Source organism: Natronococcus sp. CG52 (assembly GCF_023913515.1).
Lineage (GTDB): Archaea > Halobacteriota > Halobacteria > Halobacteriales > Natrialbaceae > Natronococcus > Natronococcus zhouii.
The window spans coordinates 777,186-832,997 of sequence record NZ_CP099391.1; the positions used below are offsets into that span (position 1 = coordinate 777,186).

Annotated in this window: 56 protein-coding genes and 1 tRNA gene (2 of these 57 running past the window's edge); 30 read left to right on the plus strand and 27 right to left on the minus strand. The window is 64.5% G+C overall.

Features of this window, described 5'->3' with window-relative positions:
* Together NED97_RS04055 and NED97_RS04060 are read left to right on the plus strand one after the other, a co-directional pair.
* On the plus strand, nt 1-1,543 hold the 3' portion of the coding sequence (locus NED97_RS04055; RefSeq protein WP_252489445.1) for an AMP-binding protein. Its footprint begins 476 nt before the window's first position; 1,543 of the gene's 2,019 nt are visible here — the last part of the coding sequence; its start codon lies beyond the left edge, outside the window; the stop codon is at nt 1,541-1,543.
* A gap of 214 nt (nt 1,544-1,757) precedes the next feature.
* Nucleotides 1,758-2,102, plus strand: a complete 345-nt coding sequence (locus tag NED97_RS04060; RefSeq protein WP_252489446.1) for a DUF7344 domain-containing protein — start codon at nt 1,758-1,760, stop codon at nt 2,100-2,102.
* Nucleotides 2,103-2,256: 154 nt separating this feature from the next.
* Here NED97_RS04060 and NED97_RS04065 read toward each other — a convergent pair whose 3' ends face one another.
* The gene (locus tag NED97_RS04065) at nt 2,257-3,582 is read right to left on the minus strand and encodes a dicarboxylate/amino acid:cation symporter (RefSeq protein ID WP_252489447.1); all 1,326 of its coding nucleotides are present in this window, start codon (nt 3,580-3,582) and stop codon (nt 2,257-2,259) included.
* A gap of 300 nt (nt 3,583-3,882) precedes the next feature.
* Here NED97_RS04065 and NED97_RS04070 point away from each other — a divergent pair, with 300 nt between their 5' ends.
* From NED97_RS04070 to NED97_RS04115, 10 genes are all read left to right on the plus strand, one after another.
* Nucleotides 3,883-4,371 carry a cupin domain-containing protein gene (locus tag NED97_RS04070; protein WP_252489448.1) on the plus strand — a complete coding sequence of 163 codons (489 nt, stop codon included), beginning with the start codon at nt 3,883-3,885 and terminating at the stop codon, nt 4,369-4,371.
* A gap of 80 nt (nt 4,372-4,451) precedes the next feature.
* Nucleotides 4,452-5,687, plus strand: coding sequence for a carboxylate--amine ligase (locus tag NED97_RS04075; RefSeq protein WP_252489449.1), 1,236 nt, complete (start codon nt 4,452-4,454; stop codon nt 5,685-5,687).
* Nucleotides 5,688-5,824: 137 nt separating this feature from the next.
* Nucleotides 5,825-7,138, plus strand: coding sequence for a dicarboxylate/amino acid:cation symporter (locus NED97_RS04080; RefSeq protein ID WP_252489450.1), 1,314 nt, complete (start codon nt 5,825-5,827; stop codon nt 7,136-7,138).
* Nucleotides 7,139-7,204: 66 nt separating this feature from the next.
* A complete protein-coding gene (gene gatB, locus NED97_RS04085) occupies nt 7,205-8,701 on the plus strand; it encodes an Asp-tRNA(Asn)/Glu-tRNA(Gln) amidotransferase subunit GatB (RefSeq protein ID WP_252489451.1) in 1,497 nt (498 codons plus the stop codon).
* 127 nt (nt 8,702-8,828) lie between these two features.
* The gene (locus NED97_RS04090; RefSeq protein WP_252489452.1) at nt 8,829-9,833 is read left to right on the plus strand and encodes an MBL fold metallo-hydrolase; all 1,005 of its coding nucleotides are present in this window, start codon (nt 8,829-8,831) and stop codon (nt 9,831-9,833) included.
* A 141-nt stretch (nt 9,834-9,974) separates the two neighbouring features.
* Nucleotides 9,975-11,282, plus strand: coding sequence for an ABC transporter substrate-binding protein (locus NED97_RS04095; protein WP_252489453.1), 1,308 nt, complete (start codon nt 9,975-9,977; stop codon nt 11,280-11,282).
* 6 nt (nt 11,283-11,288) lie between these two features.
* On the plus strand, nt 11,289-12,173 hold the full coding sequence (locus NED97_RS04100; protein ID WP_252489454.1) for a branched-chain amino acid ABC transporter permease: 885 nt from the start codon (nt 11,289-11,291) through the stop codon (nt 12,171-12,173).
* Nucleotides 12,166-13,275, plus strand: a complete 1,110-nt coding sequence (locus tag NED97_RS04105) for a branched-chain amino acid ABC transporter permease (protein WP_252489455.1) — start codon at nt 12,166-12,168, stop codon at nt 13,273-13,275. The genes NED97_RS04100 and NED97_RS04105 overlap by 8 nt, the downstream gene beginning before the upstream one ends.
* Nucleotides 13,272-14,003 carry an ABC transporter ATP-binding protein gene (locus NED97_RS04110; RefSeq protein ID WP_252489456.1) on the plus strand — a complete coding sequence of 244 codons (732 nt, stop codon included), beginning with the start codon at nt 13,272-13,274 and terminating at the stop codon, nt 14,001-14,003. The genes NED97_RS04105 and NED97_RS04110 overlap by 4 nt, the downstream gene beginning before the upstream one ends.
* Complete coding sequence (locus NED97_RS04115; protein WP_252489457.1) at nt 14,004-14,714, plus strand: ABC transporter ATP-binding protein; 711 nt, start codon at nt 14,004-14,006, stop codon at nt 14,712-14,714.
* A gap of 24 nt (nt 14,715-14,738) precedes the next feature.
* On the opposite strand, the gene NED97_RS04120 is transcribed toward NED97_RS04115, so the two are convergent.
* Entirely contained in the window at nt 14,739-15,533 is a 795-nt protein-coding gene (locus NED97_RS04120) for an N-acyl homoserine lactonase family protein (protein ID WP_252489458.1), read from the minus strand.
* A gap of 157 nt (nt 15,534-15,690) precedes the next feature.
* On the opposite strand from NED97_RS04120, the gene NED97_RS04125 reads away from it, so the two are divergent.
* Nucleotides 15,691-15,825 carry a transporter gene (locus NED97_RS04125; protein WP_252489459.1) on the plus strand — a complete coding sequence of 45 codons (135 nt, stop codon included), beginning with the start codon at nt 15,691-15,693 and terminating at the stop codon, nt 15,823-15,825.
* A 106-nt stretch (nt 15,826-15,931) separates the two neighbouring features.
* On the opposite strand, the gene NED97_RS04130 is transcribed toward NED97_RS04125, so the two are convergent.
* Both NED97_RS04130 and NED97_RS04135 read right to left on the minus strand, forming a co-directional pair.
* Nucleotides 15,932-17,701 (minus strand): GMC family oxidoreductase, encoded by a 1,770-nt coding sequence (locus NED97_RS04130; RefSeq protein WP_252489460.1) that lies wholly within the window; start codon nt 17,699-17,701, stop codon nt 15,932-15,934.
* The gene (locus tag NED97_RS04135) at nt 17,701-18,756 is read right to left on the minus strand and encodes a gluconate 2-dehydrogenase subunit 3 family protein (RefSeq protein ID WP_252489461.1); all 1,056 of its coding nucleotides are present in this window, start codon (nt 18,754-18,756) and stop codon (nt 17,701-17,703) included. The genes NED97_RS04130 and NED97_RS04135 overlap by 1 nt, the downstream gene beginning before the upstream one ends.
* A 254-nt stretch (nt 18,757-19,010) precedes the next feature.
* Here NED97_RS04135 and NED97_RS04140 point away from each other — a divergent pair, with 254 nt between their 5' ends.
* Nucleotides 19,011-20,312, plus strand: a complete 1,302-nt coding sequence (locus tag NED97_RS04140) for an NAD(P)/FAD-dependent oxidoreductase (RefSeq protein ID WP_252489462.1) — start codon at nt 19,011-19,013, stop codon at nt 20,310-20,312.
* A 41-nt stretch (nt 20,313-20,353) separates the two neighbouring features.
* Here NED97_RS04140 and NED97_RS04145 read toward each other — a convergent pair whose 3' ends face one another.
* From NED97_RS04145 to artA, 3 genes are all read right to left on the minus strand, one after another.
* Complete coding sequence (locus NED97_RS04145; RefSeq protein ID WP_252489463.1) at nt 20,354-20,749, minus strand: hypothetical protein; 396 nt, start codon at nt 20,747-20,749, stop codon at nt 20,354-20,356.
* A gap of 134 nt (nt 20,750-20,883) precedes the next feature.
* Nucleotides 20,884-21,597 carry a metallophosphoesterase gene (locus tag NED97_RS04150; protein ID WP_252489464.1) on the minus strand — a complete coding sequence of 238 codons (714 nt, stop codon included), beginning with the start codon at nt 21,595-21,597 and terminating at the stop codon, nt 20,884-20,886.
* Nucleotides 21,594-22,622 carry an archaeosortase A gene (artA, locus tag NED97_RS04155; RefSeq protein ID WP_382207602.1) on the minus strand — a complete coding sequence of 343 codons (1,029 nt, stop codon included), beginning with the start codon at nt 22,620-22,622 and terminating at the stop codon, nt 21,594-21,596. Before artA ends, NED97_RS04150 begins: the two co-directional genes overlap by 4 nt.
* 191 nt (nt 22,623-22,813) lie before the next feature.
* Here artA and NED97_RS04160 point away from each other — a divergent pair, with 191 nt between their 5' ends.
* Nucleotides 22,814-23,593, plus strand: a complete 780-nt coding sequence (locus NED97_RS04160) for a DUF7839 domain-containing protein (RefSeq protein WP_252489466.1) — start codon at nt 22,814-22,816, stop codon at nt 23,591-23,593.
* 539 nt (nt 23,594-24,132) lie between these two features.
* Here the strand turns inward: NED97_RS04160 and NED97_RS04165 are convergent.
* The 7 genes from NED97_RS04165 to NED97_RS04195 form a co-directional block, all read right to left on the minus strand.
* Nucleotides 24,133-24,387: a HalOD1 output domain-containing protein gene (locus NED97_RS04165; RefSeq protein WP_252489467.1), complete on the minus strand. Its 255-nt coding sequence runs from the start codon at nt 24,385-24,387 to the stop codon at nt 24,133-24,135.
* Nucleotides 24,388-24,403: 16 nt separating this feature from the next.
* On the minus strand, nt 24,404-25,606 hold the full coding sequence (locus NED97_RS04170; RefSeq protein ID WP_455429868.1) for a DUF7344 domain-containing protein: 1,203 nt from the start codon (nt 25,604-25,606) through the stop codon (nt 24,404-24,406).
* A 669-nt stretch (nt 25,607-26,275) separates the two neighbouring features.
* Complete coding sequence (locus NED97_RS04175; RefSeq protein WP_252489469.1) at nt 26,276-27,043, minus strand: proteasome assembly chaperone family protein; 768 nt, start codon at nt 27,041-27,043, stop codon at nt 26,276-26,278.
* 6 nt (nt 27,044-27,049) lie between these two features.
* Entirely contained in the window at nt 27,050-27,229 is a 180-nt protein-coding gene (locus NED97_RS04180) for an RNA-protein complex protein Nop10 (protein WP_252489470.1), read from the minus strand.
* Nucleotides 27,229-28,029 (minus strand): translation initiation factor IF-2 subunit alpha, encoded by an 801-nt coding sequence (locus tag NED97_RS04185; RefSeq protein WP_252489471.1) that lies wholly within the window; start codon nt 28,027-28,029, stop codon nt 27,229-27,231. The genes NED97_RS04180 and NED97_RS04185 overlap by 1 nt, the downstream gene beginning before the upstream one ends.
* Nucleotides 28,026-28,199 (minus strand): 30S ribosomal protein S27e, encoded by a 174-nt coding sequence (locus tag NED97_RS04190; protein WP_005553725.1) that lies wholly within the window; start codon nt 28,197-28,199, stop codon nt 28,026-28,028. The genes NED97_RS04185 and NED97_RS04190 overlap by 4 nt, the downstream gene beginning before the upstream one ends.
* 5 nt (nt 28,200-28,204) lie before the next feature.
* Complete coding sequence (locus tag NED97_RS04195; RefSeq protein WP_148856170.1) at nt 28,205-28,486, minus strand: 50S ribosomal protein L44e; 282 nt, start codon at nt 28,484-28,486, stop codon at nt 28,205-28,207.
* A 117-nt stretch (nt 28,487-28,603) separates the two neighbouring features.
* Here NED97_RS04195 and NED97_RS04200 point away from each other — a divergent pair, with 117 nt between their 5' ends.
* The 4 genes from NED97_RS04200 (at nt 28,604) to NED97_RS04215 (ending at nt 31,216) form a co-directional block, all read left to right on the plus strand.
* On the plus strand, nt 28,604-28,870 hold the full coding sequence (locus NED97_RS04200) for an HAH_0734 family protein (protein WP_252489472.1): 267 nt from the start codon (nt 28,604-28,606) through the stop codon (nt 28,868-28,870).
* Nucleotides 28,871-29,043: 173 nt separating this feature from the next.
* Nucleotides 29,044-29,490, plus strand: a complete 447-nt coding sequence (locus NED97_RS04205; RefSeq protein WP_252489473.1) for a GtrA family protein — start codon at nt 29,044-29,046, stop codon at nt 29,488-29,490.
* Between the two features lie 66 nt (nt 29,491-29,556).
* A tRNA-Met gene (locus tag NED97_RS04210) sits at nt 29,557-29,631 on the plus strand.
* A 694-nt stretch (nt 29,632-30,325) separates the two neighbouring features.
* On the plus strand, nt 30,326-31,216 hold the full coding sequence (locus NED97_RS04215) for a hypothetical protein (protein WP_252489474.1): 891 nt from the start codon (nt 30,326-30,328) through the stop codon (nt 31,214-31,216).
* 34 nt (nt 31,217-31,250) lie between these two features.
* Here NED97_RS04215 and NED97_RS04220 read toward each other — a convergent pair whose 3' ends face one another.
* The gene (locus tag NED97_RS04220) at nt 31,251-32,234 is read right to left on the minus strand and encodes an ABC transporter permease (RefSeq protein WP_252489475.1); all 984 of its coding nucleotides are present in this window, start codon (nt 32,232-32,234) and stop codon (nt 31,251-31,253) included.
* 214 nt (nt 32,235-32,448) lie between these two features.
* Here NED97_RS04220 and NED97_RS04225 point away from each other — a divergent pair, with 214 nt between their 5' ends.
* Genes NED97_RS04225 through NED97_RS04235 form a run of 3 tightly spaced genes read left to right on the plus strand, consistent with a single transcriptional unit; the run spans nt 32,449 to nt 36,024 of the window.
* Complete coding sequence (locus NED97_RS04225; protein WP_252489476.1) at nt 32,449-33,642, plus strand: ABC transporter permease; 1,194 nt, start codon at nt 32,449-32,451, stop codon at nt 33,640-33,642.
* A gap of 29 nt (nt 33,643-33,671) precedes the next feature.
* Entirely contained in the window at nt 33,672-34,718 is a 1,047-nt protein-coding gene (locus NED97_RS04230) for an ABC transporter ATP-binding protein (protein ID WP_252489477.1), read from the plus strand.
* Nucleotides 34,711-36,024 (plus strand): ABC transporter ATP-binding protein, encoded by a 1,314-nt coding sequence (locus NED97_RS04235; RefSeq protein WP_252489478.1) that lies wholly within the window; start codon nt 34,711-34,713, stop codon nt 36,022-36,024. Before NED97_RS04230 ends, NED97_RS04235 begins: the two co-directional genes overlap by 8 nt.
* A gap of 25 nt (nt 36,025-36,049) precedes the next feature.
* Here NED97_RS04235 and NED97_RS04240 read toward each other — a convergent pair whose 3' ends face one another.
* The 11 genes from NED97_RS04240 to NED97_RS04290 form a co-directional block, all read right to left on the minus strand.
* A complete protein-coding gene (locus NED97_RS04240) occupies nt 36,050-36,598 on the minus strand; it encodes a hypothetical protein (RefSeq protein ID WP_252489479.1) in 549 nt (182 codons plus the stop codon).
* Nucleotides 36,599-36,666: 68 nt separating this feature from the next.
* Nucleotides 36,667-38,064: an ABC transporter ATP-binding protein gene (locus NED97_RS04245; protein ID WP_252489480.1), complete on the minus strand. Its 1,398-nt coding sequence runs from the start codon at nt 38,062-38,064 to the stop codon at nt 36,667-36,669.
* The gene (locus tag NED97_RS04250) at nt 38,057-39,154 is read right to left on the minus strand and encodes an ABC transporter ATP-binding protein (RefSeq protein WP_252489481.1); all 1,098 of its coding nucleotides are present in this window, start codon (nt 39,152-39,154) and stop codon (nt 38,057-38,059) included. The genes NED97_RS04245 and NED97_RS04250 overlap by 8 nt, the downstream gene beginning before the upstream one ends.
* A 2-nt stretch (nt 39,155-39,156) precedes the next feature.
* Nucleotides 39,157-40,206 (minus strand): ABC transporter permease, encoded by a 1,050-nt coding sequence (locus NED97_RS04255; RefSeq protein WP_252489482.1) that lies wholly within the window; start codon nt 40,204-40,206, stop codon nt 39,157-39,159.
* Nucleotides 40,199-41,155 (minus strand): ABC transporter permease, encoded by a 957-nt coding sequence (locus tag NED97_RS04260; protein ID WP_252489483.1) that lies wholly within the window; start codon nt 41,153-41,155, stop codon nt 40,199-40,201. The genes NED97_RS04255 and NED97_RS04260 overlap by 8 nt, the downstream gene beginning before the upstream one ends.
* Nucleotides 41,156-41,208: 53 nt before the next feature.
* Nucleotides 41,209-43,164, minus strand: a complete 1,956-nt coding sequence (locus NED97_RS04265) for an ABC transporter substrate-binding protein (RefSeq protein WP_252489484.1) — start codon at nt 43,162-43,164, stop codon at nt 41,209-41,211.
* 202 nt (nt 43,165-43,366) lie between these two features.
* The gene (gene hpt / locus NED97_RS04270) at nt 43,367-43,933 is read right to left on the minus strand and encodes a hypoxanthine/guanine phosphoribosyltransferase (RefSeq protein WP_252489485.1); all 567 of its coding nucleotides are present in this window, start codon (nt 43,931-43,933) and stop codon (nt 43,367-43,369) included.
* A gap of 57 nt (nt 43,934-43,990) precedes the next feature.
* On the minus strand, nt 43,991-44,584 hold the full coding sequence (locus NED97_RS04275) for a DUF7344 domain-containing protein (protein ID WP_252489486.1): 594 nt from the start codon (nt 44,582-44,584) through the stop codon (nt 43,991-43,993).
* A gap of 112 nt (nt 44,585-44,696) precedes the next feature.
* The gene (coaBC, locus tag NED97_RS04280) at nt 44,697-45,902 is read right to left on the minus strand and encodes a bifunctional phosphopantothenoylcysteine decarboxylase/phosphopantothenate--cysteine ligase CoaBC (RefSeq protein ID WP_252489487.1); all 1,206 of its coding nucleotides are present in this window, start codon (nt 45,900-45,902) and stop codon (nt 44,697-44,699) included.
* Between the two features lie 61 nt (nt 45,903-45,963).
* Nucleotides 45,964-48,096: an IucA/IucC family protein gene (locus NED97_RS04285; protein ID WP_252489488.1), complete on the minus strand. Its 2,133-nt coding sequence runs from the start codon at nt 48,094-48,096 to the stop codon at nt 45,964-45,966.
* A 90-nt stretch (nt 48,097-48,186) separates the two neighbouring features.
* On the minus strand, nt 48,187-48,969 hold the full coding sequence (locus tag NED97_RS04290) for an NAD(P)/FAD-dependent oxidoreductase (protein WP_252489489.1): 783 nt from the start codon (nt 48,967-48,969) through the stop codon (nt 48,187-48,189).
* A gap of 139 nt (nt 48,970-49,108) precedes the next feature.
* Here NED97_RS04290 and NED97_RS04295 point away from each other — a divergent pair, with 139 nt between their 5' ends.
* From NED97_RS04295 to NED97_RS04305, 3 genes are all read left to right on the plus strand, one after another.
* Nucleotides 49,109-49,630 (plus strand): SRPBCC family protein, encoded by a 522-nt coding sequence (locus tag NED97_RS04295; RefSeq protein WP_252489490.1) that lies wholly within the window; start codon nt 49,109-49,111, stop codon nt 49,628-49,630.
* Nucleotides 49,631-49,733: 103 nt separating this feature from the next.
* A complete protein-coding gene (trkA, locus tag NED97_RS04300; RefSeq protein WP_252489491.1) occupies nt 49,734-51,071 on the plus strand; it encodes a Trk system potassium transporter TrkA in 1,338 nt (445 codons plus the stop codon).
* Between the two features lie 218 nt (nt 51,072-51,289).
* Nucleotides 51,290-51,769 carry a response regulator gene (locus NED97_RS04305; protein ID WP_252489492.1) on the plus strand — a complete coding sequence of 160 codons (480 nt, stop codon included), beginning with the start codon at nt 51,290-51,292 and terminating at the stop codon, nt 51,767-51,769.
* Between the two features lie 30 nt (nt 51,770-51,799).
* On the opposite strand, the gene NED97_RS04310 is transcribed toward NED97_RS04305, so the two are convergent.
* Nucleotides 51,800-52,867, minus strand: coding sequence for a M42 family metallopeptidase (locus NED97_RS04310; protein ID WP_252489493.1), 1,068 nt, complete (start codon nt 52,865-52,867; stop codon nt 51,800-51,802).
* Between the two features lie 163 nt (nt 52,868-53,030).
* On the opposite strand from NED97_RS04310, the gene NED97_RS04315 reads away from it, so the two are divergent.
* The 5 genes from NED97_RS04315 to NED97_RS04335 form a co-directional block, all read left to right on the plus strand.
* Nucleotides 53,031-54,200 carry a thiolase C-terminal domain-containing protein gene (locus NED97_RS04315; RefSeq protein WP_252489494.1) on the plus strand — a complete coding sequence of 390 codons (1,170 nt, stop codon included), beginning with the start codon at nt 53,031-53,033 and terminating at the stop codon, nt 54,198-54,200.
* Entirely contained in the window at nt 54,197-54,592 is a 396-nt protein-coding gene (locus NED97_RS04320) for a Zn-ribbon domain-containing OB-fold protein (RefSeq protein WP_252489495.1), read from the plus strand. The genes NED97_RS04315 and NED97_RS04320 overlap by 4 nt, the downstream gene beginning before the upstream one ends.
* 326 nt (nt 54,593-54,918) lie before the next feature.
* The gene (locus NED97_RS04325) at nt 54,919-55,404 is read left to right on the plus strand and encodes a hypothetical protein (protein WP_252489496.1); all 486 of its coding nucleotides are present in this window, start codon (nt 54,919-54,921) and stop codon (nt 55,402-55,404) included.
* Nucleotides 55,314-55,673: a hypothetical protein gene (locus NED97_RS04330; protein ID WP_252489497.1), complete on the plus strand. Its 360-nt coding sequence runs from the start codon at nt 55,314-55,316 to the stop codon at nt 55,671-55,673. Before NED97_RS04325 ends, NED97_RS04330 begins: the two co-directional genes overlap by 91 nt.
* 52 nt (nt 55,674-55,725) lie before the next feature.
* Nucleotides 55,726-55,812, plus strand: the 5' end (the start) of a protein-coding gene (locus NED97_RS04335) for an NAD+ synthase (protein ID WP_252489498.1). It continues 768 nt past the right edge of the window; 87 of the gene's 855 nt are visible here — the first part of the coding sequence; the start codon lies at nt 55,726-55,728; its stop codon lies beyond the right edge, outside the window.

The following is a 55,812-nucleotide window of genomic DNA, read 5'->3' on the forward strand; positions in this document are numbered from 1 at the left end:
GGTGGGACTCTACATGCCGATGGTCCCGGAGGTCGTCTCGATCCTCTACGGCTGTTTCAAGGTCGGTGCGATCGCGGTCCCCATCTTCTCGGGATTCGGCGTCGACGCCGCCGCGACCCGGATCGCGGACGCGGAGTGTTCCGTCCTCTTTACCGGCGACGGCTTCTACCGCCGGGGCGATCCCGTCTTTCTCAAGTCCGCCGCCGACGAGGCGATCGAGGAGGCCGGTTACGTCGAGCACACGATCGTCTTCGATCGGCTGGGGTCCAGTACCCGGGCGAGCGAGCACGAGATCCCTTGGACCGACGACCGCGACGAGTGGTGGACAGGGGCCGTCGAGACCGAAGGCGACGAGTACGAGACCAAATCGCTCGACTCGAGCCAGGAGTCGATGCTGCTGTACTCCTCGGGAACGACGGGCAAGCCGAAGGGGATCGTCCACACCCACGCGGGCGTGCAGGTCCAGTGCGCGAAGGAGGTCTACTTCGGAATGGACCTCAAACCGTCGGACCGGTTCTTCTGGGTCTCCGACATCGGCTGGATGATGGGGCCGTGGACGCTGATCGGGACTCACAGCTTCGGCGGCACCGTCTTCATGTACGAGGGCGCGCCCGACTACCCCGAACCTGACCGATTCTGGGAGATGATCGACCGCCACAAACTCACGCAGTTCGGCATCTCGCCGACCGCAATCCGCGCGCTGCGCAAGCACGGCGACGACTGGCTCGAGGGACACGACCTCTCCTCGCTTCGCCTCCTCGGTTCGACTGGCGAACCCTGGGATCCCGAATCCTGGCGCTGGTTCCACGAGAACGTCGGCGGCGGCGAGGCGCCGATCATCAACATCTCCGGCGGGACGGAGATCTGCGGCTGCTTCCTGATGCCGATGCCGTCCGAACCGCTCAAGCCCTGTACGCTCGGCGGCCCCGGTCTCGGGATGGACATCGACATCGTCGACGCCTCGGGCGAGTCCGTCAGGGAGGACAACGAGCGCGGCTTCCTCGTCGCGCGCGACTCCTGTCCGTCGATGACGAAGTCGCTCTGGTCGGGCGACGAGCGCTACCTGAACGAGTACTGGTCGACGTTCGAGGACATGTGGGACCACGGCGACTGGGCCCAGAAGGACGAGGACGGCTTCTGGTTCCTCCACGGCCGGGCCGACGACGCGCTGAACGTCGCCGGCCGCAAGGTCGGTCCGGCGGAGGTCGAGGGCGCGCTCATCGACCACGACGCCGTCAACCAGGCCGCGGCGATCGGCGCCCCGGACGACACCACGGGCACCGCGGTCGTGACGTACGTGATTCTCGAGGACGGCGCCGAGGAGAGCGACGACCTGCGCGAGGAACTGCGCGCGCAGGTCGGCGAGGAACTCGGCAAGCCGTTCCGCCCCCGCGAGGTGCTGTTCGTCGACGAGTTCCCGAAAACCCAGTCGGGCAAAATCATCCGACGAGCTATCGAGGCCGCCTACACGGGCGAGGAGCTGGGCGATATGAGCAGTATCGAGAATCCGGAGGCCCTCGAGGACCTCGAGGACGCGCGGTAATCGGCTTCGATCTCTTCCTCTATCCTCTCGAAGCAACACAACACGTCAGTTATTCACTCGTCGCCGTCCGCACAGACGAGATCTGAACCAACTGCATCAAGTGACGATATTTCTGTGGATTCATTTTGAGAAATGAGGAGTGGCTGAAGAAAGTATTGACTTATAACCGATCTACCTAAACACTCTTCAATCTCTAGTCCGATACTCGAAGATAATGCCACTCTCGCTCGTCGAGGCGGCTATCGCCCTCGTCAGCTTGATCGATGAGGTTTGTATATACGCGTTAAAATCTAGCGGGGCGCTCGCTCATCCCGTCCGTCGTCGCGTGGTTTCGATCCTCGTCGATTACGATGTTTTGCGGCGAGAGGAGTTAGCAGAGTTGATCGCCACCGGTGGATCGATCTCGCGGAACGATTCCGAACGACTCGAAATAGCGCTCCACCACGCCCACCTTCCGAAACTCGACGAAGAGTTACTCATCGACTACGATCAGCGTACCGGTGACGTAGTGCTCTGGGAAGATCCAGACACTGTGAACGAAATGCTGGACTCAGCGTGACGGAAAACGGTGTCGGATCGACCACTTCGACCCGTACGCGACAGCCGTTGCGAGCGAGACGTCATCCGCGGGCGGGAATTTCGACGGAATCGTTTTCTTTTCCCTCGAGTTTTCGGCCGCATCAGAAATAGCGATCCGAAGCGCGCTTCGGAACTCAGTCGTCGCTCGGGGCGCTCTCGCCGCCCATCTCCAGCCCTCGAGTCGGATCGACCCACGAACCGCTCGAGAAGTCGATTCCGTCGTTCCAGTGTGCGACGACCGTGGTGACCGCGAGGTCGCCGGTCACGTTCGTCATCGTCCGGAGCCGATCGAGGATCGGATCGACGCCGGCGACGAATCCGACCACCGCGAGGGGCAGCTGAAGCTGGGTCAGCACCATCGTCAGCATGATCAGCCCCGTCCCGGGGACGCCGGCGGAGCCGATGCTCGCGAGCACGGCGATGAGCACGACCGTCACCTGTTCGCCGACCGTCAGCTGAACGCCGACGAGGTTGGCGGCGAAGATGGCGGCGACGCCCTGGTACATCGCGGTACCGTCCATGTTGATCGTCGCACCCAGCGGCAACGAAAAGCCGTAGATCCCCTCGTTGATGCGGAGATTTTCGTCGGCGTTCGCCATCGTCACCGGTAGGGTCCCGCTCGAGGAGCGGATCGAGAGCGCGGTGATGATCGCGTCCTTCGATCCCGTGAGGAACGCGACCGGCGACTCCCTGGTGAGCGCGACGATCAGCCCGCCGAGGTAGACGACGGTGATGTGGATCAGCACTGCGGCGAGCAGCGTGCCGATCAACAGCGCGAAGGGAACGAGCGCGTCGGCGCCGGCCTCGCCGAAGACGGCGGCCATGAGCGCGAAGACGCCGATGACGCCGTACTCCATGACGCCCCAGACGATCTTGAACATCGCCTCGGTGCCGGCCTCGACGATGTTGAAGAACGATTCCACGCCCGCCTGGACGGCCTCGTCCTCGCTGGTCTCCTCGAGTATCAGCAGCGCGATACCGAAGACGATGACGAAGAAGATCGTCGCGAGGACGTCTCCCTCGGCCATCGCGCCGATCGGGTTCTCGGGGACGATCCCGAGGAATACCTCAAGGAAGTCGGGTGTCTCCGCCGGGTCAAACTCCGTGTCCTCGGTCAGCGTTAGCCCGCGACCCGGGTTGACCAGGTTCGCGACCGCCAGTCCGATGAACACCGCGACGGCGGACATCACGGCGTACAGCGCGACGATCTGTCCGCCCACCTTCCCGAGAGTGGACGGCGAGATACGTCTGATCCCCATCAGCAGCGTGAAGATGATGATCGGAATGACGATCATGCTCAGCAGTCGAACGAAGAGATCTCCCAGCGGCTGGAGTGTCGTCGCGGGTTCGCCGACGGTCAACCCGAGAATCGAACCGAGTACGAACGCGGCGCCGATTCGATACACGATCGGTACGGAACGGTATCGCGACCAGTACTCTCCGATGTTACCACGTGGCATGTTTGTCCGAAAGTGGAGACTGTGCTATAAAGATGGGTGTATTCGATCGGCGATATCCACATATTTTGGCGAAATATAGCGATCCGATGACAACATTCGCAACAATCGTTGTCTCATTAATCTTCGGATCACGAACGAACCGCCGATACCATCGTTTTGCCGTGAGAACGGAGTATCCCGGCGTCGTGAAAAACGGTTATGCGACGAGCGGTCGTTCTAGTACGTGATTCAGGCCGATAAACGTCGAGTCGGCGTCTTTATACTGTCGTATGACGGCCCGTAATCACCCAGGTGAGAGCCATGGCAACAACACCGAAAAAACAACACGAAGCGGCTCGAGCCGTCGATCTCTACCAGTTCGAGGGGGCCGACGTGTACCAAAAAGGCGACGAACGAGCCCGGATTCGCGGCTACTTCCCACTTACCCCAGGGATGCCGAACGGGAGCGACGTCGGTGCCGACGATCTGATGATCGTCTGCATCGAGATCGAGCCGGGCAACTACCTCCCGTCCCACCGAGACAGCAACGAGGAACTCCTCGTCGTGACCGCGGGAGCGGTCGAGGCGACGATCGGCGACGATACGATCGCCCTCGAGAACGGTCAGTGTGCGGTCGTTCCGGAGATGGCACCGCACGGCCTCTACAACGCCGGCGATGAAACCGCTCACGTCATCGGGTTCTTCCCCGAAAACGAGCTGACCGCCACGTTCGAGGAGACGCTACAGCCGTTCGGAACTGACGTCGTAACCATCGGCGGAACCCCTCCGGAGGAACCCTCGAAGCGGTGACCGCCGAACGGTAACCCGTCCGCGGGGCTCCGTTCGAGCAGTTCCGATCGATTTTTGCGCTTCGAACGGTAGCAATTCACATGGCCGAGACCGTCTACGACACGCGGACGTTCCTGGACGAACTGGTGACGCGGTCGTTCGACCGAGCCCCGGCGATCGTCTGTAACGCTCATATTACCGGACTGGCGGTCGCCCGGGCGCTCGCGGCCCGCGACGTGCCGGTGATCACCCTCGATCGGTCGCCGGACGGCGTGGCACCGTACTCGGACGCCGTCGACCTCGCCGGTCTGGTCACGTACCCGCTCGAGGACCTGGCGGCGTTCGGCGAGGAGCTGACGGCGATCGCGGACGCGCTCGAGCACGAGCCGGTGTTGTTCCCGTGTATGGACGAGTGGGTCCACGCGGTCGCCGAGATCGATCCGGAGGGGATCCGGCTCCCGTTCGCCGACTTCGAGACGGTCGACGCCGTCCTCGACAAGACCGAACTCTACGCGCGGGCGGACGAGCAGGGCGTGCCGACGCCGGAGACCTACCGGCTGGACGAGACGGATCCCGGCGACGCGGCCGACGAACTCGGCTTCCCGCTCATCGTCAAACCGGCTCTGAAGCGCCGGTTCGAGGAGGCCTTCGGCACGAATCTCGTAGAAGCCGAGACGCGGGAGGAGTATCACGATATCGTCGAGCGGGCCCACGCAGCCGATATGCGAGTGATGGCCCAGGAGAAGATCCCGAAAGAGCAGGGCGACCTCTACACGCTCGCGTCGTACGCCCCCGAATCGGGCGTCGACGACGCCGTCACCTTCGTTGGCCGGCGGCGGGCGATCTACCCGCCGGAATTCGGGACTACCTGCCTCGTCGAAGGGGCCGACGCCCCCGAGATCGAACGCGACGCGCTCGCCGTGCTCGAGGACGCGGGCTACCACGGCATCAGCGAGGCGGAGTTTCTCTACGATGCGCGCACGGACGAGTACCGCCTGCTCGATATCAACACCCGGCCGTGGAAGTGGATCGGGCTGCCGATCGCGGCGGGTGCGAACCTCCCCGCGGCGGCCTACGCCGACGCGACCGATTCCGCGTACGAATCGGGCGTCGTCCGGGACGTCAGTTGGGTGTACCTCAAGGACTACGCGGCGCTGCTCTCGAACAATCCGGTCGACGACGTCCTCTCGCGCGACCAGTGGTTCTCGATCGTCTCCGGAGAGTTCGAACGACGAGACGACCTCACGACGGCCGTCTACCGCCCGTCCGATCCGGGACCGACGTACCAGCTTCTCGCGACCGAATTCGGCACTCGAGAGTACTACTGCCCCTGTTAACCCGGTCCTGCTCGGCTCGGTAGCGAATATAAGGTCTCAGTATCTCTCAGTAGTATTTAAACGGTATGTGTTAGCAAGGACCCCCCCTTTCTACGACCGGAAGCCTCGGGCTACGCTGAGGAACACTCGAGGGCACAATGGCACGAAACACGATTGGAAACGTGTGGAATCGGTATCGGTCGGTGTCGATCGCCTACCGCATCGGCGCCGCGTTCGTCCTCGGCTCGATCCTCGGGTTAACCGTCGGCGAACCCGCGACCGCACTGGAACCCCTCGGCGATCTGTTCATCAGGTTGCTGGAGATGCTGGTGATCCCGATCGTCGTGTTTACGTTACTGATGGGGATTCGCCAACTCTCGCCGGCCACCCTCGGCAAGGTCGGCGGGCAGGTAATTCTCCTGTACGCGTTCACGTCCGCGATCGCGGTAGTTATCGGGCTCACGGTGGCGAACGTGATCGATCCGGGAACGGGGTTGACGCTGACCGAGGGAGCCGTCGAGACCGAAGACCCGCCCAGTGCGACGGAAGTGTTCCTGGGAATCGTCCCCGAGAATCCGATCGAAGCGATGGCGGCTACCGATCTCCTCGCGACGCTCTTTTTCGTGATCGTCTTCGGACTCGCGCTCGTGCTGGTCCTGGAAGAAATCGACGACGAGCCGGTCGAGAGGGGCGTCGAGACGATCTTCGATATCGCGGAGGCCGGTTCGGAGGCGATGTTCAAGATCGTCTGGGGCGTCATGGAGTACGGCGTCATCGGCGTTTTCGCGCTCATGGCTGTGGTCTTCGCCGACGCCGGTCCGGGAGCGCTCCGGGTGTTCGTGACGCTGATCCTCGCGCTCGTGCTCGCCGTCGCCTTGCACATCGCGATCGTCCACATGGGGGTTCTGATCGTCGTGCTGACCCAGCAGTCGCCGATCGCGTTCCTAATCGGCGTGAAGGAGGCCCTAGTGACCGCACTCGCGCTCGCCTCCTCGAGCGCGACGCTCCCCGTCTCGATGGCGAACGCCGAAGATAACCTCCGGATCAACGAGGGGATCTACGGCTTCTCGCTCCCGCTGGGCGCGACGATCAACATGGACGGCACCGCGATGTACCAGGGCGTCGCCGCCGTCTTCGCCGCCAACCTCGTCGGCGTCCAGCTGACGCTGACCGAACAGTTCATCGTCGTCACCATCGCGGTTCTCGCCAGTATCGGGGCCGCCGGCGTGCCCGGAGCGGGACTGATCATGCTCACGCTCGTGCTCACCCAGCTCGGGCTGCCGCTGGAAGTCATCGGCTTCGTCGCCGGCGTCGACCCGATCCTCGATCGGCTCCGGACGATGACGAACATCAGCGGCGATCTCGCGGTCGCGACCGTCGTCGCCCACTGGAACGGCGCCGTCGACTTCGGCTCGGGAATCTGGGACGGCGCCGTTTCCGAGACGCCCCCGTCGGCCGACGTCTCCGATTAGGCTCCGCGTTTCGATCGCGATCCGCCAGTCGTTAGGCTTTACAGCCGTCGCGCCGAATCCCGACTAATGACTGCCCAGACCGTCCAGCAGGGCGACCTCGTGACCGTCATCGGCCTCGAGGTCCACGTCCAGCTGGAGACCGACACGAAGATCTTCTGTGGGTGTTCGACCGAACAGACCGACGAGCCCAACGAGAACGTCTGCCCGGTCTGTCTCGGCCTCCCCGGCGCCTTGCCCGTCCTGAACGAGGCCGCCGTCGAGGCCGCCGTCAAGATCGGCAAGGCGATCGACGCCGAGATTCCGGAGGAGACGCGCTTCCACCGGAAGAACTACTACTACCCCGACCTCCCCAAGAACTTCCAGATCACCCAGTACGACGAGCCGATCTGCGCCGACGGCGACCTCGAGATCTCGGTCGAGGGCGACCGTCGGACGGTAACGATCGAGCGGGCCCACCTGGAGGAGGATCCGGGGAGCCTCCAGCACGTCGGCGGTGGCGGCGGGATCGACTCCGCCGACTACACGCTGGTCGACTACAACCGCGCCGGCACGCCGCTGATGGAGATCGTCACGGCGCCGGACTTCCGCAGTCCGAGCGAGGTGCGGGCGTTCCTCGCCGAACTCGAGGAAGTGCTCGAGTACTTGGGCGTCTTCGACGCCGAGCGGGACGGCAGCCTGCGAATCGACGCTAACCTCTCGATCATCCCCGAGGACGAAATCGAGAGCGACGACGTCACGGAGATCGGCGCGGAGGCGCTCGCGGCCGCGAACCGCACGGAGGTCAAGAACATCTCGAGTCACAAGGGCGCCGAGAAGGCGCTGGCCTACGAGGAGACCCGCCAGAAGAACGCGATCCAGCGCGGCCGTGCGGTCGAGCAGGAGACCCGCCACTGGGACGAGTCTCGCGGCATCACGGTCTCGATGCGCTCGAAAGAAGAGGAGAAAGACTACCGGTACTTCGAGGAAGCCGACCTGCCGCCGCTTCGAGTCTCCCACTGGAAGGACGAGATCTCGATTCCGGAACTCCCCTCCGCACGACGCGAGCGGTTCCAGGCGGAGTACGGCCTGAACGACGAGGCAGCTTCAAAACTCACCTCCACCAAACAGGTCGCGGACTTCTACGAGGACGTCGCGAGCGAGTTCGACCCCGACCTCGCCGCCACCTGGGTCGCTGACAACCTGCTGGGCGAACTCAACTACCGCGACATGGAGATCACGGATCTCGGGGGCCGACTCGAGGAGGTCACGCGACTCGTCGAACTCGTCGCCGAGGACGAAATCACGGCGAAAAACGCCCGCGAGACGGTGTTGCGGTCGATGCTCGACGACGAGAAAGCACCGGACGAGATCGTCGAAGAAGAGGGACTCGGCAAGACCGGCGAGGACGAGGTACAGCAGGCCGTCGTCGAGGCGATCGACGAGAACCCCGACGCGGTCGACGACTACGAGTCGGGCGACGACGGCGCGATCAACTTCCTCGTCGGGCAAGTGATGCAGAAGACCGGCGGCAGTGCGGACCCCGGCGACGTGAACCAGTTGCTGCGGACCGAACTCGAGGGCTGAGCCACTCGAGCGGACCTGCAGAAGCACCAGCTTTCGAACGCTGTTCGCTTTCTATCCCGCAGCAGTTAACAGTCTGGCATCTCCGCAACCGCCCGAACTAATACCGGTCACGCTGTCTGTACGGGACATGGATCGCATTTCGCTGGGTAACGAGGAGTTCGAGGGGCGAAACAACGCCTACGTGCTCGCCGACGAGGAACGGGACGAACTCGCGCTGGTCGACACCGGGATCGCGACCGACGCCGTCCGGGCCGACCTCCGCGACGGGCTGGCCGAACGGGGATACGAGTTCGCAGATATCGACGACGTCGTTCTGACGCACTTCCACGTCGACCACGCCGGTCTCGCCGGCGAGATCCAGCAGGAGAGCGACGCGACGGTCTACGTCCACGAGGCCGACGCGCCGCTCGTCGAGCGGGATTCGGGCGCGGTCGCCGCCGTCGAGGAACGCCGACTGGAACTGCTCGAGCAGTGGGGTGTCCCAGACGACGCCCGCGAGGAACTGCTCTCCTTCCTCGAGGCGGGAACCAGTCTCGAGGGAGAACCGGCCGAGACGACGCCGGTCGAGGGTGGGGACGTTCTCGAGGTCGGCGGGCGGACGCTCGAGGCGCTCCACGCGCCCGGTCACGCGGCCGGACTCTGCTGTTTCGAGATCAGCGGTGCGTCGGAGACGCACCGAGGAGGCGGCTCGGAGGCGTTCGTCGGCGACGCCGTGTTACCGGTCTACACGCCGAACGTCGGCGGGGCCGACCTCAGGGTCGACCGACCCCTGGCGAAGTACGCGGAGACGCTGGGGAGGATCGTCGATCGGGACTACGACCGCGTCTGGCCCGGCCACCGCGATCCGATCGACGAACCGACCGAGCGAGCGCGGACGATCCTCGAGCACCACCGGGAGCGGACCGAAAACGTCCTCGACGTGCTCGAGGATCACGGACCGGCCGACGCCTGGACGGTCAGTGCCCACCTGTTCGGTGACCTCGAGGGCATTCACATCATCCACGGACCCGGCGAGGCGTACGCACACCTCGACCATCTCCGCCACGAGGGCGCCGTCACGTTCGACGAGGGCCGATACGCCCTCCGTGACTCTGCGACCGACCGCGAGTCGATCGGCGAATTCGTCTCGTAACGATCCCACAAATCTGTGTGATCGTCCGCGCGTGAGGGCCGTCACCGACCTACATATTTAATAGACAGGAACCAGAACCGGGAACCAGAGTTGCTAACCTAGTGGTCCACAATGACTAACAAAGATAGCAGGAGGGCGAAAATGAAAAACGCTGGTAACAAAACCGTTAAACGAAGAACCTTTCTCGGGGCGGCCGGTGCCGGTACAGTAACGACGGCACTCGCCGGTTGTCTCGGCGGAATCAGCGGCGAGGACGACGATATTTTCCGGATCGGACATCTGGCACCGACGCGATCCCAGATGGGGCTCGGGGCGGAACGGAGTATCGAAATCGCCGTCGACGAGGTGAACGACGACGGCGGGATCCTCGACCAGGAAGTCGAACTGCTCTCGGAGAACACGGAGGGACAGGTCGACGAGGGGACCGCAGTCGTCGAGAGTCTGATCCAGGAGGACAACGTCGACCTGCTGGTGGGGACGTTCGTCAGCGAGGTGACCCAGGGCATCATGGACTTCGTTGCCGACCGGAACGTCCCGTTCATCATCACCGGGTCGGCCGACCCGGACTCGATCACGGAGTTCCACGGACGGGACTACGAGGAGTACAAGAACGTCTTCCGAACGGGACCGATTAACTCCGACCTCCAGGCGGAGGCGATGGGGCAGTACGCCGAGTTCCTCTCGGACGAACACGGCTGGGAGGACTTCGCCATCCTGGCCGACGACGCCGCCTGGACCGGTCCGTTCATCGAGCGACTGCCCGACGAGATCGAGGATCTGGGGTTCAACGTCGTCCACGCCGACACGATGGGAATCGAAACGGACGACTTCACGCAGTACCTCGACGACGTGGACAGCGCGGACGCCGACGCCGTCTTCCGGTTCATCGCTCACGCCGACTCCGCGGCGTTCGTCTCGACGTGGCAGAGCAACGAGTACCCGTTCGCGGTGGAAGGGATCAACGTCCCGGGTATGTCGCCGGCGTTCTGGGACGCGACCGAGGGGGCGTGCCTGTACGAGACGACGTCCCAGTCGGGAGCCGGCGGTGTCACAGAGCTCACCGACCGAACGATGCCGTTCGTCGAGGAGTACGAGGACCGCTACGCCGACGAGGATCCGCCGAGCAAACCCATGTACATGGGGTTCAACTCCTACGACGCGGTCCACTTCTACAGGGAGGCCGTCGAGAGCGCCGGCACCGCCGACTACGAGAACGAACTGGACGGCATCGTCGACGCGATGCTCAGCACCGAACACACCGGTGCGACCGGCGAGATGGTGCTGTACGACGAGGATTCCGAGTACCCGAACGACGTCCAGGAAACGCGCGACGAGGACGACTACATCTCGAACTTCCCGATGACCCAGTGGCAGGAGGGCGGGGAGGTCGAGTGCGTCTTCCCCGAGGCCGACGCGACCGCCGACCACGTCGCGCCGGAGTGGCTGTAAGCAGATATGCTCGGCACACTGCTGTCGATACTGATTCTGGGCGCGATGATCAGCGCCGTCTACGCGCTGATCGCGATCGGCTTTACGATGATCTTCGGCGTGGGCGGGGTGTTGAACCTCGCACACGGTGCCCTGATCATGATCGGCGCCTTCGCGTATCTTGGACTCACCTCGACGGGAGGGATGCTCTCCCTGCCGCCGATGGTCGGATTCGTTATCGCCGTCGCCGTTTCGGCCGGTGCCTCCTACGCGATGTACGCGGGGCTGGTACAGTTCATCGAGGAGAACGTCGTCATCACGTTCCTCGCAACGGTCGTCCTCGCGCTGTTGGCGACCGAACTCGTGACCTTCTGGTTCGGGACGGATCCCTACCAGCTCGTGCCGCTCGTCGCCGGTTCCTTGCACCTCGAGAACGTGGGGACGCGCGTTCGCTACATGGAGTTACTCGGGTTCGTCATCTCCTGGATCGCGATCGGTCTCCTCTGGTACTACGTAACCCAGACCGACGAGGGACGATCGATCCTCGCGACGTCGATGAGCGAGCGCGGCGCGCAGCTCACGGGCGTCGACCTCGACTTCGTCAAGTCCCGGACCTGGCTGATCGCCGGGGCCTTCGCCGGCATCGCCGGCGTGTTCCTGGGATCGTTGCTCTCGACGTACCCGGTGATGTGGCTCAACCCGCTCGCCATCGCGTTCATCATCGTCGTCATCGGCGGAATCGGGAGCATCAAGGGGTCGGTCGTCGCGGCCTACCTCATCGGCTACCTCGAGACGGTGACGATCCAGTTCCTCGGCTCGAGTTTCCAGGGGATCTTCTCGCTGGTCGTCCTCGTCGTCGTTCTGCTCGTCCTACCGCAGGGACTGTACGGGAGGGAGTTCGTCCATGAGTAGCGAAACCGATCGTTCGACCGGCTCGACGCGGGCGCTGGGAGACACCTGGCGCAGCGTCGACGACGGACTACGCACCGTCGGCAGTCGAATCAACCCCGTCTTCCAGCCCCTCGCAGACGGCTACAACCGGCTGTTCGGGGCGTACTTCGGCGAGATGAACGGCCTGCAGTTCCTGCTGATCTTCGGATCGCTGCTCGGGCTGCTGACGGCCCCCTTCTGGGGGACGTTCTCGCTCGTTCAGACGATGACGATCGCCTGCATCTGGGCGGTGTTCGCTATGAGCTGGGACATCCAGAGCGGCTACACCGGCTACATCAGCTTCGGCCACTCCGTGCTGTCGGGCGCGGCGGCGTACGCGACGGCGATGCTCGTCTACAACGTCGATCCCGAGATGTCGATGGCCGTTACGATTCCGCTCTCGATCCTCGCGGCGCTCGTCGTCGGGCTGCTGATCGCGCTCCCGACGCTTCGATTGAGCGGACCGTACTTCTCGCTGATCACGTTCGTCGCCGTGTTGATCTTCTACCGGTTGATCCGGCCGTTCAGCGAGTACACCGGCGGCGAAACCGGGATCCAGGGCGTGGAGGTGTTCACGTACGATCCGCTCGTGCGCTACTACTACATGCTGATCCCGATGCTCGTCGTCGCCGTCGCGCTGACGTTCGTCGCCCGCTCGAACATCGGGCTCGTGCTCATGGCGATCCGGGAGAACGAGTCGGCGGTTAACGCCGCCGGGCTCGACGCGACCAAGTTCAAGCTCTGGTCGTTCGTCCTGAGTTCGATTCCGATGGGGATCGGCGGCGTCCTCCTGGTGCACTACTACGGCTCCGTCGATCCGACGACGTTCGTCGTGGTCGACAACAGCATCGAGATGATCGCCATGGCGGTTCTGGGCGGAATGAGTTCGATCCTCGGCCCGCTGGGAGGTGCGTTCCTCTTCGTCGTGCTCGAGGACTTCCTCCTCGAGGGGTTGCCGGCGTCGGCTCGTTGGACGATCCTCTGGGTGATCATCCTGCTCGTGCTCGTGTTCGCCCGGGACGGACTGTTCCGGAAGTTGTGGCACAAGCTCGACAGCTACGGACATCGAGGTGAGAATCGGTGAGTCTGCTCGAGATCGACGGCGTCACGAAGCGCTTCGGCGGGCTCGTCGCCGTCGACGACGTCTCGTTTACGGTCGACCGCGGCGAGATCGTCGGACTGATCGGCCCGAACGGCTCGGGCAAATCGACGATATTCAACTGCATCATGAGCGAGTACGACGTCACCGCGGGAACGATCCGGTTCGACGGGAAGGACGTCACCGACTACCGGACCCACCAGGTCGTCAACCACGGGCTGTCGCGGGTTTCCCAGGAGTCGAACCCGATCGACGCGCTGCCCGTCGCCGGGAACATCAAGCTGTTCACGCTGCCGAACAGCGTCGTCTCCCTGCGCGGCGGCGCGAGCGAGGAGGAAATCTACCGGTACGCCGCTCGGGTCGGCCTCGAGAACGAGCTCCAGGAGCTCCCGGACGAACTGCCACACGCCGACGTCCGCCGGCTCGAGGTCGCGAAGGCGCTCGCGACCGAGCCGGAACTGCTCCTGCTCGACGAGCCCTTCGCGGGGATGAACCAGCAGGAGATCGGCGAACTCGCGGCGACGTTCGAGACGTTCCGCGAGGACGGGATCACGATGGTTATCGTCGATCACAACATGGGCGGACTGATGGGTCTCGTCGATCGGGCCGTCGTCCTCGACAACGGCGACTTCCTCATGGAGGGCAGTCCGGACGAGGTCACGACGGACGAACGCGTCAAGAAAGCCTACCTCGGCGGGACGGAGGTGGCGTAGATGGCCGCCCTCGAACTCGCGGACGTCCACGTCCGGTACGGCAAGTCCCACGCGCTGAAGGGGGTCTCGCTGGCGATCGAGTCCGGCGAGATCTACGGCGTGATCGGCCCCAACGGCGCCGGCAAGACGACCATGCTCGACGCGATCGCCGGCTTCGTCGACTACGAGGGGCGGATCGAGTACGCCGGAACCGACCTCGCCGGGCGCAGCGCCCAGGAGATCGTCAACGACGGTCTCGTCTACTGCACCGAGGACCGGGACCTGTTCCCGTTCTTCTCGGTTCACGAAAACCTGCTGATGGGCGCGCAGTTCCGCGAGGACCGGGATGCGGTCCGCGAGGACTTCGAGATGGTCTACGAGCTGTTCCCCCGGCTCGACGAACGGCGGGATCAGGAGGCCGAAACGATGAGCGGCGGCGAACAGCAGATGCTCGCGATCGGCCGGGCGCTGATGAGCGATCCCGACGTGTTGATGCTCGACGAACCGACGCTCGGGCTCGCACCGATCATCATCGAAGACATCAATGAGGCGATCGAGCGGTTGAACGACGAGGGGCTGACGATCCTGCTGGCCGAACAGAACTCGACGTTCGCGCTTCGTCACGCCGAGCGGCTCGCGCTGCTCGAGACCGGGACGATCGAACTGTCCGGCTCCGCGTCGGAGCTCCGGGACGACGAGTACATCCGCGACGCCTACATCGGCGTTCACTGAGCGGCACGTCGCTCGAGCGCCCCGTTACAGTCCGTTTCGGAGCGTCTCGAGGTCGGCCGCGTCGTGTCCGCAGATAACCTGCGCGTCGTTTCGCCGCTCTTCCTCCTCGAGTAGCCGCAGACTCTCGAACCAGGCGCGCTTGCTCCAGAGCAAGCTGCCGCCCATCGGGTGTTCGTCCTCGTAGTTCGCCCGGACGTAGGCCTGGTCGCCCGCGACGAACACCGTCCCGGCCTCGTCGAGTTCGAGCCGGACGCCGAGCAGGCCGGGCGTGTGGCCCGGCAGGTGGACGAACTCGAGGTCTCGGAACTGCTGCTCGCGCTCGCCGTGGACGATCTCCCAGTTCAGGTCGCGGTCGAAGTCGCCGGAAACGTAGGCGTCGCTGCCGGCGTCGGTCTTGGCGCTGTAGTAGGCGTACTTCAACTCCTCCTCGTGGACGAAGACCGGGACGTCGGTTCCCTCGAAGGCGTAGAGGCCGCCGGCGTGGTCGAGGTGGAGGTGGCTCTGGATCACGTAGTCGATATCCGAGACGGCGTACCCCGCCGACTCGAGGTCGTCCTCGAGCGGCCGGAGGCCGGTGTGCTCGAAGGCCGCGTACAGTTCGTCGGGCCAGTGGCCCGAGTCGGCCTCGGGATGCGAGCCGGTGTCCCAGAGGATCGTCCCCTCGGGGTGGTCGATCACGAGGTTGTAGACGGGCCCGTCGCCCATGACCGTCTCGGGGTCGGGGTCGACGGCCGACCCCATCGTATGGGCCTCGAGAACGTGGTTGAAGTCCGTGGTGATCGTCCCGCGTTCGATCGGTGTGACGGTCGCATCGACCATATTCCGATCACGACTGACTGAGAGTTATAAATACCGGGCGCGTTGATGCGTTCTCGCCAGTGACGGGCAGCGAGACCGATCCAATCGAGTCGGCGGTCGTTTCTCGAGTTGTGAATGCCGGCCGTGGTGCTACCCGTCTTCCCGACAATTCGAGCATATGGTCCGAGTCTCGACACTCCTGATCCCGCTCGGTATCGGCCTGCTGTTCGTTCCAATCCCACCGGTCGCAACCGTCCTCGGCGCGCTCACGATCGTAGTAGGGATCGCGCTCAGAGTACTCACCGATATGTAGGACGAGCGTTCGCGCTCTCGCTTCCGTCCGCGACGCTCTCGCGGGCGACGTTCACCGGGAACGACGCTCGAGGCGATCGGGATCGCCCTCCCGTTCGCGGACGCGATTACGATTCCGCGTCCACGAGCAGGTCGGGGTTGTCGAGGTACTCTTGGATTCCCTCCGCGGCCCTGAAGGCCAGCGCGCCGACCGTCCCCGTGGGGTTGTAGCCGCTATTGTGGGCGAACGCCGAGGCGCCGGGAACGAACAGGTTGTGCGCGTCCCAGTTTTGCAGGTAGTTGTTCACGACCGACTGCTCCGGATCGGCGCCCATGATCGCGCCGCCGGTGTTGTGCGTCGACTGGTAGGGCGTGATGTCGAAGCTCTCCTCGATGGTCGTGCTGGCGTCGACCGTGTCGGCGCCCATCTCTTCCATGATCTCCTCGAGGCGCGGGCCGACGTACTCGACGAGGTTGCGGTCCTGCTCGCGCCAGTCGAAGGTCATCCGGAGCAGCGGCCGGCCGTACTGGTCGGTGTACTCCGGATCGAGGTCGAGGTAGTTCTCCCGGAAGGGGAGTACCGATCCCTGGCAGGAGATCGAGATCGAACTGTGGTAGTACTCGAGACTCTCCGCTTTGAACTCGGATCCCCACTCCGAGGTTCCCTCGGGTACCGGGTGGTTGGCGATCGGTCGCTCGCCGGTCTGGCTGATGGCGACGTTGCCGCCGTGGAGGAAGTCCAGGTCCTCGTGGTCGAAGTTGTCGCCGTTGAAGTCGTCGATCGCTGCCCCCAGCGCTCCGGCACCCATGTAGAGGTTCCACTCCTCGTCGTCGAAGAACCCGCGAGCGCTGGCCTGGAAGTTCTGGTAGCAGTAGTTCTTCCCGACGACGCCCTCGCCCGTCTCGGGGTCGTACGGCTCGCCGATCTCCGACAGCAACAGGAGCCGGACGTTGTTCAGCACGTACGCGGTCAGCGCGACGACGTCGGCCGGCTGCTCGTACACCTCGTCGGTCCGCCGGTCGACGTACCGGACGCCCTCGACCCGCTGTTCGTCTTCGTCGTACAGCAGCTCCACGACGTCAGAGTGCGTTCGCAACTCGAAGTTCCCGGTCTCCCGTGCGGCGGGTAAGACGGTGGTGATCGGCGACGCCTTCGCGCCCCACTCGCAGCCGAACCGCTCGCAGTAGCCGCAGTACTCGCACTGGCCCTGCTGGACGCCGTCCGGGTTCGTGTACTGCTCCGTGAGGTTGGCCGAGGGCTGCTGGAACGGTTCGTATCCCATCTCCGCCGTCGTCTCCTTGAACAGTTCGAGCACCGGAGTATCCAGCATCGGCGGGAGCGGGTAGTCCCGCGAACGCGGTCCCTCGTAGGGGTTGCCGTCGTCCTGGATTTCCCCCTCGATGTTGCCCGCCTCGCCCGCGATGCCGGCGGTGTACTCGAACTCGTCGAAGTACGGCTCCAGCTCCTCGTAGCTGATCCCCCAATCCTGGAGCTGCATGTTCTCGGGGATCTTCTCCTCGCCGTATTCCTCGATCGTCCGCGACCGGATCTCGAAGTCGTAGGGGAGGAACCGCCAGGTGACGCCGTTCCAGTGGACGCCCGCGCCGCCCTCGCCGGATCCCGGCAGGAACGCGCCGAAGCGGCGCATCGGCAGGGCGGGTTCGTCGACGTTGTTCCGGAACGTGATCGTCTCCTTCGAGAGGTCCTGCATCAACTTGTACCGGAGCGCGTACCCCAGCTCGTCGTGGACCGTGAAGAAGTCCGCCGTTTCGCGCTCGCCGCCCCGTTCGAGGCTCACCACCTGGTAGTCGTTCTGGGCGAGCTCCTTGGCGATGATGCCGCCGGTCCAGCCCGCGCCGACGGTCACCACGTCGACGGGATCGAGTTCTTGAACCATCAGCGCTCACCTCCGTCGTCCGCGGCGTCTTCGTCGAGGCTCGTCCGGGTGACCTTCCCGTCTGCGTCGCCGCGAGCGGCCTCCGGATCGACGATCTTCGGGAAGTCCGCCTCGGCCGCTTCGTGGACGTGCGCGTGGCCGCCCTCGCCCTGTTCGTTGGCCGGTTCCTCGTTCTCGTCGTCGATCCCGAGCGATCCGACGTCGTCGGCCAGCTCTCGGAAGTCGTCGTCTTCGAGTTCGATGTACTCGTCGTCCTCGATCAGGCCCCGATAGCTGCCCAGCGCGCCGGGCGTCCCGGGGAACCCCTTCAGTCGCCAGCCGACCATCTCGCGGTTGCCGCCGTACATCGGGTCGCTGAACATCCCCTCGAGGGTGTTCTGCCGGACCATGAGGAAGAAGCCGCCCGCGTCGATGTCGCTGTTCTCGAACGTCTCCACCTCGTCTTCCTGGAGCGCGGTGACCACCTCGTCCTGCTGGTCCCCGTCGAGTTCCGTGAACGAATCGCCGTCGTACTCCTGCTGGGCGTACTCCTCGACGGCCGCGATCCCCTGGTCGTAGGCTTCGTTCGGCGTGAGCGCGTACTGCCACCCCTGCGTCTCCGCCGGGTTCGTTTCGGCCCAGGGGACCTCCGTCTCCTGGTCGACGTCCTCGGGCTCTTCCGCCTCGTCCTCGAACGGATCGGTCGGGTCTTTCCCGGCGAACGGCCCCTGCATGTACCACCGCTCCCCGCGTCCCCACGCCGAGTTCATCTGCTGGTCGATGAAGTACACGACGCCGGCCTCCGGCGCGCCCGGGCCGTTATCGTCGGACGGGTATATTCGCGCCGTCAGGTCGTAGACCACCCGCGCCTGCCGAATGGTAAAGTACTGGAGGCCGCCTTCCGCAACCTCGGCCTCCTGCATCTGCTCGAGGGGTGTCACGTCGAAGTCCTCGGGCGTGAACCCTTCCGCCGTTCCGGCGATTCCGAAGACGGCCAGTCCGCCGCCCATCTGCATTACCGTTCGCCGTGAGAGGTCGTGAGAGAAGCTCATCGCAGGTTTGTCATCGTCTGGCATACAAACGACGAACCCCGAGTCCCCACATAATGCATCGCCTTGCAGCTGCCGGTGGCTATATCCGTTGAAGATCGTGAACGACCGAGAACTGACCGAACGACGAACCAGCCGAGGCGGTCTCGAACGTCGCTGGGACGGCGGCACGCGAATCGACTCCCTCGAGCGACGCGCCACTCGAGTCGACGACCCCCCGAAACCCGACCGCCTGCAGTGGTAGGTCGTCGATTTTATTCGTCACCGGCCGAGAATCACCTATGGGTTCGACTCCAGCGGTGATCGTCGTCGGTGGCGGACTCGCCGGCCTCGTGGCAACGCGCCACCTCGCCGGTGCGGGACTCGACGTAACGCTGTTCGAACGCGACGAGGTCGTCGGCGGTCGTGTCCGGACGCGATCGCGCGACGGCTTTCGGTTCGATCGCGGCTTTCAGGTGCTCTTCCCCGCCTACCCCGCCGTCCGTCGCGAACTCGACCTCGAGGCGCTCGATCTCCGCCGGTTCGCTCCCGGTGCGTGTATCGCCCGTCCGAACCACCGGTCGACGCTTGCGGACCCGCTCCGAGAACCGAGGACGTTTCCGGCGACGCTGTTCAACCCGGACATCTCGTTCGGGGACAAACTCCGCGTCGTTCGACTCGCCCTGGAACTCGGACGCACCGATCCGGAGGCGATCTTCGAGGGCTCCGGACCGGACGCGTCGATCGAGGCGTACCTCCGCGAACGCGGCTTCTCCGACGGGTTCGTCGAGAACTTCGTCGCCCCCTTCTACGGCGGCATCACCCTCGACCGGTCGCTGTCGACCTCGAAGCGGATCTTCGAGTACACCTTCCGGACGCTCGCCGCGAGCGAGGCTGCCGTTCCGGCCGCGGGGATGGGCGCGATTCCGGCCCGGCTCGCCGACGAGGTGCGGACCGCCGGCGGAGCGATCGAGACGGGCATCGGCGTCACGGCGGTCTCGAGCGACGAGGCGGCCGCCGGAAGCGGTAGGGCGACGGTGACGACCGACGAGGGCGAGGAGATCGACGCCGCTGCGGTCGTCGTCGCGACCGACCCGCCGACCGCTCGAGACCTGACCAACGTGGATTCGATCCCGACCGAGGCGCGGGCCTGCGTCACCCAGTACTACGAACTCCCTCCGGGAACGGACCTCGAGACCGGCGGACGCCTCCTCCTGAACGCGAGCGATGAGGGGCCGAACCAGGTCGTTCCCCACAGCGCGGTCGCACCCGAGTACGCGCCCGACGACGCGACGCTGATCAGCGCGACCTATCTGGGCGAACGCGAGGAGAGCGACGAGGAACTCGCCGCGATCACGCGGGAGACGCTCGCGTCGTGGTACCCCGAACGCCGGTTCGACCGGCTCGAGACGCTACGGACGGATCGGATCGGGTTCGCCCAGTTCGAACAGCCGCCGGGAATCTACGACCGGTTACTGGACGCCCGCGATCCGGACGGATCGGTCTACCTGGCCGGGGATTACACGCAGTGGTCGTCGATCCAGGGGGCGATGAAGAGCGGACGACTCGCGGCGAAGGCGGTGCTCGAGGACTGCTCGGGGTAACTCGCAGGTGATCGGCTCTCGAGTCGACCGTTCCCGTCCTCTCAGAGTCGATCCTGAACCAGGTAGCCGTTCACGACGAGAACCATGGTCATGGCGGCGATCTCGAACGAGACGATGCCGGCGAGCCAGAAACAGAAGGCGGCACCGTTGAATCCCAGTGCGATACTCGGTGCACTCGTCCGGATCGTCTGCAGGTAGCGTCGTGTCCGGTCGTCACTGCTCCCGTCGGCGGCTTCCTCGCCGCGTTCGTCGCCGACGACCCCTTCCGCGTCCGCCTCGTCGCTTCCGGCATCCCGTGCATCGTCGGGAGCCAGGAACTCGGACTCACAGCGCCGACAGGTGATGTATCGCCTCGAGAAGGGCGTCGGATAGTCCGCCGGACAGTTCGGGCAGACGAGGCGATCGGGGATTTGTTGGTGCTCCGCACGTTCAGCCATTTTGATACTGGTTGAATTCGAACGCTCCGGTATAGGTTTTCCCCATCGTGACAGTCTCGAATGGTGGTACTTCCCGGCAACGTCGTCGACGAGAGGAACGGAGCCGTCGAAATCTCGAGGCTGGGTCAGCCCGATTACAGGAGTCGACGTGACTGGCCGAGCGGCGGGAACCAGAGCGTCTCGTCGCTCGAGGGGTCCCGAACGGCGGGATAGCAGGCGTCGACGTCCGTCACCAGCGGCGACTGGAAGTCTCGAGAGCGCATACGGTTGACGGTCGCGCCGGATGCGAGGCGGGTAAAGGCCGGGAGCATGAGGACGCTCGCGCCCTCGTAGCTATCGGGTCCGTAGAGGAAACACGGTCGTTTTCGCCCGTCGATCGACAGCGCTGGATGGTCGTGACCGACGACGTACCGGTCGGCGTCCGCACTCGGCGGTTCGTGCCCGTGACAGACGACGGTCTCTCCGTCCGCTAGCCGGTACGCCGGTGTCGTTTCACCCGGGAAAACCGCCTCGAGCATCGTGTCGTGATTGCCGGGGGTGACGACCAGCGACGCGCCGACCGTTTCGACCCGATCGACGAACCGGGAAACCGATCGCTCGACGCCGCGCGGAATCCGCGAGAACGAGTGAAGCAGGTCGCCGGCGACGACGACCGTTTCCGGCTGCCACGCCGAGAGCGACTCCTCGAGTCGATCGCAGACGTCGCCGCCGTCGTCGACCGGCGCGTCGACGCTCGAGGCGGCGACGCGACCGAAGTGAACGTCGGCGAGGACGAGCGCGTCCGCTTCCGGAAGGTAGACCGCCCGGTTAGTGAGCGTAAACGGGACGTCGACGGCTCGGTCGCTCATCGGTCGTCCGATCGTGAGCCGTCGACTTCAGTGCCGCCATCGGCCCGGACGTCGTCACCGAGGGCGTGCTCGAGGTCGTACTCGGTACCGGTGAGGACGAACAGCACCTCCTCGAGGGGTCTGAGCACTTCCGGGAGGATTTTGATGACGAGAAAGGTGATCCCGACGAGCGCGACGACCGACAGCAACTGCGAGATGTAGTTGTGGGCGACGAGGTAGGAGACGCGGTTCGCCTCCGCACCCATGTACGTCGTCATGAACGACACCAGCCAGTCCTGCTGGAACCAGCCCCACGGCGTCGCCAGTCCGATGAAGACGTTGCGGACGAGGTTGAGGAACCAGATGACGCCGATCGCGAGGGCGAACGCGGCCGCCTTTCGCTCGAGCGGGGCCGTAACCGACGCGATCAGGCCGCCGAAGATCGCCATGCTCCCGAGACCGGTACAGGCCATGACGATGTAGGTCGTTCGTCCGGTGACCGTCTCGTCGGAGTCGAAGTTGAACCGGCTCTCGTAGCCGTTTACTCCCTCGTCGAGCCCGGGGCTGTAGCCGAGCAGTTCCATCCCGTAGTGGGTGTGGATCGCCGTGGTCTCGATCAACCACTGGCGGACGACCGGAATCGTCTCCGCCGGCAGGTAGATCAGGCCCATGATCGCGACCGCTTTCGTGAGGACGAACAGCGAGTCGCGCCCGCCGAACAGGAGGTAGCCGGCGTAGACACACAGCGGCAGCGCGGCGAGTGCCAGTATCGTCTGAAGGGGACTCTGGACGTCGTAATAGTAGTGGGGCACCATCGACAGCCAGTACGTCCCGAACGCGACCCAGGCGACCGCACCGAGCGACCGGGCGGAACCGGCGCCACCGCGCCATCGGACGAGGAGCGCCGCGACGAACGCGGCGATCGCGATCCAGGCGAGCGCATCGATCGGCTGGCTTCCGAGCACCGCCGGACCGAGCGGCCCGCTCGCCACGGATTCGAGCCCAGCGACCGTCTCGAGTGCGGCGGTCGTCACGGAGGGCCACATATTCATGTTATCCAGAAGGACGCTCCCGCTATCAACTTGACGACTCGACCGCCGGATCGAACCGCCGACGACCCGCGTGGGAAGACGCGACGTTCGAGTCGCCGGCGCTGCGCCGGCGTTCGTGCGCGCTCGAGCGCCGACGCGCCGTCGAGACCGCCTACCTTTTTGCCGTGCTGGAAGGAATTGCCGGTATGGTCGACGTCCTCGACAACAAGCGGGCCGCGACGCGGTTTCGGATCCTCGTCCAGATCGCCGAGCGCCAGCCCGCCGTCAGCCAGGGAGAGATCGCCGAGGAAGTCGGCGTAACGAGTCAGGCCGTCAGCGAGTACATCCGCGAACTCGTCGACGACGGTCTCGTGGAGAAGGAGGGACGATCCCGGTACCGCGTCACCAAGGAAGGCGTCGACTGGCTCTTCCAGGCCGCGGGGGACGTCCGCCGGTTTGCCGATCACGTCACCGAAGACGTCCTGGGCGCGATGGGCGAAGATAGTGCCATCGCGACCGCGGACCTGCAGGAAGGCGACATCGTCTCGCTGTCGATCGAGGACGGACTGCTCCACGCGAGTCCGGGCGAGGAGGGACCGGCGACCGGTGTCGCGACGACGAACGCCGATGCAGGAACGGACGTCGGCGTGACTAGTTTCGAGGGCGTCATCGAACTCGAGCCCGGGAGCGTGACGGTCCTGCAGGTTCCGGCGGTTCGATCCGGCGGCAGCCGCGAGATCGACGCCGAGACGGTCACCGACCACTGTGCGGACGCCGACCTCGTGCTCGCGACCGGGATCGAGGCGGTCGTCGCCTGCCGGCAGGCCGGGACCGAGCCCGCGGTCACCTTCGCGGTCGGCGACGTCGCTGCCGACGCCGCTGAACGCGGCCTCGCAGTTACCGCGGTCGCGACGACCGACGCCGTCGGCCGCGTCACCGACACGCTCCGGGACGCCGACGTTTCGTACGAAGTGCTCGAGGGGTAATCTCGATCGATCATAACCGCCAGAAAACCGTGCTCGCCGTTATTACCGATCCACTGACTTACGGCCGACAGTATAACGGCAGTCGTTGGTGTACGTTCTTTATCCAGTCTCGTAGCTGAAACTGAATTAGCTTATCCGTTACGTGAACTCCCTCGGAGTCAAGTGGTTCGAGAGAGCGTCGCTCTCTCGTCGTACTGCAAGACCAGAGGTCTTGCATAGATCGCAAACGCGAAGCGTTTTCTCACTCACGGAAGACCGAAGGTCTTCCGAACGACCCCGAGGCACTCGCCCTGCTCAGCCTGTAGAGATGTGAACGGCACAGTGAAACTCCGTCACGTTCCGGCGTTAGTATAGTAGCCGCTGAAAGTCAGTGCACACCCGATCGCACGACGGGAGCGCGGGTCGGTGCGAGCGAAGCAAGCGAGAACCGCGGACAGTGCGATCGGGTGTGTAAATCGTTTCAGTTGTTACTATAGCTGGTGCGTCATGAATAGAGAGTACCTCAACCGGAGACAAAGAACCGATCTCGTCCGGCGACATCACTCTGACCGGGCAATCAGTATTTTGTGAGAAGTTATCGTAATTTGGCATCCATAGTAGTTGAACGTGACCGTTACGGAAGATCCATTTCCGGCGTTACTCTCGAGAATCTTGTCTAATGCATCAGCATCGATCGTCTCCGTAAGAGGTTCCATCACTACTGTGGATTGATTCGTCAATTCAGCTACTGCGGCCACCACAGCCATGCTCGGCGACTCGTCGGCATTCAGTTCGTACACCGTGTTGTCTCCCATCTATAGTATGCGTGCGTCAAAACGGCAGATTTGACTCGATCCTCTCGCTTTGTTCGTCGAACTGATCGAGCTTGGAGCCCAACATCTGGCGCATCAGGACGACGAGAACATTATCTGCCCCTTCGCCGGTGATGGCCCGTTCTTCGTGGATGCCTTCACCGTTCTTCTTTCCGAGCGTCCCGATTAGGACAGCTTCGCGATCAGCGAATACCAGTCGGCCAACGTTCTCTCCGTCGACTGGAAGATCAAGCCAGTTGGCTTGCGGTTCCCAAAGGGTGACCGCTGGAGTGTGTTCCTGGACGAACTCGCGAACGGTCGAATCACACGTTCCAAGGTAGACATCCACGCCTCGATCGACGGCCTGCTGAACGCGGGAGAGACACCCCGCCTCGAGGAGCCCCGTCGTGGTGAACATCATGAACAGTTCCTCGTCAGCGTCCTCACAGAGCGACTGGCCATATGAAACGATGTTCTCACGCCCTTCAATCGTCCAGATGTCCTCGTCTTTCGAACTGTTCGTGAGGCTCGTTCGGAAGTCAGGACTGAACTGAGAGTGCAGCCACGGAACGCGCAGGAGGGGATGGCCGTCGTAGGCAACTGTCCGCTCATCGGCATCGTATTCGATTAGCCCTGCTTTGGACAGGGGTGGAAGATGAACGTGACGGAAGAGGACGAGTAGCTCTTCCACCGCCTCTGGCGGCACGTCCTGCTCGGTCGTCCCTCGTTCTTTGGCGACGACTTCACGTGCTAGCGTCTCCGTTTGGATCGACTGATATTGGCGACTGAGCACGTCGAGGATGGTTCGTCGGTGGGCATCAGCGAGCGCTGCAAAGAGCGAATCATATGACTGAATATCTGCGGACTCCTCACCGGCTATCGCTTCACGGATACCGACGTCCTGAAATGCGGAGTGATCGGTGACAGTAACGGTATCTCTGTCGGTATCCTGTTCGATTAGCATCGCCTCGTCTAGTTTCGGCAAATGCACGTGCTGGAGAGTCATCAGCGCCTCCTGGCGCTCCTCGCTTGTCACTTGGTCTCGCGGTTTCTTATGGATCCAAGTAGCGAGAGCCGTAGCGAGTTCCCTCCGGGGTATTGGGGTGGATGCCCGGTCATCCACGGTCCGTAGGAGACGGCGTCGGTAACTGTTTGATAAGCAGGAAAAGAGGGTGCTGAGTGGATCTCCGTCGTCTCTGCCGGTGATATTTGTTGTAGCCATTTTTAGAACACGTTACTTGCCTCGAGGAAAGGGCGGCTAGCGTTTTAATGTGTCTGTCGTCTTTTCATAAATTTAGGAGTGGTAACGTGATGAATCGGGGGTACAAGGCGGATATGAGCCTCCAAAACTGAGATCGATTCCTGTCGTTCATCTGTGGTATTCAATCTTGGCCGATCACGATGCTACTGACCTCCCCCTAAATCGTTTTCCTGTTCGTACGTACATCGCCCGCACGAGAACCAGGATCTTCACTGGTAGTTCTAAACAAGGAAAGAACACTACTCCATTCTGACAATTGCGGCGAGACGGATGTCTTGCTCGCACGAAACGCAGGGAATTCCCGCGTCCTCCCAGCCGATTTCTGCTCACGGGTGCTGCGCACCCTCCGCTCACGGACGCACGGCGCCCATTCGCACGGTATGCGAGACCTTCGGTCTCGCACTATTCGCACGGTTCGCGGAACCTCTGGTTCCGCGCTACCGCTCACCCCGTTCGCTCGTCCACCGTCAGAGTGCTCCGACGAGCCCTCGCTCACGTGTTCGCGAAGACCTCGCACGGCTTTGCGCCGCGGGTCACGCGTCGTTCCCCCGGTTCGGCGTGCCACCGCAACCAGCGAGCGTTCGAAGCGTCGAAACGAGACCCGGCGAGCGAGAACGATAACAGAAACCGCTATCCGATGTAGCGCAGGTCGTCGTCCGTCGGAACGTCCATCTGCTGTTGCTGTTCCATCTCCTGGATCTTGCCGATGACTTCCTCCATCTCGTCGGCCCGCTCGTCGAGCGTCTCGTAGTCGACCTCGAAGCCGAGCAGCGCCTCGAGCACCTCGAGCACCGCACGGGCGCTCTTGGGATCGACGAGGTAGCCGCTGGTCTCGCCCATCAGGCAGGCGGCCTCGAACCCGCGCCGTTCGCCCAGTCCGAGCAGGAGTCCGGAGACGCCGACGATGCCGCCGGCGGGTTCGTCCTCGCGGAACTCGACGCCCGCGTCCTCCAGCGGTTCGAGCATCGATTCGTGACTGACGGCTCCCACGACGGCGTACTCGTCAATCAGTTCGCCGGTCGGAACGCCGCCGAGCGCGTACAGCTCCGTCGCGCCGAACTCCTCGGCGATGTCGAGAAAGGCCGTCGTCAGCACGTAGTGACCGTCGTTGGTCTGGGCCTGGTGATCGCCGGTCAGCACGAGGAGGTCCCGGCCGTCAGGTACCGAGACGGCGTGGATCTCCGCGCAGGTCAGTTCGGCGACGCCGTCCTCGACGCTCACCTTCGGCGGGAACTCGCGGGAGTAGATGCGCCGAACGAGCGTACTCTCGCCCTCGAGCTCCTCGAGCAGGTGCTCGGCGGCGAGGCTGCCGACGTGTCCGACACCTGGTAACCCCTCGACGAGTACGGGGTCGTCCAGTTTGACCTCGGCGACCGCGTCGATCTCGAGTTCGTCCATACCGTATCAGCGATTGCGACGTTTAAGAGCGCGTCGGTACTCGCCGTAGGAGTCCTCGGGATCGAACGGAGCCGGGGCGCTGTTGACGGCGTCGGCTCCGCACTCGGGACAGTCGGTAGAAAGCGTGTACACCGGGCGATCGTGGGCGTCGCGCCACGCCGAACAGACCCGGATGTTGGATTTCATTACTCGTCGTCGGTGCGACGCTCGCGGTGGAACTCGCCCGTGCCGCCGTGCTCTTCGATAGCGACGACCGCGCGCTGGGCGCTCTCCTCGAGTTGCGCTTCGGCGGTCTTGTAGTTCGGCGCCTTCACGGTGATCCGGTACTCCGGCGCGCCGACGTAGTTGACCTCGAGGTCGACTTCGTCGGGGATCTCGCCGTTGCCCTCCGCGGCCGAAAGCGCCTCGCGGATCCCGTCGACGCCGCTCGGCGACGCGTTCTCGAGGTCGACGTAGCCGGTGACGTTGACGTACGGCACCGAGACGTTCTCGCGGGCGGTCTCGACGATGGCGTCGATCTCGTCCTCGGAGAGATCGGTCCCCTCGAGCGCCTCGTCGCCGTGGATGGCGGCCTGCTTGAACCCGTTGTAGAGGCTGTCGTGGGTGCCGATCAGCTCGTTGGCGATTGCGGTGTAGGTTTCGTCGTCGGCGTCCTCACCGAGTGCCAGACCCATCCAGTTGTCGGCCTTTTGCTCGTTTTTCCACTGCTGGATCTTCTCGGATCGCTGGTGGTCGTTGACGTCCTTCAGCGAGAGGTCGATCTGCTGGGAGCCTTCGTCGACGTCGAGTACCTTGCAGACGACGATCTGGCCCTCGCGAACGTGATCGCGGACGTTCTTGATCCAGCCGCTTGCGACCTCGGAGATGTGGATCAGCCCGCGCTGGTCCTGGTACTCCTCGAGGTCGACGAAGACGCCGAAGTCCTCGATCTCGTCGATCTTGCCGACGACGAGTTCGCCGGGGTCGGGCCAGCCGCTGTACTTCATCGTGACTCGACTGTTTCGAGGATCTCGTGGTCTATCTCGGCTTTGCCGCCGGTCGGTCGGGCGAGCGTCGTGCCACAGACGGCACAGGCGACCTCCGTGGAGGCCTTGCCGAAGACGGTCTGTTCGTTCTCGCAGTCACCGCAGCGGACGTTGTAAAAGTTTCCTGCCATCGTAATCACTCCTGGAACTCGAGTCGGCCCGTCCGCCATCCCTCGCGAAGGTGGGCTTTCCCGCAGTCGTTACAGCGGTACTTGAGGTCGGTCTTCTTGGTCGGCTTGTCGCCACCAGGAACCTTCGAGAAGCGGCCGGCGTTACCGATGACCGCCGTGTTGCGACGCGTTCGGCGAGCGTCCCACTTCATTCCCGAGGAGCGGCCCGAGCGGACCTTCTCGACTTCGTGTTCGTGGTGTTCGTTGCAGTGCGGACAGTACGTATTGAATCGGCGTGGCATCTGCATGGTTATCTCACTTGACGTGGGCTAAGATAGCGCTGTTTAAAACCCGTTTGGTTCGTCGTCGCCGTTCGCCCCTCCGCCTTCGAAGCGTTTAATCCCCTCTCGCGTAAACGCACCCGCATGAAGCGCCTGATCATTCACGGGGACCCCGGCATTCGGAAGGGGGCCATCATCGAGTACGAGGGGGAGGAGGTGGTCTGTTTCGCCATCAGCCGGAACGGCGAGTGGCACGGCCCCGAGAAGGTCCAGCTGTGGTGCACTGTCGGCACCGAAGACGAGTTCGAGGACTTCGAGAAGCGAAACTTCACCCCACACTTCCTCGACGTCGACCGCGCCGACGCCGAAGCCGTCGACGTCGTTCGACCGAAGGCCGATCTCGCGCTGTGAGCCGGGGGTGACGAGCAGCACCGATCCACCGACCGTATCCGTCGCCCGTCCCGGCGAGGGGTCTCCCCGATCACGGACGAGGAGACTCCGGGGATCGACCCGTCCAGGCGCGGTTCACCTCTCACTACCGACCGACGGCGACCGACTCGAGTGCCGTATCTGAACCAGCGACGATGTCACGTTCACCCGTCGACGCCATTCGAATACGATTTCGGGCGTTGCTCTCGACGACGCGATTCACACAGTTCGCCGGCGTCGGCCTCGTGGGGGCGACCGTGGACAACGCCGTCCTCTTCGCACTGGTCGAACTGACGGTTCTGGGACCGGTCGTCGCGAAGACGATCGCCTGGGAGCTCGCCATCGCAGTCATCTTCGCGATCAACGAGCGGTGGACGTTCGCCAGTCACGGAACGATGTCGGCTCGAGCGCTCGGAAAGCGGTTCCTGCGGTCGAATCTGGTCCGGCTCGGGGGCCTGCTTGTGGCGCTTTCGGTTCTCTGGGTACTGTACCATCAGTTCGGGGTCTGGTACGTGACGGCGAACGTGATCGGAATGGCGATCGGCTTCTTCGTCAACTACACCTGTGAGAGTCTCTACACGTGGAAGGTGCATCGAGAGTAGCGGTAGAAACCCACATACGGCGGTCGAATCACAACCCTTAACTAGCGCACCGGGTTATGATGTGATAGCGGGATGGGATAGCCAGGAGATTCCGGCGGGCTCATAACCCGCAGATCGGTAGTTCAAATCTACCTCCCGCTATGTTTTGGCGCGAACAAGTTCGTGAGCGCCATTCATAGCACGGAGTAGTTTGAATCGGACGAGACGCCGCAGCGTAGCGAGGACGTCTCGGCGTGGTTCAAATCTACTCTCGATACTTCTCGACGCGAACAACAACGAAGAACGGAACCGTTCGAAACGGCTTCGCCGTTTCGTGATGACGAGCGAAGCTCTCTCGAACCACGATGAGTGTCGCGAGCGTCGAAAGTACGACGAGTAGATTTGAAGGAGACGACGATGGAACGAAGCGGCCGAAATCGGCATCGCTCAAATTTACTGCCCGCGATACGCTTGCTGCAACCGCCGGCGAAGAGCAACCGTACGCGGAACCCCGGCCAGCAGAGCCGCCTCAGCCGTCAGTAAACTGGAAATTGCTTTTGTTACAGTTTGGACACACGTCCTGCCGTTTTGGGATCGGGTCTCTCCCATTGGCAGCTAAAAGAACGAAGTCACAATCGATACATTCGATATAGTCTCCCACTGGTCACCTCTATCGATTCTATAGAGATATACCTCATACCTCGTTACTTAGGTCGCGAGTTGTGCCACGGTGTGAGGAGTCAACTCGAACGTTCGAGACTGAACCGCGACCAGTCCGGTGGCTGTGACGAGCGCCGGGAGCCGACGACGCACTCGAGCCCGCCCGTTTTTGGTCACCCGGTCACAACCGGTTGGCATGACAGATTCGGTCCGAGACGTGCTTTCCGAGCTCCAAAATTCGGAGTACACCGGCGAGAACCGGTGTGTACCGTGTACGATCGTCAACGTTCTGATCGCCGCCGCCGCGAGTGCCCTCGTCGGGATCGTCTCGCGGAGGGGCGGCGTCCTCACCTTCGCGGGGTCGCTCGCCGCGATCGCCCTTCGCGGGTATCTCGTTCCCGGAACGCCGACGCTGACGAAGCGGTACTTTCCGGATCGGGTGCTCGCACAGTTCGACAAGCATCCGCTCGAGGAACGCCAGCGAGCGGAGCGAGAGCAGTCGGCGGAGGGAGAACCGGCGGTCGTCGACGAGTTCGAGCGCCAACAGGAGAGCGCGGTCGATCCCGAACAGTTCCTCCTCGAGGTCGACGCCGTCGAGCCGTGTGAAACCCAGGACGATCTCTGTTTCACCGACGAACTCGCGGACATGATCGACGACCGAGTGGCGGGCCTTCCCGAGGAACCGCTCGATCGAGCGCTCGTCGCCGATCTGTACGGTATCGAACCCGAGTCGGTGACCCTCGAGGACCGATCCTATCCCGCCGTCAAGATCGGTCGTCGGATTCACAAGTGGCCGTCAGAGGCCGCGCTCGCCGCCGACCTTGCGACCCACCAGGCGCTATCAGAACTGACCGACCGCTGGACGGAGGTTCCGCAGGGCCAGCGCATCGAACTGCTCGAGGTGCTGCGATCGTTCCACGGCTCCTGTCCGGCCTGCGGCGGGCGGATCACGATGAGTGAAGACACCATCGAGTCGTGTTGCCGATCGTACGAGGTGCTCGCGCTCAACTGCGAGGGGTGTTCGGCGCCGCTGCTCGAGATCGATCCGACCGAGATCGGCGGGACGGACGGCGGAGTCGAGCCCTGAGAGCGTCGACGGTCGTCACCGTCGACCGCTCGAGTCAGCGGGTTCCGGTGTCGACTCGCGGATCGAGGCCGCTGTAGGCGACGTCCTGGACGATGTTCCCGACGATGCCGACCCCGATGATGACGAGCGTACAGCCCAGCACGACCGGGAGATCCCGCAGGTGGATCGCTTCGAAGAGCAACAGTCCGAAGCCGTCGATCTGGAACAACGACTCGATCACGAAGACGGCGAGGACGAGCAGGGCGAGGACCTCCGTAAACAACATCGAGAACAGCGGGATCGCCGCGTTTCGGACGATGTGTCTCGCGACGCGAATCGGTCCCGCTCCTTTTGCCCGAACGAGGGTCACGAACTCGGCGCTCGAGTACTCGAGGGAGTGTGCGCGCGCGTAGCTTACGTACGCACCGAGCAGCGTCGTCGCGGTCAACGCGATCGGTAGCAGGTGTTCGAACGCCAGACTCGAGTGAGGGATCCGACCGCCAGCGGCCAGCGAGAGCGCCATCCCGCCGATCCAGAAGTTCGGCACCGCAAACAGCAGGTAGGCGGTCCCCGACCCCGATTTTGCGAGTCGACGCTGGGGACGCAACGCGGCGTACAGTCCGATCAGCGTTCCCAGCAGGACGGCGATCGCAATCGCCGGGAGAACGTAGATCGCCGTTCGAGCGGCGGCCTCCATCACCATGGGGAACACGGGGTCGCCGGTCTCGAAGAGTGCCGCGTTCGACTGCGGATCGCTGCCGATGAAAAACGAGTCCCCCCAGTCGAGCGTGAGCATGCTTCCCATCCAGTCGACGTACTGTTCCCACAGCGGACGGTCGAGTCCGTGCGTCGCGAGGTACTCGTTGACGGCGTTTTCGACTTCCCCCTCGCTGGCTCCCTGAAACCGCATCGTTCCCTCGATTCCACCTTCGACCCAGTCGCGGCTCACGGTGAACGCGGCGAACACCGCCGTCAGCACCGCCCACGCGGCGACGGCGCCCAGCGCGACTCGCTTCGCGACGATCCGCAGCACGCTCACGGCGCCCACCTCCGCCGCGGAACCGGCAGGTCGAGCGACCGGAATCGCAGACGAAATTCGTGCGAGTCGACGGCTGAACGGGACCGCATTGCCCGCTGATACCGAGTGTCAGACGAAAAGCGTATCGGATTTCTGACGCTCTTCGCCCGGCCGATTGTGACCGGTATATAACATAGTTTTATTATATATCGGTCGCACCTTTCGATTAGCTTTCATGAGTGACGCTGGCGATCCCCACCGCTTCGAGGACGTGGAGTGGGACGACCTCGACGGGTCGCGCCAGTTCCTCACGCCGACGCGGGCGGCGTTTCTCGTCGGGCTGGTAGTCGTCGGCTGTATCTACGTCCTCGAGATCGCCGGTATCGACGTCACCGGCCGCACGTTCGATCGACTCGACTGGGTGATGTTCCTGGGAACGGTCGTTCTCGGCTCGTTCGGACTGGTGCCCGCCGTTCGGAATCGGACGCTACTGGCTCGCTTGCTGCGTCGTCTCTTCGCTCGACCGGTTCACGCGGCCGGCGCGACGTTTCTGCTGGGCCTCTCGCTCGTCGCCGTTCTCGGCTCGGTCGTCCTCGGATCGCCGGATCTCGCCTTCCAGCACCGGTTTCACGCCCCGTACGGCTTTACGAGCGTGAACGGCTGGCACGCGGAGTGCCTCGGAGAGATTACGGAGGGAGAGGGGATCACCCGCTACTGTGACGGGACCGCGGCGTACCCGCTAGGAACGAACCAGCGCGGTCATCCGATGGGGCACCTCCTCGTCGAGGGGGCGCGCGTCACTCTCACTGTGCTCGTCTTTACCGCCGCGTTCGTCGTTCCGCTCGCGACGGTCGCCGGGGTCGTCGCCGGCTTCCGCGGCGGCCTCGTCGACGATCTGCTGATGAGCTACGTCGACGTCCAGCTGTGTATCCCGGCGATCGTGGTCTTCTTCATCGGCTACATGTACTGGAATGTCTCCCTGCTCCTGTTGCTGGTCACGTTCGGACTGCTCAGCTGGGGTGGTATCGCCCGCCTCGTCAGAAGCGAGACGCTACAGCGCCGGGAGGACGGCTACGTGCTCGTTGCACGCAGTCTCGGCGCCTCGCGTTCGTACATCGCGAAACGCCACATCGTCCCCAACATCACGAACACGCTCGTGCCCGCGATATTCCACCTGCTCGCGCTGCTGGTGCTCGTCGAAGCCGGCGTCGCCTTCCTCGGCTTCCACCACATCGAGCTCTACTCCTGGGGATCGACGATGCAGGAGGGGCTCGATCCGCACTTCTCGGGAATCGGCCTCTCGATGCACCCACACGAGATCTGGTGGGTTTCGACGCTCCCCGCGATGGCCCTCACGCTCACGCTCGCGTCGCTCAAACTCGTCGGCGACGGCGTTCGCGACGCGCTCGATCCACGCGACAACCACTGAGACCGATGTCGACAGAACACCGCCCACCGATGCAACGAGAACAGGCTCGAGAGAACCCGCTGCTGTCGGTCGACGGCCTTCGCACGCACATCCGAACCGATCAGGGGACGATCCGGGCCGTCGACGGCGTCAGCTTCGAACTCGGTCGCGGCGAGACGGTCTGTCTCGTCGGGGAGTCCGGCAGCGGCAAGAGCGTCACCTGCAACTCCCTGACCGGTATCCTCCCCGAGCCGCCGGCGGACGTCGTCGGCGGAAGCGTCGAGTTCGACGGTCACTCGCTGCTCGAGGCCGGCGACGAACGACTCCGTCGGATTCGCGGCGACCGGATCGCACACGTCTTCCAGAACCCACAGAGCGCGCTCGACCCGGTCTATACGATCGGCGATCAACTCGCCGAAGCGATCACGATCCACGACGACGTTTCCGCGTCGGCCGCGCGCGAGCGCGCGATCGATCTCCTCCGACGGGTCGGCATTCCGCGAGCCGACAGCCGGATCGACGACTATCCCCACGAGTTCTCCGGCGGAATGTGCCAACGCGCCGCGATCGCGATCGCCCTGGCATCCGATCCCGAACTGCTGATCGCCGACGAGCCGACCACGGCCGTCGACGTCACCGTCCAGGCCCGCCTGATCGAACTCCTCAGGGAGCTGACCGACGGCGGAACGTCCGTGCTGTTGATCACCCACGACCTGCGGGTCGCCGCCGCCCTCGCCGATCGGTTGCTCGTGATGTACGGCGGAACGATCGTCGAACGCGGACCGCTCGAGGAGCTGTTCGACCGCCCGGCACACCCCTACACGCAGGCGCTCTTCGAGAGCTACACCGGCTGCTCGGCCCAGGGTGACCGAACTGCCCGGGGAGACGTTCCGGGAGACGGCTGCCGGTTCCGCGCGGAGTGTCCGCACGCGGTCGACGCCTGTACCGGCGGCGAACAGCCCCCGTCGTACGCCGTCGGCGACCGCGAGACGCACGGCGTCTCCTGCGTGCACTACGGCCCCGGACGGGACCCGACGCCGGTGCTGGCCGACGCCGCGGCGGCGCGGCCCGCTTCGACGGAGGGTGACGATGACTGAACGGACCGCCGGTCACGAGGAGGGCGAGGCGCCGCGCGAGGACGAGTCGGCGCTGCTCGAGGTCGAGGGCCTCGAGACGCACTTTCCGATTACGGAGGGGTGGCTCCGGCGGGAAACCGGCCGGGTTCGAGCCGTCGACGGCGTGAGCTTCGGGATCCGTCCCGGGGAGGCGTTCGGACTCGTCGGGGAGTCCGGCAGCGGCAAGACGACGACGGCCCACTCGATCCTTCGACTCGAAGAGGCGACGGGCGGCGAGATCCGCTTCGACGGCGAGCGAGTGACGGAACTCACCGGCGCCGATCTCCGGCGATTCAGACGACGAGCGCAGTTGGTCGTACAGGATCCGAACGACGCGTTCAACCCGCGGATGACGGTCGGCGAGGCCGTCGCCGAACCGCTCGCGCTCCACGGAATGGACGACGGCGACCGCCGTCGCGCGATCGTCGCGGACCTCCTCGACCGAGTGGGGCTCGAGGCCGCCGACGCCGATCGGTTCCCGCACGAGTTCTCCGGCGGACAGAAACAGCGCATCGCGATCGCTCGCGCGCTCGTCCTCAACCCGAATCTGATCGTCGCCGACGAACCGACGAGCGCGCTGGACGGTCGCGTCAAGTCGGATATCCTCGCGCTGCTCGACGAACTCCGCCGGGAGTTCGACATCGCGGTGCTGTGTATCAGTCACGACATCGACGTCGTCCGCCGATTCTGCGACCGGGTCGGCGTCATGTATCTCGGCAAACTCGTCGAGAAGGGGGAGACTGTGGAGGTGCTGGAGTCACCCGCACACCCCTACACCCGGGTCCTGCTCGGCTCGGTTCCGAGCCTCGATCCGAGCGACCGGGAGTTCGTGCGGCCGCTGACCGAGACCGTTCCGGATCCCGCCGATCCACCCTCGGGCTGCCGGTTTCACACCCGGTGCCCGGAACTGATCCCGCCGAGCGACGTGGCGCTCTCGAGAGAGTGCTGGCGGACGATCGCCCGGTTTCGGTTTGCCGTCCAGGAGGGGCAACTCCCCGAGACGGTCGCCGTCGAAACGGACGAGCCGTCCGTCGACTCGTCGACGGTCCGAACGACGTTCGACCTGCCGCCCGCCATCCCGGACGAGGCCGTCGAGCGCGCCGTCGACGACGCGGTTCGATCGCTCGCCAACGGCGACCTCGAGGCCGCCCAGGCGCGACTCGCCGAGGCGATTCCGACCGTCTGCGAACGAGCCGAGCCGGAACCAGGCGACGAGCGCGAGCGCACGGTTCGGTGTCACCGCTACGACTCGTCGGTCGAGGCCGCGCCGCTTCCGTGGACGCGGTGAGAATAGCAACGGAGGACCCGACGCGTTACTCCGAGTCGGGTTCGATGGTGACCGTCGTCTCGTCGTACAACCCCTTTTCGGCGGCGTTCTCGACGTTGAGTCCGGCGCCGATCGTGTGGGTTCCCGGCTCGGCCGACTCCCACTCGTCGTCGGCCACGCGGAAGCGCTGTTGCCACCGCTTTCTGAACTGTTTTCGCTCGCCGCGGTCGAACCCGAATCCGCGCCGTTCGTCCGGCGGATCGTGAAGCGGGACGTGCGACGCCTCGGTGACCCCGTCGACCTCCCAGCTCCACAGGATCGGCGATTCCGCCGTGATCGTGATCGGAAACGGCATCGCGTTTCTCATCGTGATCTGGAACGGGATGGGGACGTCTGCCGGGTACGTCGACCGCGGCGTCGAGACGTCGACCGAGATCGCTCGATGGCGGAGCCAGTTCGGAACGACGAGACGGCTCAGCCCGGTGCTGTCGACCGAGCGCATCGCCTGCGGCGTGACCGACTCCTCTCGCTCCCGAGGCGAGAACGGCTCGTCGTCGTCACGGCGGAGGGCCCCTGACTCGTAGATCCGACGCATTGGTGCGTACAGGTGTGTCGGAGACTAAAACGTTCGGATACGATTCCAGACGGCGAAAACGAGAGCGGTCAGTCGTCGGCGACGGCGTCGCCCGTTCCGCCGCCCGACGAGCGGAACTCGCCGTCGACGTACCGGTCGTCGTACAGGAGACACGCGATCTCGTGCGTCTCACCCGTCCGGACGTGGTCCGGATTGTGCTCCTCGCACGGGGACGTGAACGTCTCGTCGAGCACTCCTCGAGCGGTCTCGAAGTCTTCCGCGTGAAGCGCGTCGACGATCTGCGAGAGGGTTCGTTCGGCCGTGGAGTCGGACACCGTCTCGGGAATACCGAACTCGTCGCGAACCAGTTCGCCGAACCGGTCGCGAGACACCGCGTTCGGATCGACCCGTTCGTCCTGTGTCCCCTCGATTTCGTCGACCGCGGTGATCGACTCGAGTTCGTCGGAGCCCATCACCCGTAACTTGAGGTCGACGATCGACCGCCAGACGTCCTGGGGCAGGTCGATCTCGTCGGGCGGGATGATGCGGGGACAGCGCGTGTGGAACCGACAGCCCGAGGGCGGGTTCATCGGCGACGGAACCGTTCCGGGCAAAAGGATCTGTTCACCCTCCCAGAGGGGATCGGGTTCGGGAATCGCCGAGAGCAGCGCCTCCGCGTACGGGTGGTGGGGCGGCGAGAACACCTCTTCGGTCGTCCCGATCTCCGCGAACTCGCCGAGGTACATCACGGCGACGCGGTCCGAGATGTGTTCGACGACGCTCAGGTCGTGTGCGATGAAGATGTACGAGAGTCCGAACTCCTCCTGGAGGTCCTCGAGCAGGTTGAGGATCTGCGCCTGCACCGAGACGTCGAGCGCGCTGACCGGTTCGTCACAGACGATGATCTCGGGGTCGACCGCGAGCGCGCGAGCGATGCCGATGCGCTGGCGCTGTCCGCCGGAGAACTCGTGGGGGTAGCGGTGAGCGTGGCTGGGACTCAGTCCGACGGTCTCGAGGAGTTCGTAGATTCGTTCCGTTCGTTCCTCCCCCTCGGCGAGGCCGTGAATGTCGAGTGGCTCGCCGATGATGTCGCCGACGGTGAGCCGCGGATTCAGACTCGAGAACGGATCCTGGAAGATGTACTGCAGGTCCTTCCGGAGGTCACGGAGCTCCGAACTCGAGAGGTCGGTCACCTCGATCTCCTCCTGGTGAGACGAGTCGCCGGAGTCGACTCGGTTCTGGTAGTACACCGACCCCTCCGTCGGCTCGATCAGTCGGAGCAACGATCGGCCGAGCGTACTCTTTCCGCAACCCGACTCGCCGACGACGCCGAGGGTCTCTCCCTCGTACAGTTCGAGATCGATACCGTCGACTGCCTTGACCCACTGCGAGCGTCCGAGCAGATTGTCGATGACGCCCTCACTGGTGTCGTAGTACTTCTTCAGATTCTCGGCCCGCAGGAGGGGCTCTTCGTTCGGTCTAGTCATTTCGATCACGCTCCGGATTCGGTGCGGTTGCGCCGGCACCGGCTTCGGCTTTGGCCGACTCGGAACGAACCTCGACGGAGTAATCGAGGCCGTCCTGCAGGTCGCCGGTGTACTCGAGACACGCGGCCGCGCGCTCGGTCTTGGGACCGGTAGCTTTCGCGCCGGTTTCCGGGTCGAGCAGCGGCGGCTCCCGTTTCGTACAGACGTCCTCGGCGTACGGACACCGCGGGTGGAAGCTACAGCCCGGCGGCAGTTCGACGAGGTCCGGCATAGCGCCGGGGATGGTCTGCAGTCGCTCCCGTTTGTTGCCGACTCGTGGAATCGAACTCATCAACCCGACCGTGTAGGGGTGTTTCGGATCGTAGTAGAGCTCCTCGACGGGAGCCTTCTCGACCGGTTTCCCGGCGTACATGACCATCACTCGGTCACAGACCTCGGCGACGACGCCGAGGTCGTGCGTGATGAGCTGGATCGCCGTATCGAACTCGTCTGCGAGCGACTCGAGTTCGTCCAGAATCTGGGCCTCGATCGTCACGTCGAGCGCGGTCGTCGGCTCGTCACAGAGGAGTAGGTCGGGGTCACAGGAGAGCGCCATCGCGATGACCGCACGCTGTTGCATCCCGCCGGAGAACTCGTGCGGGTAGTCGGAGAACCGCGCTTCGGCCTCCGGAATCCCGACGGTGTCGAGCAGCTGAATCGTCCGCTCGCGGGCTTCCTCCTCGTCGTAGTCGAGGTGGTGTCTGACCGCCTCGGAGATCTGCTCGCCGACGGTGTAGACGGGGTTGAGCGCCGTCTGTGCGTCCTGGAAGATCATGGCGATCTCGTTGCCACGAACGTCCCGGATCTCCTCTTCGGTCATCTCGAGAAGATCCTCCCCTTTGAACAGGATCTCTCCGCTCTCGATCCGACCCGGACTCTCGATGAGTCGCATCAGTGAGAGCGCGGTTACGCTCTTGCCGGCACCGCTCTCGCCGACGACGCCGAACTTCTCGCCGCGCTCGATACGATACGAGAGGTCGTCGACGGCGGTGACGACTCCTTCTTGCGTGTAGAACTTTACCGTGAGATCGTTGACCTCGAGTAGTGCCATAGTTAGCCACCTCCTTGCTGTTCGATGCCGGTCTCCTGGGCGTCGAACGCGTCGTTGATGCCGTCACCGATCATGTTCATCGCCATCACGAACAGGAAGATCGCGCCGCCAGGGAAGATCGTCGCCCACCAGGGGATCGCCCCCTCGGGGCCCTGGATCAGCGTATCGCGGGTCTGATCCAGCATCGTCCCCCACTCGGCGCTGCCGGGCGGCATCCCGAGACCGAGGAATCCGAGCGCAGCGACGCCGATGACGACGGTACCGATGTTGAGCGTCGCAACGACGATCATCGGTGGCATCGCGTTCGGGACGATGTGTCTGAAGATGACGGATCGATCACGTGCGCCGAGCGCCTTCGCGGCCATGACGTACTCGTTCTCTTTGACGGTCAGAACCTCCCCGCGGATGAGACGTGCGTACGTAACCCAGCCAGGGAGGGTGAACGCGGCGACGAGTTGCCAGTAGCCACCGCCGAGAATCGCGACGATGATCAGCGCCAGGATGAGCGCCGGGAACGCGTAGACGGTGTCGACGATTCGCATCATGATTTCGTCGACCCAGCCGCCGTAGTAGCCGGAGATGGCACCGTAGACCAGTCCGAAGACGCCGGTGAGCGCGACGACGACGAAGCCGATCGAGATGCTGTATCGGCCGCCGTAGAGGACGCGCGAGAACAGGTCGCGCCCGGAGCCGTCGGTCCCCATCGGGTGTTCGAGTGTCGGCGAGTCGTAGACTCCCGCAGAGGACTCCGGCGTCATATACATGATCGTCGTCGGATCGTACGGCGCCAGCGAGAACGGCTGGACCGTCATCCCCACGACCGTGATCGGACGCGCGAAGAGTGCGCACAGAGAGAGGACGGCGACGACGAAGAGGCCGATCAGCGCGGACCGGTTGTGCTTGAATCGTTTCCAGGCTCGTCCCAGTCGGCTCTCGGTCTCTCTCCCGCTCTCCTCGGTCCATCCGGATAACGGTTCCCGTCGTCGTACTTTCTCTGCGTCGAATCCGGAAACCTGGATCCGTCCACGTTCCGTGTGCTCGTTGCTAGTCATATCTGATCCTCGGATCGAGTACCGCGTACAGGATGTCTGCCAGCAGATTCGCGATGATGATGAACACGCCGGTAAACAGCGTGATCGCCATGATGAGATTTATCTCTCGTTCGTCGATCGCCGTGATGAACTCCCGACCGAGCCCCGGCCAGTTGAACACCACCTCGACGACGACCGAACCGGCGACGATACTCGCGGTCAGCGTCGCGGCGAGCGTGACGACGGAGATGAGCGAGTTTCGGAGGACGTGCTTGAGGACGACCGTTCGCTCCGGGAGTCCCTTCGCTCGCGCGGCGGTCACGTACTCCTTGTTCATCTCCTCGGCCATCGACGTGCGCATCACGCGCATGATACTCGCCGCGGCGGCGGTCCCGATCGTGATACCGGGCAGTACCAGGTACCACAGCATCTGGGGATGGTACAGCGCGTGTCTCGAGGGCGGCAACACGGGCCACAGTCCGATCCAGAGTGCGCCGATCAGGATCAGCATCAGGCCGAGCCAGAAGTTCGGGATCGAGATGCCCGAGAGCGCGAGGAACCGGCTGGCGGTGTCGGCGAACTTGTCCTTGTTGATGGCCGCGTAAATCCCGGAGGGGATCGCGATCGCGAGTCCGAACGCCCAGCCGAAAAGACCGAGGGCGATCGTCTCGGGGAGACGCGTCATCACGACCTCCGAAACGTCGCGGCCGGAGCCGATCACTTGGCCGAAGTCACCGGTCAACACGTTCCCCATCCAGGTCAGGTACTGCTCCCAGATCGGTCCGTCGAGACCGTACCGGGCGCGTAGTTGGGCCTCTTCGGCCGCCGTTACGTTCGGGTTCATTGCAACCATCTGGGCGATCGGATCTCCCGGCGTAAGGTGTACCAGCGAGAACGTAATCACTGAGACACCGAACAGGATCGGGATAATCGATAACAGTCGCTTCAGTATGAAACGTCGTAAGCTCATGGTAAGATCATATATCTTGCACGAAAGACGGGAAAGGACGCGGTACTGCGACCTTACTCGAGATCGTGGTCTGCGATCACTTCTTCGAGCAACTCCGCCGCGGCTTCGGGATCGTACTCGTTGTACGGTCGAATCTCCTCTTCGAGCGCGTCGGCGTCGACGGTGCCGGCCTCTTCGGCGAGTTCCGGCAGGTCGGTCCAGGCCGGACGGGCCCAGTCGTTCAGCACGTACTCGACGATCTGTTCGCGGGGGATGAGGTGGTTGATAGCCTGACGGAATCGCTCGTCGTCCCAGGGCATCTCGTCGTCGGCGGAGTTAACCGGGTACTGGATGTACTCGTACCCGCCCGCTTCGACGGCTTCGACGACGTAGTCGCCGGAGTCGTCGAACTCGTCGAGGTCGGCCGTCGAGAGACCGTACGTAATGTCGATCTCGTCGTTCTGCAGCGCGGCGGATCGGCTCGAGTCGTCCGGAGCGATCTCCAGTTCGACCTCGTCGATGACGGGACCGTCCGGGAACTCTTCGGGACCGTCGAACCACTCCTTCTGCTCGAGACCGATCTCTTCGAGCCAGTAGTTGTCGTTCTTGGTGTACTCGACGTACTGCTCGTCCGAGAAATCGCTGAACTCGTAGGGACCGGTACCGATCGGTTCGACGCCGTCGTCTCCCCGTGGATCGAGCTCGCCGCCCTCGAGGTCTGCCTGCTCGAGCGAGTGGATGTACAGACCTGGAAGCTCCCGCTCGGCCTCGGCGTCGGGAATCTGCGCGTAGAGGTAAACCGTGTTGTCGCCGTCCGCTTCGGCGTGAAGCAGCGAGTCGAACGTCTGGGCCTCGAGGTCGGAGCCATAGTATCGTTCGACGGTCGCGATGACGTGCTCGGACGTGAACTCTTCGCCGTTGTGGAACTCGATGCCCTCGTGGAGGTCGTAGCGGAACCGCATCCCGAAGGTGCCGTCGTCGATGGCTTCCTGGGCGTCGCCGGGAAGGAGGACGCGAATTTCGTCGTCCTCGACCGGATCGTCCTCGGGGTGACGGATGATGACCTGCTCGTCGGTATCGAGGATTCCTTCCTCGTCCGCTCCGACCGTGGACATGTAGTCCTCGTAGTCGAGTCGCTCGACGTCGTTGACCTCCTCGAGTTCGTAGTCCTCGGCGAGCCACGGGTAGAGGTTCCCCTCCTTGTCACTTGCGACGAGCTGTTCGAAGACGAACTCCTGTGCGAGCGTCGAGGTCGTGTCGGTGCTGTACGGCGGGTCGAACGAGGCAACGTTCGCGGCGATACCACCACGGAGCGTTCCCCCTTCCTGGAGATCCGAAAGGCCGGTCTCCCGCGGATCCGCGTCCTCGTCCATCCAGAGGACCTGCTCGTCCTGGGGGGAGTGCAGACTGTGTTCGAAAATGCTCTCACTGAACGGGTACATGCTGAACCCGTGAACGTTGTTGTTCGTCACGCCTGCAACGAGATCGAAGTGGGTGATCGAACTGTAGCGGTTCTCGGCGAGATGCGTCCAGACCTCGTCGTAGCGCTCGCGACGGAGGTCCTCGTCTCCCGAGACCTCGACGCCGTAGCGGGCGTCGTCGAGCAGGTCGTCGAGTTCAGAGTCGTTGATTCCGACGAGGTTACAGCACTGTCCGTGGTTCGTGCTGTGGTGAAGCGCCTGACAGAAACTCTCCGGATTGAACGTTCCCGAAAGGCCGATACAGGGAACGTTCCCGCTCTCGGCGTACTCGAGGTCCATCACGCGCTCGATGTAGTTGTTCCACTCGTAGGTCTCGATCTCCGTGCTGAAGTACCCCGAATCCTCCAGCGACGTGGAGATTAGTTCGACCATCTGCACCCGGTCGTCGTTGTCGGCGTTCACTTCGAGCTGAACGTGGAACGTGGGATCGTCGTCCCCGTCCTCGCCACCGAGACATCCAGCAACTGCTGCGATACTCACTCCACCAACCCCTTGAAGTAGTCGCCGCCGATCGACGGTAAGGGAGGACTGCTTGTTATCCTGCACCATGAACCTTCGTGTGTAGGGAAAGTATATATATGTATTGCTTCATGACAGCGCAATACTTACCCCGTCTAATTCGATGTTACTGGTCCGGACCAGCGTCCAGAATCTCACCGAATCGAGTACGAGTGTTCGAAATACCTCGTTACTCGTTGAAGAAACAGAGAACCGATTTAGTAGTTTTGCTTGGAACGGTCGGCGAGCTAACCTAATCGCCCTCTTCGTCGACGATCACGACTTCACCGTCGACGACGTCGACGTTGATCAGCGTCTTGACGTCGTAACCGGCGTCGTCGACCTTGTTTTCGCCGCCGACCTTCTTGATGACCGCGACCGTGTCGATGACCTCCGCACCGATGCCGTCGAGCGCTTCGAGGACGGACGCGAGCGTCCCGCCCGTCGAGAGCACGTCGTCGAGGACGAGCACGCGCTCGCCCTCGCGCACGTCGTTGATGTACATCTCGTTCTCCGAGTAGCCCGTCTTCTGGGAGATCGCGACCTCGTCTTCGAGACCGTACTGGCGCTTCCGGATGACGGTCAGGGGAATGTCCGTCATCAGGGAGACGGCCGTCGAGATGTGAATCCCCATCGCCGCCGGAGTAACGATCCGGTCGACTTCCTCGAGGTCTGCCTTGCGAATGATGCGAATAACGATCTCGCGCAGCAGGGTCGGGTCGAGTTTCGGGACCCCGTCGCTGATCGGATGGACGAAGTAATGATACCCGTTTTTCTCGATGATGGGCGCGTCGAGAAGCGACTGCTTCAACTGGTCCATGTCGTGGGTGAGTCGGTACCGGAGTAAAAGTTGACGATACGGACCGGAGCTGGCTTGTCACTCGTCCACACGATAACTGAGCTCCGGGGGCTGGTCCCCGTGGCCCAGTCGCATGTGTCGCTCGTGGTAGATGTGGACGGCCGCCGTCACCGTGAATACGAGCGCGATGACCCCCGCCCAGGCGAGATCCGAGAGGACAGTAAACACCGGGACGTCGAGCCACAGTCCGGCGACGAGTGCACAGCTAATCGCTCCGAGCGAGAGGTACAGTTCGCGCCAGGCGAACTCCCGGCCGGGAACGATCTCGAGGTAGACGCTGATCTCCCGGGTTCGGTCGGTCGACTCGATCACTCCCTGGTCGGTGTCGAAGGAGAGAATTCCCGCTTCGTCCATCTTCGGGAGATGTGTCTGCTGGAGCGTCGTATACACTCGCTTGCGTTGTTCGGGCGTGACGCCCTCGAGCGTCGTTTCGTACTCCCAGGCTGCGATCTGCTGGGCGAGATCTCCGAGTTCGACCGGACGTTCGTCCTGTTTCAGAAAGTGCAAGACGTACCGCCGTCGCTGGTTGCGAAGAACTTCGAATATCTCTCCCTTCGAGAGCAGCTCGTCGTCACTATCGTCGGCATCGTCGTTGTGTTGTTGCTGGGCCACCCGAGATCACCTCGTCAGACGAGTCGAATCTGACCACAAATCCGCTCGAACAGCTACTAATTTGGGGCATGAACCCCACCTATATAATTCTCTTGACGGCCGTCGAACGCCGTTAGGTCCCCGGTTCGCCGTCGCCCAGCACCGCTGCGATCGAGTCGGCGACCTCGAAACTTAGCCCCGACTTGGTCCCTTCGTACCGCGCGGCGTCCGCGTCGTGGACCAGCAACGCACGCGTCCGATCCGACCCCATGACGCTCGCGTCGTTGGCGACGACGAACGCGAGGTCGGTCCGCTCGAGCCTCTCCCTCGCCCGCTCGATCATCGCCTCGTCGTCGCCCGACGTCTCGGTTTTGAACCCGACGATGGGCAGATCGGGGTGGTCCGCGCGAACCTCGTCGATCAGCTTCGGCGTCGGCTCGAGGTCCAGCGTGAGTTCCTGGCCGGACCGGATCTTCTCGGCGCTCGGATCGACGGTGTAGTCGCCGATCGCGGCGACCGACACCAGCGCGTCGGCCTCGGTGCAGGCCTCGGCGGTCTCTTCGAGCATCTCTTCGGCGCTCTCGACCTGGCGCAACTCGGCGTACGGGGCGTCCGTCGAGGTGCCCTGCTCGAGCGGTCGCGGGCCGACGACGCCGTGAACCAGCGTCACGTCGGCGCCGCGAACGGAACAGGCCCTGGCGACCGCCCGGCCCATCTTCCCCGACGAGCGGTTCGTCAGGACGCGGACTGGATCGATCTCCTCGCTCGTCGCGCCGCTGGTAACGACGACGTGGCGACCCTCGAGCGGTCGGTCGCCGGCCGACCGGGCGACGGCGGTGACGATCGCTTCCTCGCTCGCGATCTTCGCCTTCCCCTCTTCGATCCGCGGGTCGACGAAGTCGACGCCCCAGTCCTCGACGGTCTCGATGGCCTCGAGCACGCCGGGGTGGTCGTACATCGGTTCGTGCATCGCCGGCGCGATCACGACCGGGGTGTCGGCGCCGAGCGCGGTCGTCGCACACGTCGTGACGGGCGTGTCGTCGACCGCGCCGGCGATCTTGCCGACCGTGTTGGCGGTCGCCGGCGCGATCAGGAAGACGTCGACCCAGCCGTCGTAGCCGCAGAGGGCGACGTGCTCGACGCTTCCCGTGATCTCCGTGACGACGTCGTCGTCCGTGGCGAACTCGACGGCCCAGGGGTGGACGATCCCCTGCGCGCTGTCGGTCATCACGCCTCGGACCGCGGCACCGTGTCGCCGCAACTCGTGGGCTAGCTCGACCGTCTTCACGGCCGCGATCGATCCCGTCACCCCGAGCGCGACGTTGACTCCCTCGAGCATTCGTCTGGTACTCTCTTTCGGGGTGTGTTAAGCGTAGCGAGCCGTCGCCGTCTCGAGCGGGTTACGGATCGATCCGCCGCCGTCCGGCCGCGGAGAGCGGGTTCGACACCTCGCTCGTCACGTACTCGTGGCGCTTGCCGCGAAGACGCATCGCGGTCAGCGCCTTGTGCGTCGTCGGCTCCGCGAACAGTGCGCGCTCGTCGCGCCGGATCCGATCGTCGGGAGCCGCCGCGTCGGCTCGGAGCGTCTCGAAGGCTCGTTCGCACCGGGCCTGGATCCGTTCCCAGCAGGCTCGCTCGTCGACGGGGAGTTCGTCGGCGATCGTCGCGACGAGTTCCGCGAGGTGGTTCTGGAAGAGCGCGTAGTACAACTTCCGGTAGAGGTCTCCCTCGCCGTCGGCGTCGACGTCCGAGTCCGGATACGGCTCGAGCGAGAGTCCGTGTTCGGCGAGCCGTTCCCGGTGCACTCGAATCCCGCCGAGATCGCGGACGAGGGTCGCGACCGGGCGCGCGTCCTCGACGTCGAAGACGATCAGGCTGTTCTGGAGGTGGCTCTCGACGGCGATGCCGTACACGCACAGCAGTCGGAGCTGCTCGGGGACGACGACGCGGGCGTACCGGTCGACGAACGCGAGCGCCGCGTCGGCGGTGTCGGCGGCGTCCGTCGTCTCTCCGTGCTGTTCGATCAGCTCGCGGACGAGGGGGCGGCCGGTGGTTGGCGCGTCGGCGACGAGACTCGAAGCGACGACCGGCGCCGATCCCTCGTCTACGAGCGGGTGAGTGGACGGATTCGTTCGGGCCAGCCCCGAGAGGTGTCGGGCGTCGTCGAACTCGTCGCCGCTCGGATGGGGTCCATCCGGCGGGTAGTAGCAGGTCGCCGCCGGCTCGGAGAGCAAGCCGAGCGTCTCGAGTGACTCCCGTTCCTCGAGCGCTCGGACGACGTCGGTCACCTGCGGCCCGTTCGTCACGGCGTGGGGCGACAGCGTCCGGACGACGTTCGTCGTCTGGACGGGGATCGCGAGCTTGAGGTGAGGAAGCGGTTTCCCTCCGGTGCGTTCGGTTTCGTGGGGAACTACCGTCCGGAGGTTGAGCTGCGGCGTCGCCGGCTGAGCGTAGTCCGGAATCGGGACGACCCGTCCGTCGGCCCGCTGACGAGCGTAGCGTTCTGGGATCGTCCGGTGGTACTGCAGCGGATGGACGGGGATGACAGCGTATTCTTCGCGCGCGCGACCCGCTGGAATCGCGCGCTCGAGGGCGTCCTCGAGTCCCGCGAACGTCGCGTACAGTCGGTCGGTCAGCCGATCGGCGCCGTCCGCACGCGTCTCCAGGGCGTACTCCCTGTCGACGGCGACGAACCGAAGGTCGATTCGGTCGGTGAACTCCGGCGCGTAGGCGAGCCCGTCGGCGGCGTTCATCCCCCGCCGGATCTTCCCGGCGGGATGGAACGGGTGACCGTCGGTGACGATCCGCTCGAATGCGGTGGCGGGATCGGCGGCCGAGACGCCGGTCTGAATCGTCTCGAAGACCGAGTCGGTCGCTCCGGCGGTTCCGTCCCGAACGACCCGCGAGTGGACGCGGCCGGCCAGCCGCGCCAGCGCGAGGTTGGCGACGCTCTCGGCGACCTCCTCGCGGATCCGGGTGGCCTGGTCGGCGTCGCTGAACGCGCCTTCGCGCTCGAGGAGCGGGACGAGATCGACCGGGTGCGTGATCCGTTCGGCTCCGGTGGGAGTCGTCCTTGCCGACACTGTATCCGGCGACCACTGCTGGACCGGACCGATAAGCCGGAACCGGTCGTAGCCGCGTCTCGCCGCGACCGGGATCACCAGAAGCGTCTCGGAGGCGGGAAACGAGAGGAGCGCGAGTCGACGACATCGGTCCGGTAGGGGTTCCGCGAGCGAGCGCAGTCGATCCGCGTCGAGGCCGTCGAACGGCGGCAGCTCCGCCGGAAGCTCGGAGAGAGCGGGTTCGACGAGGCGAGGCGTGGGGAGGCCCGCTGGTTTTCCTCGGAGGATGCCGTGGACGAATCGACGAAGGATGTCGCGTCGAGCGTCTTCGAGCGCCTCGAGATACGGAGCCTCCGCCGGCGTCTCGAGGTCGTGGGCTCGCGCGTAGTGGGTGGCCGCGCCGAACGCCTCCCGCTCCGCGCTCGTTCGGAGGCGTGCCGAACCCCGGTCTCGTCGGGTCGTTCTGTTCATGGTCTCGTCGGTGATAGTGGACTCTCCATCGCGGTTCGTGATAACTCCCCGGGCCGGCGTGCCGGCGCAGGACGGCGGTTTGGACCGCGATCAGTCCCGATCGACGCTCGGGTGCGTCGTCGGTCGTTCGTCCAGCGGCTCCGAAAGCGCCTCGAGCATCGTCTCTCGCGCCTTCTCGTCTCGAGCGCGCCGTTCGTCGTCGTCGATCTCCTCGCAGCCCGGGGGTACCTCGCGGCCGCGGCCGGTGAAGTACCCCTCCGGGACGACCCAGTCGTGGTAGAAGTTCGCGTCGGAGTCGTGAATCACCGCGAAGCCCACTTTCGCGCCGTGTCCGGCCGCGATGATCGCCTGGTGGGGCTCGTCCGCGATTCGGCCCGCGGCGTAGACGCCGTCGACCGCCGTCCGGCCGCCCTCGTCGACGCTGACGAAGTGTTTGTTCCCGCGCTGTTTCCGGCCGACGTCGAGTGATTCGAGGAAGTCGCTGTTCGGCCAGGAGGCGGCGATCACCCGGCGGGCCTCGAGCGGATCGCCGCCCTCGGTTTCGAGGACGAATCCCTTCTCGAGGTCGGTGTCGTCGATCGGGTCGACGCTGGTCACCCGTCCGAGTTCCAACGCGGCACCGGCGTTCCTGGCCTGCTCCCGAGTGAGCTGGAGGTAGTGTCGGGCGTCGATACCGTCCGGAAATCCGGGGTAGTTTTCGAGGCTGGCGTTGCGCTTGAGGATGGACCCGCCGGCGTCGCCGGACTGCGTCCGGCTGCTCGGGGGATTTCGTCCCCCGCTGTCGACGACCAGCGTCTCGAGCCCGGCGCGCGAAGTGAAAATCGAGGCGGCGAGGCCGGCCACGCCCCCACCGACGATACAGACGTCTCGCATACGCGGTCGTTACCGCCGAGTCGTATAGAAGGTTGTCAACGCCGGGTGCCATTTCGCGTCGAGCCTCGACTTCCGTCCCGTCGGTGATCGTGAGTCTCCGGATGGTAATCCTTACTACCGGAGCCGGCGTACGTCGTCCGTGGACAGGATTCTGCTCAGTACGGTCGCTCACCGCCCTCCCGAGGAGGTGTTCCCGTACGTTCGATCGTTCGCCGACTACCCTCGATACTCGGAGCACCTGAAGGACGTTCGCGTCCACGGCGACGGCGACGTCGGCTCCGTCTACGATCTGCGGCTCAGCTGGTGGAAACTCAACTACACCGCTCGTTCGAAGGTGACCGAGATCGACGCTCCGGCGTCGCTCGAGTGGCGACTGCTCAACAACGTCGACGCCCGAGGGGAGTGGCGCGTCGAGCCCGAACCCGAATCGGCGCCCGACGGCGTCGAGACGGCGAGTCGGATCTACTTCGAGGCGGTGTACGATCCGTACTCGGCGGACGAGAGCGCGCTCTCGCTGCCGCGGTTCGTCTCGCTGGACTGGGTCGTCGGGAAGGTCGAACCCCGAATCATCGACGAGGCCGAGACGGTGGTCCAGCGGCTGGTCGCGGATATCGAGGGCGAGCCCCGCGACGTGGAGTTGACGGTTCACGAGATGCCGTAAGCGGTTCGACCGTTCCTCACGAGGCGAATGCACTTTTCCCTCGGTACCGTACTACGGGTGTGACGCAACTCGATGCACAGCTACGACTGCGGGTGACACGCTCGTGTACGTAATCGTCGTCGGTGCGGGTGAGGTCGGGTCGAACATCGCCGAGAGCCTCGACGACGATCACGAGGTCGTCGTGATCGACACGGACGAGGATCGTATCGAGGAGATCACCTACTCTCACGACGTGCTGGCGGTCGAGGGCGACGGGACTTCGATCGAGACGCTCGAGGAGGCGGGGATCGAGGACGCGGATATGGTCATCGCGAGCACCGACGTCGACGAGACGAACATCGTTATCTGCGGGGCCGCGAAGGCGATCGACGACCCGTTCACCATCGCTCGGATCAAGAAGACCAAGCTGTTGCGGACCTGGGAACGGTCGGAGAGGGCCTTCGGCGTCGACTTCATGGTCTGTACCGACCTCCATACGGCAGAGACGATCGTCCGGATCGCCGGGCTACCGAACGCACACGACGTCGAAACCTTCGCGAACGGAGTCGTTCACATGGCGGAGTTTACCGTCGGATCCGAGAGCCCGGTCACCGGCCAGACCGTCTCGGAGGCCGACCAGTTCGAGTCGCTCACCTTCGCGGCGCTGTTTCGCGGCGACGAGGTCGTCGTTCCGAGAGGCGAGACGCGCCTCCGGGAGGGCGATCGGGTCGTCGTCATCGGTTCCCGGCGGAGTGTCCGCGGGTTCGCCAACGTGTTGACGCCCGAACCGGTACTCGAGGACGCTGACGACATCGTCATCGTCGGCGGGAGCGAGATCGGTTATCAGACGGCCCGGCTATTCGAGGCCGAGGGGATCGAACCGCGGCTGATCGAACACGACCCCGATCGGGCGCGGGAACTGGCCGAGGAACTCCCGGAAACGCTCGTCTTCGAGAGCGACGCCACCGACGTCGACTTCCTCGTTCGCGAACACGTCGACGAGTCGGACATCGTCGTCGCCGCCCTGAACAGCGACGAGCGCAACCTCCTCGTGGCGCTGCTCGCGAAACGGATCGGGGCCAAGCGGACGATCGGCGTCGTCGAGTCCGCCAGACACGTCGATCTCTTCGAGACGGTCGGGATCGACGTCGCGGTCAACCCGCGGCTCGTGACGGCCGAGGAGATCACTCGCTTCACCCGCGAGTACCGAACGGAGAACGTCGCCATGCTCGAGCACGACCGCGCGGAGGTCCTCGAGATCGAGATCGGCGTGGAGAGCATGCTCGCTGGAAACCGCATCCGTGACGTGATAGCGAACCTTCCGGACGGCGTCGTCGTCGGCGCGATCACTCGCGACGGGGAGTTGATCACGCCGCGCGGCGAGACGGTCGTCGAACGCGGCGATCACGTAATCGTCTTCGTCGAGACCGCGGCGCTCGACGAGGTTACGGCGGCCCTGTAGCCCAGCCGCCTCCTCTGGAGAGCGCGTCATACTCTCGGGGAACTATATAAAAACGTTACATAGGTAGTCACCATCCTCACTTACCCCAGTCTCGTCCGAACTGGTATGGAACACCCGAGCCAGCCACAGCCGACGATTCACGAGCAAGGCTACGACGATCCCGCCGTTAGGGGTCCGCGTACGGCACTCGTCGACCGGCAGGCCACGCACGCGAGGCGATGAACGATCGCGACGCGTCGGCTCGCGAACCCGATTCGTCGGACGGGGAGCGAACCGACGACGCCGACATCCTCCTCGTCGAAGACAATCCCGGCGATATCAGGTTACTCCGGGAGGCCCTCGACGTTACCGAGATCCCACACCGACTCCACGTCGTCACCGACGGGAACGACGCGCTCGACTTCATCTACCGGCGAGACGGGTTCGAGGACGCCTCGCAACCGGATCTGATCCTCCTCGATCTGAACCTTCCCCAGACCGACGGTCACGAGGTCCTGAACGAACTGAAATCTGATCCGGAACACGGTCGGATCCCGGTTATCGTTCTCTCGAGTTCGAGCGAGGAAGGGGATATTCGACGAGCCTACGCGGCGGGAGCGAACGCTTACCTGACGAAACCCGTCGATCCGAACGAACTCGTCGATCGGGTCGAACTGATCGAGACGTTCTGGTTCTCGGTCGCTCGCCTGCCGGATTAGTCGGATTCCGTTCTCGAGTCCACTGCGAGATTACAGCGTGTACTCGTGGTCACCGTCCTCGGTCGCGAGGAACGCCTCGAGGAGGTCGATCGTGGCTGCGACGTCGTCGACGTGAGCGGTCTCGGTCACGGTGTGGAGATACCGGGTCGGAACCGAAATCGCCCCCACGGGCTTCGCTCCGGCGGTGTTCTGGAAGCCGGCGGTGTCGGTGCCGCCGGCCGGCATGATCTCGAGCTGGTAGTCGATCTCTTCGCTCTCGGCGACGGCCTTCAGCCGCCGGTGGACCTTCGGGTTCGTGATGACGCTCGAGTCCTTGAGTTTGATCGCGGTGCCCTCGCCGAGGTCGGTCACGTGTTCGCCGTCGTCGAAACCGGGAACGTCGTTGGCGATGGTGACGTCGAGCGCGATCGCGAGGTCGGGGTCGACGTCGACGCCGAGCGCGTTCGCGCCGCGCAGGCCGACCTCCTCCTGGACCGTCGCGCAGAAGTGGATCGTGACGTCGGGATCCTCGAGCCGGCGGGCGGCCTCGAGCATCGCGAACAGGCAGACGCGGTCGTCGAGCGCCTTTCCGGTGATCGTCTCGCCGACGCGTTCGGTCGTCTGGTCCATCGTGACGAGGTCCCCGCGGGAGATCCGCACGGTCGCCTCCTCGTAGGGGAGGCCGACGTCGACGGCGACGTCCTCCACCTCGGGCGTCTTCTCTCGCTCCTCGTCGTCTAACGTGTGTGGCGGCGGCGAGCCGATTACGCCGGGAATGTCGCCGTCTTCGGTGTGGATCGACACGCGCTGGGCCTTGAGGACGCGGGCGTCCCAGCCGCCGAGGGCGTCGAGTTCGACGAAACCGAAGCCGTCGTCGCTGCCCCGGACGTGACGAACCATGAAACCGATCTCGTCCATGTGGGCGGCGACGGCGACCGAGTAGTCGGAATCGCCCTCGAGCGTCCCCACTACGTTCCCCATCGCGTCGGTGCGAACGCGGTCGACGTTCTCTTCGAACTCCCGGACGACGAGTTCGCGGATGCGGTCCTCGTAGCCGGGAACGCCGCTCGTCTCGGTAAGTTCCTCGAGAAGATCGGTATCGAACGAAACGGGTGTCATGGTCTCACGTGCGATCGAGAGTGTCATAAACGCGTGGAAACTCGTCGGGGACTTCCGAGAATACACTCGGCACGGAGTAAATTCACGGGTTCTGGCGTCTGTCGCGGCCGGCGTTGAGATATTAACCGCGGGGTATTAACGGATCCACCTGCAAGGAGTGTGTATGCATGACGTACGTGTCGCAGGCGCCGGACTGACCGCGTTCGGGCACAGTCCCGAGCGGACGAGCCGGGACCTATTCTCGGAGGCGACTATCGCCGCCTTCGATGACGGCGGTGTTTCCAGGGAGGACGTCGACGCGCTTCTCTACGGCAACTTCATGGGAGAGCTGTCGGAACACCAGGGCCACCACGGCCCGCTGATGGCGGAGGCTGCGGGCGTCCAGGCGCCGGCGACCCGCTACGAGTCGGCCTGCGCCTCGAGCGGTACCGCCGTTCGCGACGCCGTAATGCGGATCCGCAACGGCGAGGACGACGTCGTCCTCGTCGGCGGCGCCGAACGGATGACCAACCTCGGAACGGCGGGCGCGACCGAGGCGCTCGCGATCGCCGCCGACGACCTCTGGGAGGTCCGCGCCGGGATGACGTTCCCCGGCGCCTACGCGCTGATGGCCCAGGCGTACTTCGACGAGTACGGCGGCGAGCACGAGGATCTGGCCCACATCGCCGTCAAGAACCACGAGAACGCCCTCACCAACGAGAAGGCCCAGTACCAGAGCGCGATCGAGGTAGCGGACGTGCTCGAGGCGCCGCCGGTCTCGGAGCCGCTCGGTCTCTACGACTCCTGTCCGATCTCGGACGGCGCCGCCGCGGTCGTTCTCGTCAGCGACGAGTACGCGGCGGAACACGGTCTCGACGCACCGGTTTCGATCTCGGGGACGGGCCAGGGCGGCGACCGGATGGCGCTACACGACCGCGAGTTCCTCGCTCGCTCCCCTGCCGCCCGCGACGCCGGCGAGGAGGCGTACGCTGACGCCGGAATCGACGCCGGCGACGTCGACGTCGCCGAGGTCCACGACTGCTTTACCATCGCCGAGGTGCTCGCGATCGAGGCGCTCGACCTCGAGTCCGTCGGCGAGGGAATCTCGGCGGCCCGCGACGGACGGACGACCGCAGACGGCGAGACGCCGGTCAACCTCTCGGGCGGCCTCAAGGCGAAGGGACACCCCGTCGGCGCGACCGGCGCCTCCCAGATCGCCGAACTCGCCGCGCTCCTGTCGGGCGACCACCCCAACAGCGAGTTCGTCCCGGACGCGACGACCGGCGTCGCCCACAACGCGGGTGGCACCGTCGCGAGTGCGACGGTTCACGTCCTGGAGGTGAGCGATCAATGAGCGACGACGAGTCCGAAGTTCAGGACGCCGGCTTCGACGAGTGGCTCGACGCCGCCGAAGCGGACGAGGCGTACGCCCTCGAGTGTCCGAACGATCACGGCTCGCTCCCGCCGCGTCGCGTCTGTCCCGAGTGCGGCGCGACGGAGCTCGAGGAGGTTCCGCTGCCCGGCACCGGCGAGATCGAGACGTTCACCGTCACGCACGTCCCGACGCCGGCGTTCGAGGAAGACGCACCGTACGCGACGGCTGTCGCACGCTTCGGTCCCGTCCGGGTGACCGGACAGGTCGTCGGCGTCAACCTCGAGACGGTCGAGAACGGGCTCGAAGTCGAACTCGAGATCACGGTTTCGGAGACGACCGGCGAGCGCGTTCTCGGATTCAGCCCGATCTGAAGTCACGTCCGCCCGCGTTCTCGACCGGCAGCGAGACGGTGTACGACCGCCGTCCAAACGTTCCACTAGTCTCAGGACCCAGGAGATCGATAGCGAAGCCGCAATCGTCACGTCGGTCGGCGGGCGTCTCCGTGTACTCTCGGAAGAACGGGTCTCTTAGAACTGAAAGTCGCTACCGACCGTCGCACGGACGTGATCGACGCCTGTGACTCGCTCGAGCTCGAGCGTTTCGTCGTCGACAGCGCGGGACGAAGCCCGGCGACGACGCGACGGGCGGGGATCACTCGATCGCGTACATCCTCGTCCCGACCGGCGCGGTCGACGGCGTGTTACAGGAACTGCGCGGGGAGGGAGTCGAACGGGATCAGTACGTCGGTATCATCGACGTGGAGGCGGCGATCGGCGTCGAAACCGACGAGGTTTCGGGCCGGTTCGGCGAGGGGCCGCGCAACCAGCGCGGAATCACTCGCCGCGAACTGCGCGCGAAGGTGCAGGATCTGCAGCCCGGTCGGGTCTCCCACGCGGTGTTCGCGGCGCTCGCCGGCGCGGTCGCGACGGCGGGACTGCCGTTCGACTCGGCGATCGTCATCGTCGGCGCGATGGTGACCGCCTCCCTCGCGTTTTACGCGGTCGGCTACCGGACGGCGCTGCTCGATTCCGTCCGGGAGGATCTCTCGCTGTCCGTCCAGGCCGAGTCTACGCGTTCGTCGACGCGCTCACCGTGTTCGCGACGGTTCAGCACCTCGCCTTCGAGAACACCGCTCAGCCCGAGATCGAGGGCGCCCTCGAGGAACCCCGCCACGACGAACTGAAACCGGTCTCCGTCTCCGCGGAGTACACGAGTCGGGGCGTCTTCGACGAACGGCAGACCGTCACCGTCCACGTCGCAAAACCGACCGACAGCGAGTATCCGGGACTCGAGAACGAGTTGTGCGACCGTAGCGCCGCCGAAACCGGCGAGGCGGTGGTCGTCGAGGTGCAGTTCGTCGACTACCAGCAGTCCGCCGGCGAACAGCCCGACGGCGACGAAATAACGGGCCGGACCGGTACCGAAATCGTACGGTTCAGACCCGCTCGATGAGATAGAAAGCCTGTCCCTTTTCTGCGAACCAGTCAGTTATACGGGCGTTCACATGGCGAATCTCTACGAGCAGACCCAGGACGAGATCGAACCGGTCGACCTCCGATTTGCGGAAGACGAGATCGAAGCACAGGTCGAC

What these genes read in the sequence shown, in the direction of transcription:
- NED97_RS04175 (WP_252489469.1), bottom strand. Translation starts at nt 27,043, where the DNA reads ATGGACGAACTCGAGATCGACGCGGTCGCCGAGGTCAAACTGGACGAC.
- NED97_RS04225 (WP_252489476.1), top strand. Translation starts at nt 32,449, where the DNA reads ATGAGTGACGCTGGCGATCCCCACCGCTTCGAGGACGTGGAGTGGGAC.
- NED97_RS04315 (WP_252489494.1), top strand. Translation starts at nt 53,031, where the DNA reads ATGCATGACGTACGTGTCGCAGGCGCCGGACTGACCGCGTTCGGGCAC.
- NED97_RS04125 (WP_252489459.1), top strand. Translation starts at nt 15,691, where the DNA reads ATGGTCCGAGTCTCGACACTCCTGATCCCGCTCGGTATCGGCCTGCTG.
- NED97_RS04215 (WP_252489474.1), top strand. Translation starts at nt 30,326, where the DNA reads ATGACAGATTCGGTCCGAGACGTGCTTTCCGAGCTCCAAAATTCGGAG.
- gatB (WP_252489451.1), top strand. Translation starts at nt 7,205, where the DNA reads ATGACTGCCCAGACCGTCCAGCAGGGCGACCTCGTGACCGTCATCGGC.
- NED97_RS04320 (WP_252489495.1), top strand. Translation starts at nt 54,197, where the DNA reads ATGAGCGACGACGAGTCCGAAGTTCAGGACGCCGGCTTCGACGAGTGG.
- NED97_RS04060 (WP_252489446.1), top strand. Translation starts at nt 1,758, where the DNA reads ATGCCACTCTCGCTCGTCGAGGCGGCTATCGCCCTCGTCAGCTTGATC.
- NED97_RS04170 (WP_455429868.1), bottom strand. Translation starts at nt 25,606, where the DNA reads ATGGCTACAACAAATATCACCGGCAGAGACGACGGAGATCCACTCAGC.
- NED97_RS04260 (WP_252489483.1), bottom strand. Translation starts at nt 41,155, where the DNA reads ATGAGCTTACGACGTTTCATACTGAAGCGACTGTTATCGATTATCCCG.
- NED97_RS04205 (WP_252489473.1), top strand. Translation starts at nt 29,044, where the DNA reads ATGTCACGTTCACCCGTCGACGCCATTCGAATACGATTTCGGGCGTTG.
- NED97_RS04135 (WP_252489461.1), bottom strand. Translation starts at nt 18,756, where the DNA reads ATGCCAGACGATGACAAACCTGCGATGAGCTTCTCTCACGACCTCTCA.
- NED97_RS04140 (WP_252489462.1), top strand. Translation starts at nt 19,011, where the DNA reads ATGGGTTCGACTCCAGCGGTGATCGTCGTCGGTGGCGGACTCGCCGGC.
- NED97_RS04115 (WP_252489457.1), top strand. Translation starts at nt 14,004, where the DNA reads ATGGCCGCCCTCGAACTCGCGGACGTCCACGTCCGGTACGGCAAGTCC.
- NED97_RS04160 (WP_252489466.1), top strand. Translation starts at nt 22,814, where the DNA reads ATGGTCGACGTCCTCGACAACAAGCGGGCCGCGACGCGGTTTCGGATC.
- NED97_RS04195 (WP_148856170.1), bottom strand. Translation starts at nt 28,486, where the DNA reads ATGCAGATGCCACGCCGATTCAATACGTACTGTCCGCACTGCAACGAA.
- NED97_RS04245 (WP_252489480.1), bottom strand. Translation starts at nt 38,064, where the DNA reads ATGACTAGACCGAACGAAGAGCCCCTCCTGCGGGCCGAGAATCTGAAG.
- NED97_RS04145 (WP_252489463.1), bottom strand. Translation starts at nt 20,749, where the DNA reads ATGGCTGAACGTGCGGAGCACCAACAAATCCCCGATCGCCTCGTCTGC.
- NED97_RS04070 (WP_252489448.1), top strand. Translation starts at nt 3,883, where the DNA reads ATGGCAACAACACCGAAAAAACAACACGAAGCGGCTCGAGCCGTCGAT.
- NED97_RS04120 (WP_252489458.1), bottom strand. Translation starts at nt 15,533, where the DNA reads ATGGTCGATGCGACCGTCACACCGATCGAACGCGGGACGATCACCACG.
- NED97_RS04185 (WP_252489471.1), bottom strand. Translation starts at nt 28,029, where the DNA reads ATGAAGTACAGCGGCTGGCCCGACCCCGGCGAACTCGTCGTCGGCAAG.
- NED97_RS04250 (WP_252489481.1), bottom strand. Translation starts at nt 39,154, where the DNA reads ATGGCACTACTCGAGGTCAACGATCTCACGGTAAAGTTCTACACGCAA.
- NED97_RS04240 (WP_252489479.1), bottom strand. Translation starts at nt 36,598, where the DNA reads ATGCGTCGGATCTACGAGTCAGGGGCCCTCCGCCGTGACGACGACGAG.
- NED97_RS04290 (WP_252489489.1), bottom strand. Translation starts at nt 48,969, where the DNA reads ATGCGAGACGTCTGTATCGTCGGTGGGGGCGTGGCCGGCCTCGCCGCC.
- NED97_RS04265 (WP_252489484.1), bottom strand. Translation starts at nt 43,164, where the DNA reads ATGGTGCAGGATAACAAGCAGTCCTCCCTTACCGTCGATCGGCGGCGA.
- NED97_RS04180 (WP_252489470.1), bottom strand. Translation starts at nt 27,229, where the DNA reads ATGAAATCCAACATCCGGGTCTGTTCGGCGTGGCGCGACGCCCACGAT.
- hpt (WP_252489485.1), bottom strand. Translation starts at nt 43,933, where the DNA reads ATGGACCAGTTGAAGCAGTCGCTTCTCGACGCGCCCATCATCGAGAAA.
- NED97_RS04305 (WP_252489492.1), top strand. Translation starts at nt 51,290, where the DNA reads ATGAACGATCGCGACGCGTCGGCTCGCGAACCCGATTCGTCGGACGGG.
- NED97_RS04065 (WP_252489447.1), bottom strand. Translation starts at nt 3,582, where the DNA reads ATGCCACGTGGTAACATCGGAGAGTACTGGTCGCGATACCGTTCCGTA.
- NED97_RS04080 (WP_252489450.1), top strand. Translation starts at nt 5,825, where the DNA reads ATGGCACGAAACACGATTGGAAACGTGTGGAATCGGTATCGGTCGGTG.
- NED97_RS04285 (WP_252489488.1), bottom strand. Translation starts at nt 48,096, where the DNA reads ATGAACAGAACGACCCGACGAGACCGGGGTTCGGCACGCCTCCGAACG.
- NED97_RS04255 (WP_252489482.1), bottom strand. Translation starts at nt 40,206, where the DNA reads ATGACTAGCAACGAGCACACGGAACGTGGACGGATCCAGGTTTCCGGA.
- NED97_RS04095 (WP_252489453.1), top strand. Translation starts at nt 9,975, where the DNA reads ATGAAAAACGCTGGTAACAAAACCGTTAAACGAAGAACCTTTCTCGGG.
- NED97_RS04130 (WP_252489460.1), bottom strand. Translation starts at nt 17,701, where the DNA reads ATGGTTCAAGAACTCGATCCCGTCGACGTGGTGACCGTCGGCGCGGGC.
- NED97_RS04165 (WP_252489467.1), bottom strand. Translation starts at nt 24,387, where the DNA reads ATGGGAGACAACACGGTGTACGAACTGAATGCCGACGAGTCGCCGAGC.
- NED97_RS04150 (WP_252489464.1), bottom strand. Translation starts at nt 21,597, where the DNA reads ATGAGCGACCGAGCCGTCGACGTCCCGTTTACGCTCACTAACCGGGCG.
- coaBC (WP_252489487.1), bottom strand. Translation starts at nt 45,902, where the DNA reads ATGCTCGAGGGAGTCAACGTCGCGCTCGGGGTGACGGGATCGATCGCG.
- NED97_RS04310 (WP_252489493.1), bottom strand. Translation starts at nt 52,867, where the DNA reads ATGACACCCGTTTCGTTCGATACCGATCTTCTCGAGGAACTTACCGAG.
- artA (WP_382207602.1), bottom strand. Translation starts at nt 22,622, where the DNA reads ATGTGGCCCTCCGTGACGACCGCCGCACTCGAGACGGTCGCTGGGCTC.
- NED97_RS04235 (WP_252489478.1), top strand. Translation starts at nt 34,711, where the DNA reads ATGACTGAACGGACCGCCGGTCACGAGGAGGGCGAGGCGCCGCGCGAG.
- NED97_RS04200 (WP_252489472.1), top strand. Translation starts at nt 28,604, where the DNA reads ATGAAGCGCCTGATCATTCACGGGGACCCCGGCATTCGGAAGGGGGCC.
- NED97_RS04090 (WP_252489452.1), top strand. Translation starts at nt 8,829, where the DNA reads ATGGATCGCATTTCGCTGGGTAACGAGGAGTTCGAGGGGCGAAACAAC.
- NED97_RS04100 (WP_252489454.1), top strand. Translation starts at nt 11,289, where the DNA reads ATGCTCGGCACACTGCTGTCGATACTGATTCTGGGCGCGATGATCAGC.
- NED97_RS04105 (WP_252489455.1), top strand. Translation starts at nt 12,166, where the DNA reads ATGAGTAGCGAAACCGATCGTTCGACCGGCTCGACGCGGGCGCTGGGA.
- NED97_RS04075 (WP_252489449.1), top strand. Translation starts at nt 4,452, where the DNA reads ATGGCCGAGACCGTCTACGACACGCGGACGTTCCTGGACGAACTGGTG.
- NED97_RS04230 (WP_252489477.1), top strand. Translation starts at nt 33,672, where the DNA reads ATGCAACGAGAACAGGCTCGAGAGAACCCGCTGCTGTCGGTCGACGGC.
- NED97_RS04190 (WP_005553725.1), bottom strand. Translation starts at nt 28,199, where the DNA reads ATGGCAGGAAACTTTTACAACGTCCGCTGCGGTGACTGCGAGAACGAA.